Below are 57,671 nucleotides of genomic sequence, written 5' to 3'. Positions count from 1 at the left end.
GCCATGTACCACGCCAAGCGTCGTGGTGGTAATGGCTATCAGTTCTTTAACGAATCCATGAACCAAAGTGCAGTACGACGTTTGAAGCTTGAAAACCAGTTACGTCAGGCACTTCGGGACGGTCATGTGGAGGTGCATTATCAGCCTAAGCTGGCGTTGAAAGACCGCCAGTTCGTCGGCTTAGAGGCACTGGCACGGTTAAATATTCCAGGCGTGGGCATGATTAACCCGGTTGATTTTATTCCACTGGCTGAAGAAACAGGTCTTATTATTGAGCTTGGCGAACGCGTATTACAACAAGCGTGTCGTGATATGAAACAGTGGGTTGAACAAGGGTTAGTAAGTGGCCGGGTCGCGGTGAACCTATCAGCACGGCAGTTTATGCAGCCTGATTTATCCGCACGCGTCACCCGTATTCTAAATGCGGAAGGCATGGCACCAGAACATCTTGAACTTGAAATTACCGAAGGCGTATTGATGGAAGATCCGGAACGCGCCATCGAAATTATGACCGACTTGCAAACTAAAGGCATTGATTTAGCACTTGATGATTTTGGCACTGGCTACTCATCACTGGCTTACCTGAAACGCTTCCCGATACAAACTTTGAAAATAGACAAAGCTTTTATTAACGATATTAGTCAGGCCGAGCGCGACCGTAAAATGGTTGCCTCTATTATTGCCATGGCGCATAACCTGGGCTTACATGTGGTTGCCGAAGGCGTTGAAAACAAAGACCAGCTCACTATTCTCAGCACCTTAAACTGCGAATATGCGCAAGGCTTCTTGTTCGCCAAACCCCTGCCCGCCAGCGAGTTATTGCAACGGCTGGCCATTCGGGTAGTGCCGGAAAGTACGCCCGAGAGCGCTTAATCTAAAGCGCCTGATTGCAGCTAGTTGCAGCCATAAAAAAAGCACACCGGAAGGTGTGCTTTTTTAATTCCCTTGCTGAATTTCTGACAAGAGTGCGGTGGTCGCTAGTTAAGACTGTTTAGGCTTGTCTTCGTAATAGCTTTCGCCTGCTTCTGCCATTTTCACTAACGCCGGCGCCGGCTTGTAACGCTCGCCTTGTTGCTGTTCTAACTTCTGCAGCTCACTCACGATATTAGCAACACCCTGGGCATCCATATAACGGAAAGGTCCGCCTCTGAACGGTGGGAAACCGATACCGAAAATAGCACCGATGTCACCGTCCCGAGCGCTGGCAATAATACCCTCGTCCAGACAGTAAGCGGCTTCATTTAACATCATCAGCACGCAGCGCTGAGCAATTTCGTTATCACTCATGCCGTCTTTCGGTGACACATCCAGCACTTTATACACTGAGCTATCAACCGACTTACCTTTCGACTTGCCGGAATAGTCGTAAAAGCCTTTGCCGTTTTTCTTACCTTTACGGTCGTCGTCCAGCAACTTCTGGAAGGCCGCTGGTGGCGCAAAACGGTCACCTAAATCGTCGGCTAAAATCGGCGCTACTTTGGCAGCAATATCAATTCCGACTTCGTCCATTAGCTTAATAGGACCAACCGGGAAGCCAAACTTCACTAACGCCCGATCAATGGCTTCAATAGACGCGCCATCCAGTAACAGGCGGGCCGCTTCGTTCATGTAAGGCGCCAAGATACGGTTTACATAAAAACCGGCGCCATCTTTTACTACTATTGGTGTTTTGCCTTGTTTCTTGGCAAAAGCAACAGTCGTAGCAATAGTTTTAGCCGACGTTTTTGCGTGGGTAATAATTTCCGCCAGCGGCATTTTGTCTACTGGTGAGAAATAATGTAATCCGATAACTTGTTCCGGACGCTCAGCCTTGGCCGCAATTTTAGTAATTGGCAAGCTCGAGGTATTGGTCGCAAAGATAGTATCCTTCTTTGCATGCGTTTCAATGTCAGCGACCATTTTCTGTTTCAGATCTAAGTCTTCAAAAACCGCTTCCATCACAATGTCGACGCGATCAAAACCGGTGTAATCAAGGCTGCCACTTAGGCGTAGCATGTCACGTTCCATTTCACTGCGACGCATATGACCACGCTTCACTTTTTTGTTCAGCAAGTCATAGCTGTACTTCAGTGCATGACGAATACCGTCTTCAGCAATATCTTTAATGCGGGCCGGAACCCCTGCTTTCACAGCGGTAACGTAAGAAATACCGCCCCCCATTAAACCACCGCCAAGCACACCAGCGCGGGTGATTTTGCCGGGTTTCTCACCACCGAATGAGGTTTCTTTTTTCATTGCTGTGGTGGCGAAGAAAATACCACGTAACTGGAAAGACTCAGGTGTCATCGCCAGTTCACCGAATGAACGTGCTTCACGCTCTAAGCCGGCTTCAAAACCTTCACTTTGACCGTGCTGCACCGCATCAATAATTTTATCAATGGCCGGGTAGTTACCTTTGGCTTTGCTTTGCGCTTGTTCACCAGCTTTTTTGAAAATAAAGTTACGACCGAAGCTATTACCTTCAAGTAACTTATTAACGGTAGACAGTTTCGCTTTCTGAACTTTCGCCTTGCTGGACAAAGCCAGCTTAACTGCGGCTTCCAGCAGAATGCTCTCAGGCACAACTTCGTCTACCAAACCTTTTTTACGAGCTTGTTTTGGTCGTAATGTTTTACCAGTAAGGATTAGGCCTAAGGCTTCTTGCACGCCAACCAAACGTGGTAAACGTTGCGTACCACCGGAGCCCGGCAACAAGCCCAGCTTCACTTCCGGCACGCCCAATTCGGTTTTGCCGGAATCGGTACAAACCCGATAGTGACACGCCAGTGCCAACTCGAGTCCGCCACCCAGGCATGAGCCATGAATAGCAGCTACCACAGGCACACGAAGTTGCTCAATGCGGTCAAACATGGCCTGCCCTTGGCGAGCCAGACTTTCAGCATCGCCTGCAGTTTTACAGTCGTTGATCATGCTGATATCAGCACCGGCAACAAATGAAGTCGGCTTGCCGCTAATAACAACAACACCTTTTAGGTCGCTTTTGTCTTCCAGCTCATTCAGAACCGTAGCCACTTCGTCAGCAAAACTTGATTTCAAGGTGTTTACTGACTCACCCGGCACATCAATGGTAAGCACGGCAATGCCGTCGTCTCTGTGGCTTAGGGTAAATGCGGATTGGTTACTCATTAGTTTGCCTCCAAAATCATTGCTGAGCCAAGCCCGCCGGCGGCGCAGGCAGTTGTTAGCGCAGTACCGCCACCGCGACGTTTCAGCTCGCGTAACGTTTGGGTAATCATCCGCGCGCCGGTTGCCGCAAATGGGTGACCATAAGCAATAGACCCGCCCAATACGTTAAATTTGTCCATATCCACTTCGCCGATAGCTTCGCTGCGACCCAATTTCTCTTCGGCAAACTTTTTGCTGGCAAACATTTTTAAGTTGGCCAGGGTTTGCGCGGCAAAGGCCTCATGCATATCAATTAAATCCAGGTCGCCTAGTTTCATCCCAGCGCGATCCAGTGCTATTGGCGTGGCGTGGGAAGGACCCATCAGCATGTCATGCCAAACATCAATAGCGGTGAAAGCATAGCTGCGAATAAAGCCTAGCGGTTCATAACCTAAGGCTTTGGCTTTACTTTCGGTCATTAACAATACTGCAGCCGCGCCATCGGTTAATGGTGTGCTGTTAGCGGCGGTCACGGTGCCGTGCTTGCGATCAAAGGCCGGGCGCAGCTTTTCGTAGCCCTTCAGGTCACTGTTGTCGCGAATGTTGTTGTCGCGTTTTAGAAAATCTTTGTAAGGTTCGGCGTACGCGGTCATTACCTCGTCGTCTAACCAGTTTTGTTCCCAGGCTTCATGCGCTTTTTGATGCGAACGATGCGCCAGGGCATCCTGATCGGCGCGGCTAATACCATGGGTTTTCGCCATTTGCTCGGCCGTATCACCCATGCTTAAGCCGGTGCTGTATTCAGCAATAGCTGGCGGTACCGGAGCCAAATCACGTAACTTCAAACTTTTAATGATATTGAATTTTTGGCCAAATGAGCGCGCTTTGTTCAAATCAACTAAAGCATGAGCTAAACGTTTAGACACGCCAATAGGTAGCACTGAGGAAGAATCTGCGCCACCGGCGATGCCTACTTCAATGTTACCGGCTACCATAGCTTCGATAACGTTTGCAGTGGCCTGAAAACTGGTAGCACAGGCGCGTGACACACTGTACGCGTCGGTATTTACCGGTAAGCTGGTGCCAAGCACAATTTCTCGCGCAATGTTTGGCGCTGACGGCATTTGCACTACTTGTCCGAACACTAACTGCTGCACCTCATTCACATCCAAACTGGTGCGGTTAATAAGCTCCTGCACCACCATTTGGCCAAGATTAAGCGCCGGCACCCCATGAAAATAGGTGGCTTGTTTTGCAAATGGCGTACGTAAGCCTGCCACAACTGCTATCCGTTCGCCTTGCGAAGTTAGCAAACGCTGACTTGCCGACATAATGAATTCCTCTTGTTAACTATTGAATGGTCGACCGGTTTTTAGCAACACAGCTGGTCTGACCTCATAACTGATTACAAATTTTAGCCTGTAAGTGCACAGAATTAAACCGTTGATTTCGATAAAGTCACCCATATACCTTAGAATACAGTCAGGTAATAGCAAACCCACTGGTCAAAGCTGGGGTGACTATGTCATCTTAGGCCTGTTATGGATATCAGTCGCGCCATCGCGGTAAGGCAACCTCATCACCAGGTGGCGTCAACACAAGAGAGAAGATAATGGCAGTAAAGCAATTTCAAGCCTTGCGTGAGTACTTAAACAGCCAGGTACTGGGGCAACCCGAATTTACCGAGAACCTCTTAATTGCCGTGTTGGCTGATGGTCATTTGCTGGTTGAAGGCCCACCCGGGCTGGCCAAAACCAGAGCGGTGAACGCGCTGGCAAAAGGTATTGAAGCAACCTTCCATCGTATTCAGTTTACCCCTGATTTGTTACCAGCAGATTTAACGGGTACCGATATTTACCGGCCAGAAACTGGCACCTTTGTATTTCAGCAAGGTCCGTTATTTCATAATGTGATTCTGGCCGACGAAATAAACCGCGCTCCGGCTAAAGTGCAATCGGCACTGCTTGAAGCTATGGCTGAACGGCAAATCACTGTGGGCCAGCGTACCTATCCGCTCGCCGATTTATTCATGGTATTAGCAACGCAGAACCCGCTTGAGCAAGAAGGCACCTACCCGCTGCCGGAAGCACAGTTAGACCGCTTCCTCATGCACGTTACTTTGGCTTACCCTGACGCTGAAACCGAGCGCCAAATTCTGCAGCTAACCCGCGGTGAAACTATCACCGGGCAACAACCTATGTTGAATCCACTGCCGCAGCCACAACTGTTTCAGGCACGCAAAGAAGTGTTAGACGTGTACATGGACGATGCCATCGAAAACTATCTGGTGCAGCTGGTTATTGCTACCCGCGAACCCCAGCGCTACGACGAAAAACTAGCCCGCTGGCTTGGCTACGGCGCTAGCCCCCGCGCGTCTATTGCATTAGATCGTTGTGCCCGTGCCAGAGCCTGGTTAGCCGGTCGTGACTTCGTTACTCCAGATGACATTGCCGCCGTGTATTTTAACGTGCTGCGCCACCGCATCATTCTTAGTTATCAGGCCGAAGCCGATGGCATAAACCATGATCACATTCTGCAGCAAATATTAGCGCTGGTACCAGCGCCTTAACTGAGGTTCGTATGGCGTTGTCAACTACCTCAGCACCTGCAACAACAGCCAGCGACTGGCTGGAGGCCATGCATGCCAGTGGTATCCAGCTTGGTCTGGCTGAGCTCATGTATTATCACAGTAAGCTACCCGCGTTCAGACAACACGCGCGGCGCAAGCCGCCGCGCGGCACCAGTGGTGGTATTTTAAGCAAGCAAAAAGGCCGTGGCATGGAGTTTGACGAAGTGCGCCACTATCAACCCGGCGACGATATTCGCGCCATTGACTGGCGGGTAACAGCGCGCACCGGTAGCACGCACACCAAGCTTTATCGCGAAGAACAGGAACGCCCAGTATTTATTGTTACGGACTTGTCCGCCAGTATGTTGTTTGGCACTGAGCTGCTGTTTAAATCGGTTCAGGCGGCGCATTTGGCGGCCGCACTGGCCTGGCGGGCGCAGCAACGCGGTGATCGCATTGGTGGTATTGTGGGCAATGGCTTCAGTCATAGTGAGCTTAAACCCCAGGGTCGCCATCAGGGGGTTATGCGCTATATCCACGCACTACTGGACAGCCACCAACAAAGTTACCAGCATTGGCAGCAGCGGCAGCAATCGCCGAAATCCATGCTCACTGATAGTTTGCAACGGCTCAGTCAATTGGCGCGCCCCGGCAGTGAAATATACTTGATTAGTGACTTTGTTAATGTAAGCGCCGCGCAATTAAAATTCGCCCGGGCATTGCAGCAGCACTGTCAGGTGCGGGCTTTTATTATCAGTGACCCCTTCGAACACCAGCTACCAGCGCAGGCAGCGCGAGGCAAATTGGAATTATCTGATTTACACCAGCATCAGCAAACGCTGGATTTGAATCACGCCGGCCAACGCCAGCAATACCAGGCGGCAGCAGCCGAACAACAGCGGCAAATAACCAGCGAGTTACAACGTTTCGCAATTAGTTATCAGCATGTGAGTGCAGCGCGCGCGCTGGAACAGCAGTGGCAGGAGATCATGTAATGCAAGAGTTACAAGATATCATCGCTGCCCCACCCGCAAGTTGGTGGCCGCCGGCACCGGGTTGGTGGTTGCTGGCCTTCGTTGTTGTAGCGGGCACCGCTATTATTGGCTACTACAGTTGGCGACACTGGCAACGTGGTCGCATTAAGCGATTTGCATTAGCTCAGCTCAAGCACATGCAGCAACCCCAAGTTGATGCTATTACCTTGCTACTGAAACAAGCGGCACTGGGTTATTTCCCGCGTGAGCGTATTGCAGCTCTGAGCGGCAGTCAATGGCAGCAATTTCTGCTTGAAACCATGCCGGCCAAGCAGCGCTCGCGCTGGCACAGCGAACTCGAACACATTATGGCTAGTATGTATCACGCCACTAAAAACCCAGAGCTTGCGCGCAGCTACTATAACTTTGCGCACACCTGGTTGGTAACCGCCCTACCGCCGCAACACGGCGTGCAGGAGTCGTTATGATTGAATTCGTCTGGCCCTGGTTATTTCTGTTACTACCGCTACCTTTGCTACTGCGTTGGTGGTTGCCCAAGCACGGCCAGCAGCTCGCCAGCTTAAGAGTTCCGAAAGCCCCGCAGCTTGATGCCAAAACCGGCAAAGGTCGTTTTATTAATCCGCTGGTTGTTATCAGCATGATTATCTGGGCCGCATTGGTAACCAGCGTTGCCCGCCCCGAATGGCTGGGTGAGCCACTGCCTATTCGCAGTGATGCCAGAGAGATGATGTTAGCGGTGGATTTGTCCGGCAGTATGGAAATTGCGGATATGGAAATTGCCGGGCAGCGCGTGAATCGCCTGCAAATGGTGAAAGAAGTACTGGCGGATTTCATTGAACGCCGCGAAGGTGACCGTCTGGGCTTAATTCTGTTTGCTGACACGGCTTATTTACAAACGCCCATGACTTACGACCGCGATACCGTGGCACAAATGCTGGAAGAAAGTCAGCTCAATTTGATTGGTGAGCGCACCGCTATTGGTGATGCCGTTGCACTGGCGGTTAAACGCTTTCAGCTTCGCGAAGAAACCAATCGCGTGTTAGTGCTACTGACCGACGGACAAAATACCGCCGGCTACATTTCACCTGATCAGGCGCTGGAACTCGCCAAAGCCTATCAGGTCAGAATTTACACTATTGGCGTAGGTGCAGAAGAAGTGGTGGTTGAAAGTTTCTTTGGCAGTCGTCGCGTGAATCCGAGCCGTGATTTAGACGAATCTATGCTGGCCAACATGGCCGAGCAAACCGGTGGTATTTATTTTCGTGCCCGCGACACCGAGGAGTTAGCCACTATTTATCAGGAGCTGGACAGTTACGAGCCGGTGGCCGGTGACGAACAGCAGTTACGCCCGCGCGAAGCTTTATTTTATTGGCCTTTGGCACTAGCAGTTAGTTTGACGTTCTTAACTCTGATAGTGACGCAACAACCCTGGAGGCGCACATGAGTGACTTTCACTTATTACGCCCTCATTGGTTGTGGCTACTAGTCGTTTTGTTACCGATATTATGGGCCTGGTGGCGGCACCGCCAACAGCGATATGGACATTACAGCTGGCTCGCCTCGCATCTGGCCAAGCCGTTACTTAAGCTGCCTAAGCAACAACAGCGTGGCACCGGTTGGTTGCAGTTGGCGTTCGCCGTGCTGATTAGTTCATTTGCTTTGGCCGGGCCTACCTGGGAGCGTCTGCCCCAACCTGTTTATCAACTCAATGCCGGGCAAGTGATTATACTGGATATGTCGTTATCTACCCGAGCTACCGATGTTAGCCCCGACCGGTTAACGCAACTGCGCTACAAAGCCCGGGATTTGCTCAGTAGTAGGCTGGATGGAGAAACCGGATTAGTTGCCTATGCGGGCGATGCTTTTGTTATTAGCCCACTCACCAGCGACAAAAACAACTTACTCAACCTGATTCCGGCACTATCGCCGGAAATAATGCCCGAGCAAGGCAATTATCCACAGGTGGCCTTTGCCCGGGCCGATGAAATGCTTCGCAATGCCGGGTACCCAACCGGTGATATTTTTTGGCTAACCGATGGTGTCGAAAGCCGTGACTTTACCGAACTCACTAACCAGCTGCGGCAACTGGGTCACCGGGTTTCAACGCTCGCGGTGGGCACCCGGGAAGGCGCCCCGATAAGACAAACCGACGGTACCCTGTTACGGGACGCCAGTGGTCAGGTGGTAGTGCCGCGGTTATACCCGGATCGATTACGCCAACTGACGGAACTAACCGGTGGGGTGTTTACCCGGCTTACCGTAGATAACCAGGATATTGAACAGCTACTGTCGTTACCGCCGCTGTCGCGAGTGGAACAAGACTCCGATGGCGCGCCATTACAACAAGGCGATCAATGGCTGGATCGCGGCCCCTGGCTAGCTTTGTTGCTGTTACCCTTAGCCTTATTGCACTGGCGCCGGAATGGCATGTTAGGGGCTGCGCTGTTGCCGGTTGGCGGCCTTAGCTTGCTGTTGTCTGCCAGTATGTTCAGTGGTCAGGCTCAGGCTCAGGCTCAGGAGGAATCGTTTTCCTGGTGGTTAACTGCTGAACAGCAGGCACAACAAGCGCTGGAACAACAACAGTATGAACGGGCAGCCGCGCTGTCCAACGATCCCCTGCGCCGGGGAACAGCAAATTACCGCGCGGGCAACTATGAAGAAGCCTTAACCGATTTTGCTCAGGTTGGCGATGCTACTGGTTATTACAATCAGGGCAATTCGTTAATGCAGCTCGAGAACTATCAGGGGGCTATAAATGCTTATCAGGAAGCCCTGCGTCAGCAACCGGATTTGCCGCAAGCACAAGCGAATCTGGAGTTAGCCAAGCGGCAATTAGAGAAGCAGAAGCAGGAACAAGAGCAACAGCAATCCCAAGACGGCGAGCAAAACCAGAACTCGCAGAATAGTCAGGGTAAGCAAGGTGAGCAAGACGCCGATGGCGAGCAGCAACAATCGGAGTCGGACCAGCAGGAACAAGACAGTGGTAGTGAGTCAAACCAGGAACAAGAGCCAGAAGCGCAAGACTCACAGGAGCAACAAGATGAAACCGGGCAGACAGAAGAGCAGCAAGAAGAACAACAGCAAGCTGACGCCGGTGACGGTGAAGAACAGGCTCAGCAACAAGCCATAGAGCAGGCTACGGATGGCGACCTGGATGCCGAACAACAACGCGAATTTGAACAGATGCTGAAACGATTACCGGACGACCCGGCATTGCTATTACGTCAAAAGATGCGGCTGGAATATCAAAAACGTCAGCAGCAACAACGTCGACCTGAAGGAGTTCAACAACAATGGTAAGCGGTTTAGAAAGCTTGCGGTGGCGCGGCCTGGTATTACTAACCCTGTTGTTGGTAAGCGGGGCTAGCTATGCCCAGGTAAGTCAGGTGCAGGTATCCGTAGATAAAAATCCAGTATTGGTCGATGAACCTTTAGTGGTAACTATTGAAGTGAACGACAACGTTGACCGCAACGCCGTGAATACCGACGTTTTTCTTGACGACTTTATGGTGGGACGCACTTCTGTGAGCCATCAACGCTCTATTGTTAATGGCCGTGCCAGCGCCACTACAACCTTTCGCGTGGTTATTACCCCCCAGGCTGAAGGTGAGTACCGCATTCCGGCGATTGAAATTGATGGCGTTCGTTCACAACCAATTAGCTTACGGGTAGTGGCTGAACGAGAAGACAACGACGGTTCACGCGGCACTGCCTTTTTAACTGCCGCTATTGATAACGAAAGCCTGTATGTACAACAACAGTTTACCTATGTAGCTAAGCTCTATTTAGCGGCCGACCTAAGCGGCGGTAATATAATCCCACCGGAACTTGAAGGTGGCGACGTAACTCAAGTAGGTAAAGACAGTGAAAGCCTGGAAATGGTGGACGGCCAACGCTACAAAGTCTACCAACGTGAATACGCAATCACACCAAATCGCTCAGGAAATTTCGCCATTAAGGGTGCGACTTTTGAAGGTGAGATCTATCGTCAACGCAGCGATTCGCTATTTTCAACCTTTGCCAACACCATTCCGGTAACGGCCAAAGCCCCGCCCATTGATATTCAGGTGAAGCCAGTTCCGTCGAATTGGCAAGGTGACTGGCTGCCCAGCGAGCTGGTGTCGCTAACCCGCGAACTGAAACCTGACAGTGGGCCTATTGATGTAGGTGAGCCGGTTACCCTAACCTACATGCTTACTGCTGTTGGGGTAAAACCAGAACAATTACCCGAACTTGACATACCAGAAATTAACGGTGCCAGAAGCTATCCAGAACAACCTGAAGTGAATAGCTTTGTACGCAATGGCACCAGTATTTCTCAGGTAACGCAGCAGGTAGCTATTATCCCTAATCGGCCTGGCGAGCTCATTATTCCGGCCCAAAGCTTAGCCTGGTTTAATACCCGCACCGATAAGCCGGCAGTTATTGAGGTTCAAGAACAACGACTTCAGGTTGCTGGTATCAGCGTCTCTGAGTCTGCAGCCAGTGCTGAGCCAGCACAACCGGAAGCTGATACTACCGCGACAGCTAATGCTAACCAGAGTGCGCAGGAGCCACCAGCAGCGCCTGAGAACACGAGTTGGTGGCAATGGCTAGCTGTCATCAGTATGGTGCTGTGGTTACTTACTTTGGCGGTATTCGGCTACGCCTGGCAACGTGGCTGGTTTAATAAAGGGCAAAAATCAGCCCAGACCACACCAGCGCAATCCAACTCTGACAATGCCCGCCATGGCATCGAACAAAGTACAGCTAAACATTGGCGGGCGCTGCAACGTGCCTGTAAAGCCAATCAACCACGCGAAGTGTCACAACATTTGCTGGCCTGGGGACAAAGCCGTTTCACGCCAGCGCCTACTACGTTGACACAGCTTGCGGAACACCTTGCAAACCCTCAGCTGAGTGCTGAAATTGAGCACCTACAACGTCATTTGTATGCACCATCCGCGCAAGCTGACTGGCAGCATGGTAAGGCTCTCTATCAAGCCTTACATAGTGCTTTGGCAACTGATTCAGCACCTACTGATAAATCAAAGCTACCGCCTCTATATGGGCGTTAACTTGAAGCCTTAGAGTCGCTAACCAGGGTTTAACCGCATAAAAAAGCCGGAGTCGCACTATTGCGATTCCGGCTTTTTAGTAGGTAAAGCTGAAACTTTTAGCTGTTACGCCCTACCTGTTAGTTTAGCAAGCTTACTGAGTAGTCTCAGTAGGATTAGTCTTGCGCTCAATGTCTGCCTGTGCACGTAAACTGTCAATAAAGGCTTGATACAACACTTGCGCATGACGCTGTTGCATCTGCTCTTGTAGCTGGGCAACTTGATCTGCATTTTCTTCGCCCGGCGTTACATTGGTTAGCTGCACTACCGCAACATCGCCTGAACGCAAGGTAACAGTCTTCATGCTAGCTTCATCACCAGTTACTGGTGGCAACTCAAACAGTGCTTCACGCACCGCTGCAGGAACGTCCTGAGACTGACGGGTAATACCGTCAATACTTGTCATCATGCTGGTATCAGCAATCTCACCAGCACGTAACTGCTCAGCAAACTCTTCCGCAGCTAACACCGCCTGACGCTGTGCTTTTTCTTCCTGCAGCAACTGAGTCACGGTATCGCGAACTTCTTCCAGCGGCTGAGTACTGGCTGGCTCGTGCTCAACCACTCGTATCACTACCGCACTTTGGTCATCCAGTTCAATAATATCGCTGGCCAGCTTCTCATCCACTAAGTCGCTGGAAAACACTTGCGCCACTACTTGCGGAGCATCCAGCTCAGCCGGAACTGATGATTGAGTAAACCAATCCGTCTGTACCAATTCCTGACCTGTTTCTTCAGCCGCTGGAGCTAAACTATCGGGAATCTCAAAGGAGGTTTCCGCCAGTTGCTGCTGCGCCATGAAGTAAGCTTCTTCGGCCTGCTGACGTTGCATTTGATCGCGGATTTCCGCTTCAACTTCAGCAAATTCCTGCACTTCGCCGGCACGAACATCGGTCAGTTTAATTAAATGATAACCAAACGAGGTTTCCACAATACCGCTAACGTCACCGGTTTCTTCTAAAGCAAATACAGCTTCTTCAAATTCAGGATCCATTTGACCAGAGCTAATCCACTCTAAGTCGCCGCCCTGCTCACCAGAGAATACGTCATCAGAGAGTTCCGCGGCAAGTTCAGCAAACTCAGTACCTTGCTCAAGCTGCTGCTGAACCTGTTCAATTTCTTGCATTGCGGCTTCGGCATCGTCACCGGTTTCAATCAAGATATGTGAAACGCGACGTTGTTCTTCAGTCGTGTAACGACTCACGTTGTTGTCGTAATACTCACGAACAGTTTCATCAGCAATGTTGATGTCGCCTGCTACCGCATCATAATCCAAGCGTACATACTCAACTTTAACTCGCTCTTCAGTCGCAAACTGTGCACGATTATTGTCGTAGTAAGCCTGAATCTCTTCATCTTCTACCGACACGTCAGCCATGTAGTCCTGCAGCGTTACTTGCAAATAACGACCACTGCGAGTTTGCGCCAGAATACTTTGTAAACGAGCAGCTTCGCCTGGCAAGCTAAAATCAGACTCTATTAGCGTGCGCACCAGTTGGGTGCGAGCCATGTCACTGCGCATTGCCTGGGCAAAGGTTTCAGGGGTATAGCCGGAATTACGTAGGGCCATCAGATACACGTCGTTGCTAAACTGACCCGCCGAGCGGAACGCAGAAATATTGCGAATAGCTTCTTTTACCTGCTCATCTGAAACCCGCAAACCCTGCTCACGTGCGTATTGCGCAACCAGCTCTTGCTCAATCAACTGATCGACAACATTAGCGCGCAACTGACGCATGTAGCGAGGATCGCTGGTAAGTTGTGCGAACATATCACCGAGTTGCTCTTCCATGCGTGCGCGTTCGTTCTGATAGGCGCGGTCATATTCAGTCTGCGTAATAGTCTCACCATTCACAACCGCCACACCTGGTTCAGATGAGCTACCTAAATAGCCGCTGACGCCCGTGAACGCAAAGGTGACAATAATAAAGACTAAGATGACCTTCACGACCATGCTTTGCGAGCCTTCGCGTATCCGTTCCAACATAATTCGTTCACCCTAAATACGATTAAAAATTCGGAGTCTATTATACCCGTTGCGGCGCGAATAGCACCTGCCATTCACACAAAAAAATAACCCGAAGCTTAACGGCTTCGGGTTATCACTTAAAGTCTGATGTGGCGGAGTGGACGGGACTCGAACCCGCGACCCCCGGCGTGACAGGCCGGTATTCTAACCAGCTGAACTACCACTCCGTCCCGCAGTTAATGCACAAAAGGCGCTCATTAAGCGCCTTTCATTAATTAACTGCGTCTTTCAGTGCTTTGCCAGCCTTAAACGAAGGTACTTTGGCAGCAGCGATCTGAATAGTTTGACCTGTTTGCGGGTTACGACCAGTGCGAGCTGAACGCTCACGTACTTGGTAAGTACCAAAACCCACTAAAGCTACTTGCTCACCTTTTTTTAAAGCTTCAGTTACTGCTTCAATGAATGAGTCCAAAGCACGACCAGCGGCGGCTTTAGAAATTTCAGCCCCCTCGGCAATTTTATCAACTAGCTGAGACTTGTTCACAGTATCATCCCCTTAGATTGTTATTATCAAGTTTCCGTGGTTCCATTCGGAATTAAATGGGCCAGCGAAGTTTATAACAAGCTTAAACTTAGAGTTCAAGCACCGCCTTCAATTCTAATACCTAGAACCTCGGCTAAAGTTTTCAGCCTTTGGTTAGCATAGTCTAAAGCAGTGCTAGTAAGGCTTACTCAACTTAACTCTAGGCTACCACAAGATTTAGGATTGAGAACCCTTTTTACAAGTTTTTTTAACGAAAGAATGCGGCCTCTAGCTAAATGTTATGCTCGCAGGCCGCATTTTGCCGTTAACCTTCTACTTTCGTACTAGATGCAGACGGTTCTCGCTCTAAAGCAACCTTTAATACCTCATCTATCCACTTCACAGGTTGAATTTTTAAGTCTGCTTTCACATTGTCGCTGATTTCTTTCAAATCACGCTCGTTTTCTTTTGGTATCAATACATGCTTAATACCACCACGATGCGCTGCTAACAGCTTCTCTTTCAAGCCACCAATGGCAAGCACTTCACCACGCAAGGTAATTTCACCCGTCATGGCGACTTCCGCCCGAACCGGTATTTTGGTCAGCGAAGACACTAAGGCAACAACCATAGCCACACCTGCGCTTGGGCCGTCCTTCGGCGTAGCACCTTCAGGTACGTGTACGTGCAGGTCACGTTTTTCGTGGAAGTCGTCACTAATACCAAGTTTATCGGCGCGACTACGAACCACGGTTAAGGCCGTTTGAATGGACTCTTGCATCACATCACCCAGCGAACCGGTTGAAGTAATTTTGCCTTTACCGGCCACGTTAGTAGCCTCAATGGTAAGCAAGTCGCCGCCCACTTCGGTCCAGGCTAAGCCAGTTACCTGACCAATCTGGTTATTATCTTCAGCTTTACCATAATCAAAGCGCTGTACGCCCAGGAAGTCGCCCAGATTCTTCGCCGTCACTTCAACATTCTTCACGCGCTTGTCGAGCACAATTTTCTTCACTGCTTTGCGACACAAACGCGACAGTTCACGCTCAAGGTTACGCACGCCAGCTTCGCGGGTGTAATAACGGATAATGGCTGTAATTGCGTCATCTCTAATCGAGATCTCTTTATCTTTTAAGCCATTACGGTCAATTTGTTTCGGCAACAAGTGACGCTTGGCAATGTTCAGCTTCTCGTCTTCGGTGTAACCGGCCAAACGAATCACTTCCATTCGATCTAACAGCGGACCTGGAATATTCATGCTGTTCGAGGTTGCCACAAACATGACATCGGACAGATCGTAATCTACTTCCAGGTAGTGGTCGTTGAAATTGATGTTCTGTTCAGGATCCAGCACTTCCAGCAACGCTGAGGCCGGGTCGCCACGCATGTCGGATGCCATTTTATCAATTTCATCCAGCAGGAATAACGGGTTACGTACGCCTACTTTGGCCATCTTCTGAATCAGTTTGCCGGGCATAGAACCAATGTAGGTGCGGCGGTGACCACGAATTTCAGCTTCGTCACGTACGCCACCCAGCGCCATACGAATGTACTTACGGCCGGTAGCCCGGGCAATAGACTGCCCCAGCGAGGTTTTACCAACACCCGGCGGCCCCACCAGACATAAAATAGCGCCACGCACTTTGGTGGTGCGCTGTTGCACCGCTAAATACTCAATAATGCGTTCTTTTACTTTTTCCAGACCATAGTGGTCGGCATCCAGAATACGTTCCGCATTGGCTAAATCTTTCTTAATGCGTGAGCGTTTTTTCCAGGGTACTGACACCATCCATTCAATGTAACCGCGAACCACAGTGGCTTCGGCCGACATTGACGACATCATTTTTAATTTCTGCAGTTCCGCCTGAGTTTTCTCTTTCGCTTCAGCGGGCATTTGCGCATCATCAATTTTTTTCTGCAGCGCTTCGAACTCATCCGGGCCGTCGTCCATGTCACCCAGTTCTTTCTGAATAGCTTTCATTTGCTCATTCAGATAGTACTCGCGCTGGCTCTTCTCCATCTGCTTCTTCACCCGGCTGCGAATACGCTTCTCAACCTGCAGGATGTCGATTTCGCCTTCCATCAGCGCCATCAGGTACTCTAAGCGCTCACGCACATCCGTAATTTCTAACACGTGCTGCTTATCTACCAGTTTCAACGGCATATGCGCCGCCATGGTATCAGCCAAACGATCGGCTTCTTCAATGCCAGATAGCGAGGTCAGAACTTCCGGTGGAATCTTTTTGTTTAGCTTTACGTAGCCTTCAAACTGATTGATGGCCGAGCGCACCATCACTTCCTCTTCATTGTCAGGAATGCTCTCGGAAGCTAAATAATGAACCGTTGCTTTAAAGAACTCGTCGTGGTCTTCAAACTCATCAATTTGCGCACGCTGCACGCCTTCCACTAATACTTTGACGGTACCGTCGGGTAGTTTCAGTAATTGTAAAATGGTAGCTACCGCACCAATGCGGTAAATATCATCAGCCACCGGCTCATCCACCGACGCATCTTTCTGGGCTGACAAAAATATTTGTTTATCGTTGTCCATGGCTGCTTCTAAACAGCGGATTGATTTTTCACGGCCAACAAACAGCGGAATCACCATATGTGGGTATACCACCACATCACGCAACGGCAGTACCGGAATACTTAAGCGTTCTACTCGCGCTTCACTCATATTTCTCTCCACACTTGGGGGTTTCTGTCGTTAAAGTTATCTTACTCTTTAATATGAGGGTGACCACGTAAAGTTCAATGAAAAACACAAAAAAAGGGCCAACTAGGCCCTTTTTACACTTTTTTCAGCTGAAACAGGTCAATTATTCACCTGATGCGTGCTTATCCTGCTGTTGATTTTCATAAATCAAAATCGGATCCGACTCGCCTTTTATCACTGACTCGTCAATCACCACTTTGCTCACACCATCAATAGATGGCAGCTCATACATGGTACCTAACAGCACAGCTTCAACAATAGAACGCAATCCGCGAGCACCGGTTTTACGAATCATGGCTTTGCGCGCAATTTCACGCAAGGCATCTTCACGGAACTCCAGCTCAGCACCTTCCATTTCGAATAAGGCTGAATACTGCTTGGTTAGTGCATTCTTAGGTTCGCGAAGAATTTGCACTAAGGCTTCTTCATCCAACTCGCCTAAGGTAGCCAGTACCGGTAAACGCCCAATAAACTCTGGAATTAGACCGTATTTCACTAAATCTTCCGGTTCTACCTGAGCCAGGGTTTTACCTTCCTGGTGCGTTTCTTTGCTTTTCACTTCAGCACCGAAACCAATGCCAGTACCTGTTGCCAGGCGCTGCTCAATAACCTTGTTCAAGCCAGCGAAAGCACCACCGCAAATAAACAGTATTTTAGAGGTATCTACCTGCAAAAATTCTTGCTGCGGATGCTTACGGCCACCCTGTGGCGGCACGGCAGCAATGGTACCTTCAATTAACTTCAGTAACGCCTGCTGTACACCTTCACCCGACACATCGCGAGTAATAGAAGGGTTATCTGACTTGCGCGAAATCTTATCAATTTCATCAATATAAACGATACCGCGTTGCGCTTTCTCAACATCGTAGTCGCACTTTTGCAGCAACTTCTGAATAATGTTTTCAACGTCTTCACCCACATAACCGGCTTCGGTTAAAGTGGTTGCATCAGCCATAGTGAAAGGCACATCCAGGAAGCGCGCCAGCGTTTCCGCCAGATAAGTTTTACCTGAACCAGTCGGGCCAATGAGCAAGATATTACTCTTACCCAGTTCAATGTTTTCGTGGTTCTTACCGCTATTATTACGCAAGCGTTTATAGTGGTTATAAACCGCTACAGCCAGTACTTTTTTGGCTTGATCCTGACCAATGACATATTCATCCAAGTGCGCGCGAATCTCTTTAGGTACCGGCAAACTTGTGTGGCCGTCCTGCGCTGCTACTTCCTGAATTTCTTCGTGCAAAATATCGTTACAGAGATCAACACATTCATCACAGATGAATACAGAAGGGCCAGCAATAAGCTTCTTCACTTCATGCTGACTTTTACCACAAAAAGTACAAAACAGAGACTTATCGTCGCCGTCTTGAGTTTTATCCGTCATTCTGCTCACCTCGCTTACTCAGAATGTCATCAACCACACCATATTCAACTGCTTGATCGGCTGACATAAAGCGGTCTCGATCAGTATCTTTCGAAACTTGCTCGAAGCTGTTTCCGGTATTCTCGGCTAACATGCGGTTCATGCGTTCTTTAATATCCAGAATTTGGCGCGCATGGATTTCAAAATCCGATGCCTGCCCCTGGAACCCGCCTAACGGCTGGTGAATCATGACGCGAGAATTCGGTAAACAAAAACGCTTACCTTTAGCGCCACCGGCTAACAGGAACGCACCCATGCTGGCGGCTTGCCCCATGCACACCGTACTTACGTCTGGCTTAATGAAACGCATAGTGTCATAAATAGCCATGCCTGCGGTAACAGCACCACCAGGTGAGTTTATGTATAAGTAAATATCTTTATCAGGGTTATCTGATTCAAGAAACAGTAACTGGGCGACAATCAGATTCGCCATGTGATCTTCAACCTGACCACAACAGAAGATAACGCGCTCTTTCAGCAACCGGGAATAAATGTCGAACGAACGCTCACCTTTGGAGGTTTGCTCAACAACCATTGGAACCAGCTGCGCTAACGGCTCTTGCGCGTGACTTGTCATAGATAGTACTCCTGAAACAAAAAATGGCTCGTATGCCTACATACGAGCCATTAAACCAAGTTGTTTACTGATGCGTCAACTTATTGCTGTTTTGGATTCATCAAATCATCAAAACTTGCTTTCTTCTTGGTCACTTTCGCTTGCTCAAGAATAAAGTCAATGGCTTGTTCTTCTAAAGCCACATTGCGCACTTGTTGCATCAGTTCTTTATTGCCTTTGTAATAGGCGACAACTTCTTCTGGATCTTCGTAAGCAGACGCATTGTTGGCGATAATTTCGTCAACTTTTTTCTCGTCAACTTTCAGGTCGTTGCCACGAATCACTTCGCCTAACAACAAACCTACTTTAACCCGCTCTTTCGCCTGTTCTTCAAACAGATCGGCTGGCAATTCCGGCATATTCGGCTGATTTTCACCAAAACGCTGCATTGCCTGGCTACGTAAAGCATCAACTTCCTGGTCAATCATTGACTTCGGTAAATCAACTTCGTTGTTCTCGACCAAGCCTTTTAAGACCTGCTCTTTCACTTTACCTTTCAGCGTGTTGCTCAGCTCACGTTCCATATTCTTGCGAACTTCAGCTTTAAGCGCTTCAACGCCGCCTTCATTCACACCGAATAAAGCAACGAATTCGTCGTTTACTTCCGGTAACTCACGCTCTTCTACTTTTTTGGCAACAATCGCAAATTCTGCTTTCTTGCCTTTCAAGTTTTCTGCGTGGTAATCATCAGGGAAGTTCACTTCAATGGTTTTCTCTTCGCCGGCTTTCATACCAATAACGCCGTCTTCAAAACCTGGAATCATCCGACCTTCGCCAAGTTCTAGAGCGAAATCAGTGGCTTTACCACCTTCAAATTCTTCGCCATCAATAGAACCAGTGAAATCGATAGTGATGCGCTCACCTTTTTTCGACTTACGCTTCACTTCTTTCCAGCCAGCGTGTTGCTTACGTAATGTTTCCATCATCGTATCAACGTCTTTATCGGTTACTTCAACATCCGGCTTTTCAATTTTAACTTTGTCTAAAGCGTTAACCTTCACTTCCGGATACACTTCGAAAGTAGCAACGAACTCAAGGTCTTTACCTGGTTCATTCACTTTAGGTTCAATAGCTGGAGCACCTGCAGGGTTAATTTTTTCCTGCATCATGGCTTCAAAGTATTTGCTTTGCATCAGGTTTGATGCAGCCCGCGCCCGCGCTTCTTTGCCGTATAGTTTTTGTAATACGTTTGGCGGCACTTTGCCTTTGCGGAAGCCGTTTATGCGACGGTTACGATACTCGTCTTTTAACAGACGCTTCACTTCGTTGTCGATTGTCTCCGCCGGTACCGTAATGGTTGCGCGGCGTTCTAATCCCTGCGTTGTCTCTACAGAAACCTGCATTGCTTCTTTACCTCGGCTTCACTGTTCGTGGTGCCGCAGAGCGATTTACTTCACCCTACGCGCTTGTGTTGGCCCACTGAACGGGCCCCAAAAATGACGCAACATTATAGCGAGCCATACTACAGTAGTCGAGCGTTGAAGTGGTTTTTTTCGCAAAGCAAACTATTCTTCCTGCTCATTTGCTTTCGCAATGTGCGCCAGAATCTGGTATTTTTAAACAATTACTGACGCTATCTGATGGTTAGATCTCAGGTGTCAACATGCAATCTAAGCAGTCATGCTTGTTACCGAGGAGACGTCTCGTGGGTGCACCCCAACCTTTCAATGAAGCCGAACGCCTGTTATCTCTGCAGGATTTCAATATTCTGGATACGCTGCCAGAGCAAAGTTACGACGACCTGACGCAGTTAGCTGCTACCATTTGTCAGGCACCTATTGCGTTAATTTCTTTTATTGATAGCTATCGCCAGTGGTTTAAATCAGCAGCCGGGGTAGATATTGGCGTTGATGAAACCCCACGTGACCATTCTTTTTGTGCCTACGCGATTATGAATCCGGGGCAAATAATGGTGATCGAAGATGCCACTAAAGATGTGCGCTTTGCGAATAACCCCTTGGTAACCGGTCACCCCTATATTCGTTTTTACGCCGGCGCGCCCCTATTAACCGATGCTGGCCATGCGCTGGGCTCCTTGTGCGTTATCGACACTAAGCCTAATCGTATTACGCCAACCCAGCAGAACGCGCTACAGGCGTTATCCCGGCAGGTTATGGAACAGCTACAGCTGCGCCATAAAATACGTAAGTTGAGCGATAAAATAACCGACCAAACCGGTTAGAGTCGGTCCATCACCACCGCGTGACTGCGGTTTCGACCTTGCGCTTTGGCTTCGTAGGTGGCTTTATCAACAATTTCTATTAAAGCCTCAGGGGTGGTCATGGTGTCGGGCCGAATCGTAGCCACACCTATACTTACCGTGAGCTTGCGGTTAATACCTGCAATTTCTATCTGACTAATTTTTTCATTCAAGCGCTGCGCGCGTTGCAACACTTCTACTGACGATAGTTCCGCACACAACACCATAAACTCATCACCGCCGTAGCGAGCGACAAACTCGTCATGACGCATAAAGCTACTGCGAATTTCACAAGCAACCCGTTGCAAAACAGCATCGCCTAACACGTGCCCCATCTCGTCATTAAATGGCTTGAAGTAGTCAACATCAATCAGCATCAGACTCAGCAAACGCCCGTGGCGCACGCAGCGAGCCAGTTCCTGCTCGATCCGCTCATCCAGCGCGCGGCGATTACCGACTCCGGTTAAACCATCTTCCATGGCCTGCCGCTGCAACCGCTGATTCGCTTCGCGCAGTTCGGCTTCCACCTCGCGTAGTTTGGTTTCAGTAGCTTGGCGAGCAATAGTATTGGCCAGCATATCGGAGATAATTTGTAGCTCGCGCACGTCGCTTGCTAACCAGTCTTTCCTTCGATTCACTAAGTCACAGCCAACAAAACCAATCAGGCGACCACTCAAGCGCATAGGTACGCACAGTACCGACTGAATATTTTCGCGCTTAAATTCTTCTTTTTCAGCAGTCGCCGCAGGTGGTAGTTCCCTCGTATCGGAAATAGACACGTAGTCTTGTTCTTTGATGGCCTGAAAAAACCATGGCAACATGGTTTCAGTAATATTCTGCAGGTCGTCTTTGTGCGGAGATATACCAGTGCTTACCCATTCGTAAACATTATCCATGCTGGTAATATTTTCATTAAATAAGAATACATAGCAGCGGTCTTTATCGCCAAACCGTCCCAGTGCTTCCAGCGCCGAATCAATATGTGCCGCGAAGTCATTCTGATGGCAATTAATCAGCTGAGTCGAAATTTCCAGAATTAGCTGGTCAAACCCCTTGTCAGTCATAGTTGATCAGAATCCTGTGGTTTAGGCAAAGTGTAAAGATGACCTAAGACTACACAAAGGACTTACGAAAGTACAACAACAGTAAAATCATGATTTAGATAACGATAAGGAAGAATGAAACTAACAATGAACGGGGTATATAAAGAAGTGGTCGGTGATGCAGGATTTGAACCTGCGACCCCTTGGACCCAAACCAAGTGCGCTACCAAGCTGCGCTAATCACCGACAAATGACTTTTATTCAGACTCACTTGCGTGAGTTAAAGAAATGGGGTGGCTGATGGGATTTGAACCCACGACAACCGGAATCACAATCCGGGGCTCTACCAACTGAGCTACAGCCACCACTGACTGACTTACACGAACTTTAAGCCTAAGGTGCTAACTGGCGCACCCGGCAGGATTCGAACCTGCGACCCACGGCTTAGAAGGCCGTTGCTCTATCCAACTGAGCTACGGGCGCACAATAGCGAAACCCTAATCTATTCTGCAAAACTAAGCATTGAACAAAGTGGTCGGTGATGCAGGATTTGAACCTGCGACCCCTTGGACCCAAACCAAGTGCGCTACCAAGCTGCGCTAATCACCGACATTTTGCTTGAAACTTCGTTTACAAAGGTTGCCCTGGAACATCTGCAAAAGGTTATTGCAGCGCTGCCTGACAACGGGGGCGAATATTACCGTTTGCACCCATTACCGTCAAACACTTTTTTGCTGGAAACCTTTAACTGCTTACTTTTGCAACAACTTACCGAGGTTTTCGTGATTTGCGCTACACCCGCATCCAATTATCTGCGAAAATAGCGCCTCTGATTATTCATGCAACAACCTTTAGAAGCGTCTTATATGTCTGCACAACTGATTGATGGAAAGCGTATCGCCCAAAACGTGCGTACTCAGGTTAAAACCCGCGTAGCCGAACGAGCTGCGGCAGGTCGCCGGGCGCCCGGTCTCGCAGTAGTTCTGGTTGGCACCGATCCGGCCTCAGAAGTTTACGTGGGCAGCAAACGTCGTGCTTGCGAGGAAGTTGGCTTTACTTCCAAAGCCTACGACCTGCCAGCTACAACAACTCAGGCAGAACTTGAGCAGATTGTTGATGAGCTGAATAATGATTCCAGCGTAGATGGCATTTTGGTGCAACTACCGCTTCCTGCAGGACTCGACTCGCAGGCCATTTTGGAGCGCATTCGCCCGGACAAAGATGTCGATGGCTTCCATCCTTATAACATCGGCCGCCTGGCTCAACGCAACCCAGCCCTTCGCCCTTGTACACCGAAAGGTGTTATTACCATGCTTGATAGCCTGGGCATTGATTTACACGGCTTACATGCCGTTGTTGTTGGCGCCTCTAATATTGTGGGTCGCCCGATGAGCCTTGAGCTATTGCTGGGCGGCGCCACCACCACGGTTTGTCATCGCTTTACCAAAAACCTGCAGCAGCACATTGAACGAGCTGACTTACTGGTGGTTGCGGTAGGCAAGCCGGAATTCATTCCTGGCGAGTGGATAAAACCCGGCGCTATCGTTATTGATGTTGGTATGAACCGCAAACCTGATGGTCAGTTATGTGGCGATGTTGGTTTCACTGCCGCCGCTGAACGAGCCGCTTTCATTACCCCGGTACCAGGTGGCGTTGGCCCCATGACTGTTGCGACTTTGATTGAGAACACGCTGCAAGCCTGCGAAGACTATCACGATCCTGAGGAGTGAAAACCCGATAGCATGGGTCCGCTAAGCCGGTGACTTAACGGCCACAGCGGGTCACTACTTAACACCTGCCGGGCACGACAAAAGTGATTGGCAGGGTGCTCTGTCCACCAGTTATGAACGGCCGCCAGCAGCGTCGCAGCCACAGGTAGTTGCAGTGGCATGCATAGTACTACTTCAATTTCGAGCTGGCGGGCTGCCAGCCAGGCCGGCTTGTCTGTTGCTGCGGCATAACGGGCACGGGCATGATCCACGCTAATTTCAGTCCATTTCCGCAAACGCTTAGTTCGGCTTAAGCCCGGTTGAAAACCTTCAGTAGTCCGATTCTGAATACCGACCCTTGGCTCGGAAAACTCTCTTTGGGTGGCCTTGCCCGGACGTAAAATACGAACCTCGCCGAAACGCTGAAAGTTTACCCATTCGGTGGCGTAAGCGCGCATTGCCAGGGCCAACCCCGGTTGCTCATCGGCCGCCAGTTTCGGCATTTGCGTGCTGCTTAGCAAGCTAACCAAGGTTGTGCTCATGTCACTGTGGTTGCCGTTGGCAATGGCCCCGCTACGTAAAGCATAGCTAGTGGCCAGCTGCAGCGTATGCTGCTGCCAGAAAATCCACAGCAGCTGCAATGCCAGCAAACTAATAACCAGCATAAGTGACAACAGCAGAGCGGTTTCCACTGTTGCCTGCCCTGCTTGCCGGCGCAAATACATTACTGACAGCCGCCTACGTCAACACATTGCTCCCACAAGGCCCGGTAGGTGTTAATTAAGTCATAGTTTTCACTAATCGAACGCGCTCCGGCAATAACATCGGTGGCGTAAATGTAATCCGCTTGCAGTTGGTTAATAGTGGCTTGGTTAGCGCTTAAGGTTGTCGCCGTGAGCGTGTCGGCTGTCAACAAGTCAACCTGCAAGTCATGGCTATGAAACTGCGCCAGAGTAAGATTAGCGGACACCTGAAGATCATCCACCTGCAGCAGTTCGGTGGTCACTTCATTCGCAGTGACATTTTCACCACTCACCTGCTGCACATTCAATTGATTTGCCGTGAGTTGGTTTACGCCGCTTAAATTATTTCCCTGCAAATCCAGTAACCCGGAAATAGTGACAGGCCCTTGCAGCTCTAATAACCCGGCGGTTACCGTTAAACGATTTCCTACCGCGGTCATACTGGTGTTATTCAACCTCAAGCCGTTTTCCACTCGCAGCTCCTTCGCAGTCACCCGCGTCATATCGGCTTGTTGCGCCGTTACCGCGTTAGCAGTTAGGGTTCCAACATCGCGAATATCGTGTCCCTGCATGGATATATGAGTAGCCAATTGATTCAGTTGCGGGTTATCCGCCACCGCAACTCGATGCAGCAACACGCTGGTATCAACCGCATTAATGATGGCCGCTTGCACCATGCGAATTTCCAGTACCGTATTATTGGATCTAGCATCAGGTAACTGCGCTGCAACCCAACGCGCCTGACCTGCCGAGGGCAACTGTGCGCGAATATCTAAAAATGGTGTCGTAAATTCCCACTGCCACTCGGCTTTTTGCACGGTAGGTAAAACGTTCTCCCAATAGCCACTGGCCTCAATCTCGGCTAGATGCTCAGGATAGCTACCGAATTCTTGCTGGTAATTTTGCAACACCATCATCAGTTGGCGGGCATAATCTAACTGCTGCTCATAGGCCTCCACCTGTTGTTGACGCTGCTGCCAACCCACGACAATAGCGAGTAAACCGCTACTTAATACAATAGCCAGCACCACTTCTGCCAGAATAATTCCCCGCTGCTTACCCATGACAGGAGACCACTGGCGCTTCATCAGAGGAAACGGCAGCGTAGTAATGTTGCTGTGCAGCTAACAGTTCACCGCGAGCAGGGTCGCGCAACCAGTAATTCTGACATACGGTTAAAGTGGGGAGCGTTGGCGGCTGCGCGAGTTCACTGCTCGTTAGCAACCATGGCAACAAGCTGAGACTTGCAGATGCCATTAAACCCAGCGCTATAACCCAGCCAACTAACATATTTCCGTGCTCTCTGGTCATTTGACGTTAACCTTGGAAAGTCACGGTAAAAGTGTCATCACTGAAACTTGCAACCACTGCCAGCTCGGCAAAATCATGCGCCAGCCGGGCGCCCTCCTCCGAATACATAATACCGGTATAACGAACCGTATAACGGGAGTTATCCGCGCCATCAACAGTCACGCTAATATCGCCACCCCAAGGATTCATTCGCTCCCCGGTTGACCAGTTGGTAGGGAGCGCAGCAATATCAGTTAATGCCGTAACCGAAATACCGGTGTAAATACCAGATCTTGGCCGCCACAAACGCACGCCAGATTGAATAGTCGCCAATTGCGCTTTAGCTTCAGCAACCCGGGAATTGCCCACCGCCCAGTCGCGCATCATCATTAAACCAACGGTTGCTACAGCAATGATACTAAGTACCGCCAGCACTTCGATAAAGGTAAATCCCTGCCGGCGCCGACGGTTAAACTTGCTTACTGAAATCCTTTTCATAAGTTATGTCCTTAATTTTGCGTTTATTCTTCGTAGTAAATAAACTTTGTAGTAAATAAAAATGATTAGAAACTGGCCACTGACATCAGCAAAGCACCCGTACCGCCGAGTACCAGCAACATCAACACACTAATAAATGCATACAGCAGACCTACCAGTAGTAAACGTGTCCAACTTAAGGTAAACACCGCATCTGCAATAGCCCGACGCGCTGCTTGATGCAAACTATCGGCATCGCGTTCACGATGGCTCGCACTACTGCTGTTACTCAGCCGAAAGAGCATTCGCGGTGACAATAAACCGGTATCCAGCACCTGCGCGAGATTTCGCTCCCCTTTGGCTAGCCGTTGCCGAATTAACTGCAAATGAGGATGCAGCCAACTTCTGCTTTGGGCTTGCAACAGTTGCGCAGCCCGGTCCAGGTTATAGCCGTGGCGCAGCAGTAGCTCCAGGCTTTGCAGTAACATAACAGCGCCGAACCCGCGGCCAATTCGGAATGCTCCGCGTGCAGCCAACCATAACCCGGCGCGGCTCGCTTGCCCCGGTAACCAGCGTGGCCCCCATAGCACCAACATGCTGCTACCGAGCACTACTAACAAAGTCACGGTTAGCCACGGCTCTCCAGCCTGACTCAGCCACCGGCTTGCTAGCGGCCAATCGGCTTTCGGCACCTGTTGCGCCAGCCCGGGTAAAATCCGTTGACCGACAAAATAACAAGCACCAACTGCGAACAAGCTGACCGCAGCCGGATATAGCAGAGGTTTTATAAAAGCCAACTGGGCTTGCCTGCGCTCGCTGTCAGCCACCTGAAAATCAACCAGTAATTGCTGCAAACAACCCGCTTGCTCACCAACCGCGAACATCATGCAAAGGTCAGCATCTAAATGCCGTTGTAGTGCATCCACCAGTGGTTTTCCCTGACTTAGGGTTTGCAAAATGCTGCTTAAAAGTTGTAGCTCAGCTTGCAAACGCTGGGCCTGCGCATGCTGCAATAGTACCTGGCAAGCTCGCAACGGGCTGTAGCCGTCGTCCAGCCACTGGGCAAAGTCTTCCACAAAGGCTAATTGCCGGTTACGTTTCATGCTAGCGCAACCGCCTGCTGCACAGATGCCTGCAACTGCTGCCGTAACCCCTGCCAACCTTGTTGTTCAAGCTGCTCGCGCGCCGCTATCATATTGCCGGTGAGCATGCCTGTCCGGAGGTCGTCCGACATTGGTAAATATTCCACCAGTAAACGCCGGCCCTGCTTTGCAGTTCCCTGACAACTTGCACAATCAGTTGCCGCGGCGCTGTGGCAAGTGTCGCAGCGGTGTTGCAATAAACGCTGCGCGACAATGCCACGAAGCACATCCGGCTGTGCCAGCGCAGCCAGTGAAACACCCAAATCCTGAAGCCGTTGCAACGCACCAAAAGCGTCGTAAGCATGCATAGTTGCAAACACCAAATGCCCGGTTAAAGCCGCTGTATAAGCTGCCTGCGCCGTAGCTTGGTCACGAATTTCGCTAATCGAAATAACATCTGGGTCCTCTCGTAAAGCTACTTTGATCATGTTGTTAAAATTAAACTCCGGGTGGTCAGCAGTAACCGGCTTCTGCTCAATATGGGGTTGAATAATTTCGATTGGATCTTCCAGTGAAATCACCTTTAAATCCGGCGGTACCGATAAATGCAGAGCGGCTAAAGTGGATGTTTTGCCATGTCCGGTAGGACCTACCACCAGCACTAACCCGGTAGGTCGCTCAATGGTCAGCCGCAACGCAGCCACAATATCGGGCGGAAATTTTAATGTTTCGAACTTAGCTACCTGTTGATCACGTTGAATACGCATAGTTACGGCAAAGCCATCCCGCGTCGGTGATTTTTGGGTGCGCAGGCGTACTTGCTGCACGCCATGCTGGGATCTCACGCTAAGCGAAATACTGGCGCTGGACAGGCGGCGTTCATCAAATACCTGATGGAAGTCGTCAGAATGAGTATTCAAAGCGGCAGCAATAGCGGCGGTTAAAATTTCACGGCTACGCCGTAAATTTCGAAGTAACCGCCCATCAACCCGATAACTTAAGGTGGCGTGGGAGGGTAAAAACAATAAATGAATGTCGGACGCATTTAATTGAATACCTTCCTGAACAATATCTTCTAACGCTTGCTGCGCCTGAGTTCGGTCGAAATTTAAATGATCATCTCTGGTGTCTTGCAAACGGCGCGCATCGGCATCGTGCAACAAGGTTCTGATAGTAGTTGCCGCCGCGACTCCTTCGGCGTATAGCTCAATGCCCTGCTTCGCCAACAAGCAACGTAAATTGGTTAATTCTAACTGGTGCTGCTGCCAGGCTTGCTTAGACGCAATAAGATTACCGCTATCAGTAGCAATAATAGCTGCATCACTGGCGTGCCAGCGCTCGACAAATTGCAAACAGTAGTCAAGAATTGGCTCACTTAATTGAGCCCCATTCAGTTCGTCTATATCGTAAAAATGCATAGCGCCTCCTGCGCATTGGCGTTTTTTGTCCCTAAAAAATGCTAAGCACTCGCAACTGCTCGCCATAGCTTAATTGCAACCCTGCTGAGGTGCGTTCAACCTCAATAATTCCTAATAAACGCTGCCCGGCGCTTACTGCAATCAGGTTGTTTAAATACTCAAATTCCGCCAGCCATTGGTGACTATTTTCTACTATCGCCCGCAACCGGAATTGATCTAATTCGATGTTACTGCCCGCCGTGTTTGCGTCCACGCGAGGCTGTTGACCTAGCTTGCGCAACTCAGCCAGCGTTTTTGCCGCTTGCAGCTGATGAGTCAGTTGCACCACTTGGGCTGCGGCTTGTTCAGTCATTAACTCCTGATTCCGCAATGACCGCACCAGTTGCTGATGCGTTTGAGTTTCTTGCGGATCCCGCGCGGCGGCAATTAATTGCGCGTCTAATTGCTGCGGTAGTGGCAGTTGCTGGGCCATGACTTCCTGAGACAGCACGGCCGGCACTAGCAAAGCGACCCACCAGGCCTGTAATCTAGTCATGAGAGTTCTCCTTGGCGTACATAATCAAGTTCATATCACCACTTAACTGAAAGTGCTGCGAGGTCAGCTCCATATTTAATAACCGCACTGGCAGCAACTTTAGAATATTAAATAGCGTTTCCAAATCCTCCGAATACAGGTTTGGTAACTTCAACTGTAACTGGCGGCTGTTGAGCCCATAACGCTCGGTTTGCTGGGGTCCCAGTTGTAACTGAATACCCGGTAAGTAACGCGCTAACGCATCCAGCAGCCATTGCACCTGAATGGCAAAGTTACCGAACTCAGGCATAGCAACTACCTCAGTCACTTCAGTAGTAAGTGGCAATTGCAGCACCACGCCTTGTTGAGAAAACTCCCAGTGCACCGGCAGTGCCGCTAATTGTTGGCGCAGCGAAGTCACATCGCCATAGCTCGACTGCACCTGCAAAAAAGCAACCTCAGGCTTAGATTCAGCCACCACCAAGCGCTGCAACTTCCAACCCGATAAGCGCTGAGTGTGCTGCAACACACTCACCAACGACAACGTATTGGCTACCGCAACGCCTCTGCTAGTTGCATGTTCCAGTCGAAGTTGCTGCGGATCTGCCGGCACCACAGGTGCAACCACAGCCGGTTGTTGCAGCCACATCAAGCCAATACCGACGACCACCGCCAGCACTAAGGTGATAGCCCACAGCACATAGCGGTAAGGTTGTAACACTCGCCGCAGCCGCGCCAGCGGCACTAAACAATAGTTAGCACTTGAGGTGATTAACGGCTGATCATGCTGACTGAGCTGGCCAGGCTTAAACAAGGCAGCCAATTGCGCCCGCACGCCGTCACCCGAAGGCAGCGCCAGCATTACTTCAAGGGTTTCATCGGCGCTATCGAAAGTACTGGTGAGATAGTCCTGCAAGGGGGTCAATGCCATAGTTTGCGCGCAACAAAGTTTGTCGCCCTGCCAGTGCACACATACGTAGTCGCGCCCACAGCGGGACAAGTAAAGTACGTTAGTAGCGCTAAGCTGGCTGCGCACCACAGCAGCGCCATCAATCCCGGGGGTGTCAGCAAAGCACAACCAGTTCGTGCTGGCCGTTTTAAATATACCAACATAGTTACACTGCAGCTGTTGCGCCCGCTGCCGCAGCCGGGACAGCTTGAGTTCACGTTTACTGGCACTTTCGCGAAAGGCGCTGAAATGATAGTGAAGCTGCTCCATTAGAGGGTCCGCTCAATAATATGCGGCGTGATCAGCAGTAAAGTTTCGCTACCCATGTGCTGATCACGCTGTCCACCACCAAATAGCCAACTACCAAACGACTGCTGCTCACGTTGTTCCTTGCGACTATTTTTTAACCCCGATAGCAGCAGCGTTTCGCCATTGGCTACCATAGCCTTCATAAAGAAATTTTTACGATTGGTGTGCGGGGTTTGAATCAACATGTCGCCGGAGCGCACTTCATCGATACTCTGCAAGTCAGACAAACTGGTTGAGAGTTGTAAAATCACCTGCCCCTGCGTTGCTTTGGGCAGCACATATAACTCAAAACCGGTGGTGATAACGCCCGGAATTAACACATCGCTGGACCCCACATTGGCAGTGCTGGTGGTTCCGGCAGACGCCAGGTAAGTTGCATTGTCTTCCAGCACAATTTTGGCAATCTGGTTATTCAAACTAAGCAATCGTGGATGGTTACTTACTTGTACGACGCCCTGCTCCTGTAATGCCTGAAGCAAGGCGCCGGAACCTGCATAGCTGCCACTATTACGCTGCAAACTCAGTTGTCCCTGACCACTGCTTACAGCGCTACCCAAAAGTTGTCCAGCCACATTGATGACGCTGTCAATGCCATTGGCCTGCCGCACCAGTTGCCAGTCAATAGCCGTTTGGTCACGCTCATTAAAGGTTACTTCAAGCACTTTAATGTCCATGGCTATCTGGCGGGTCAGACGTTGATTTTGCTGATTTAAATAATGCTCTACCTGATCCACATACTGCGGATAATCGCGCACCAGCACCGACGTTGAACTTTGATTAATGCTGAGTTCACCACTGGTGGACAACAGCATAGTCAGGGCCTGTTCTAAGTCGTCCCAAACCGATAAATCCTGGCTACTGAAATTTAGAAATTGGCGATTATTGGCATTGATACCGGTAGCTGCAGGCGTCGTACCGGGTCGTGATTGCTGCACGCTGTTTGCTTCCGCGCTGTCGCCCAAAAAGAAGTTGGTGTTGCCGGCTAAAAATGCCACATCGAACTCGGCAACCCGAAACTTACTCCAGGTTACCAATTGGTCTTCCACCACAAAGCTAAAGCCGGTATCGCGCCCAATTTGCTCCAGTGCACCGCCGATAGTGCCTTGATGGCGCACGCTGACTAACTGATCGGAATCGATATCATCCAGAAAACGTACTGCCAGCTGATGTGGGGCTAACAGTCGCTGCAAGGCCCGTTGCAATGGAAATTCCCGCAACTCGATATTTACCTCGGTGGAATACCAGCCCGGTTTGAGCTGATCACGCGCTTGTATCGGTGGTGCGTAAAAACGCTCAGAGAAGCTCACAGTGGGTTGTTGCGCTAAATGATGAGCCGAGTACCTGTCTGCGCTATCAAGCTCAGCTAACGAGCGTTCACGTGCCTCCTGCAGGCTCTGCAGGTTATGTTGGCAGCCGCTAAGCATCAGTATCACCAGAATCCATCGGTAACTCATGATTGTTGCTTCGAATCAGTAGGGAACCGATAGCGCACTACCGCACTACGATTGGCATGAATAATTAGTTGCATGCCATAAGGTTCTAATACGCGGCTTAGTAATTCCGCCCAGGACCAGGCGTCAACCCGATACTCACTGGGCCAGCGATGGTGCGGTGAGGCTTGCCAGTCAACCAGATGAATATTGAAATGTTTTTCAAGAATGGCGGTGAGTTGCGGTTTTAACAGCCCTTCGCGCAGCAGCATCGCAACTTTCTTAGCTTGCTCTGGCACCGTCGCGGGGGCTATTTCAACGCTGGTATTCAAAGGTTGGCAGGGTGGCAGCTGTGCCCATGCCGAATGGCTGCCCAATAACAGGAGCGGAATAATGCTAACAGCAGGTTTAACGAGGTACATAGCAGCGTCCTTGACAGTTTTCCCCTGCTCGTCCTGAGCGGGGGTGAGAGCAACGAAGCTCCCAACGGGAAGTACCCGTAAAACTAGCTCAGCCTGCGTCAGCCCTCAAGCCGACGAAGACTGCAACTACTGTAAGTTATGAACCGCGTTTTTTACCTTCGGTGATTTCCCACTTACCTTTGTGGTAGTGCGCCTGCCAGCCGGTCTGCTTCTTGTTCACTTCAGTTACCACATACTGCTCTTTCTGCTTACGACTAAAGCGGACAATGGCTTCATTGCCGTCATCATCTTTTAGCGGCGCTTCAGCCAGATAGTGGAACTTCTCGGGAATTCGGTCTTTAAAGCGTTTCAATTCAGCCACTTTCACTGCCCGGGTTTCACGTGAGCGTGGGAAAGTATTGGCTGACAAGAAGATACCCGAGGCACCGTCACGCAACACGAAGTAAGCATCGCTGTCTTCACACGGCAATTCAGGTAACGGCACAGGATCTTCTTTTGGTGGTGCCGGCTCGCCACTTTTGAGCAGCTTGCGGGTATTTTTACACTCGTCGTTGGTACAACCGAAGTACTTACCGAAGCGGCCGGTTTTTAACTGCATTTCAGAACCACAACGGTCACACTCAATGGTTGGCCCGTCGTAGCCTTTAATGCGGAACTTGCCCTGCTCTAACAACTGGCCGTCACACACCGGATTGTTACCACATACGTGCAGCTTACGCTGTTCGTCAATCAGGTAACTGTCCATGGCGGTACCGCATTTCGGACAACGTTTTTTCGCCCGTAATGCTTCGGTTTCTAATTCTTCATCGTCATCAACCTTCACCGCTTCTTCACCAGAAACCAGATTCATGGTTTTAGTGCAGCGCTCTGCGGCCGGTAAATCATAACCAGAGCAGCCCAGAAATACGCCGGTAGAAGCGGTACGAATACCCATTTTGCGACCACAGGTTGGGCAATCAATATCGGTCAGCACCATTTGATTGGTGCGCATGCCACCCTCTTGTGGATCTTTCTCGGCCTGTTCCAGCTTGGCGCTGAATTCCTCGTAGAACTCCGACAAGGTTTGCTTCCACTGGCGATTGCCGGTAGCGATATCGTCCAGAGCCTGTTCCATTTCGGCAGTGAAATTGTAATTCATCAGATCCTGGAAGTTTTCCACCAGCCGATCATTCACAATTTCGCCCATTTTCTCGGCATAGAAACGTTTGTTATCTACGCGTACATAACCGCGATCTTGAATGGTCGAAATAATCGAAGCATAAGTTGAAGGTCGACCAATACCACGTTTTTCCAGTTCTTTTACCAGCGAGGCTTCACTGTAGCGAGCTGGAGGCTTGGTAAAGTGCTGCTGTGGGTCCAGCTTTTCAAGCGTTAACGAAGTTCCCTCTTTCACGTCTGGCAAGGTAGTGTCTTCGTCTTTTTTGCTGCCGCCCGGCTGTTGCACTTTGGTCCAACCGGCAAAGCGCAGCACGCGGCCACGTGCTTTCAGTTCAAACTCACCGGCAGTTGCCGTTAAGGTAGTTGAATCGTAGCGCGCCGGCGTCATCTGGCAAGCCACAAACTGGCGCCAAATCAACTCATACAAACGTTGCGCATCGCGTTCCATATCTTTCAATTGTTCAGATTTAACCGTAACACTGGACGGGCGAATGGCTTCGTGAGCTTCCTGCGCATTCGACTTAGAACCATAGCGCGTTGCTTGCTTCGGTAAATAAGCATCGCCAAATTGCTGTTCGATATAGTCACGGCAAGCGGCCACAGCATCATTGCTGAGGTTGGTTGAGTCGGTACGCATATAGGTAATATGGCCGGCTTCATATAGACGCTGCGCCATCATCATGGTTTTCTTCACGCCAAAGCCAAGCCTTGTACTGGCGGCTTGTTGCAGCGTTGAAGTAATAAAAGGCGCCGAAGGTTTGCTACTGGTTGGCTTGTCTTCACGCTTGGTGATTTTATAGTCAGCTTGCTGCAGTGCTTTCACTGCCTGCTCGGTATCAGCCTTGTTATTTGGTCGGAAGTTTTCACCCTTGTAGCGATTCACCTGCATGCGCAGTGCTTCCGCCTTAGGCGTATTCAGATCGGCGTGAATGTCCCAAAACTCTTCCGGCACGAAGGCTTTAATGTCACGCTCGCGTTCCACCACTAAGCGCACAGCAACCGACTGTACCCGACCGGCAGAAAGGCCCCGCGCTACTTTCTTCCATAGTAGTGGCGACACCATAAAACCAACCACGCGGTCTAAGAAGCGCCGCGTTTGCTGCGCGTTCACCCGATGCAGATTCAGCTCTGACGGCTGCGAAAACGCTTCCTGAATGGCGTTTTTGGTAATTTCGTTGAATACCACGCGCTGGAAGCGACTGTCATCACCACCAATAAGCTCGCGCAAGTGCCAGGCAATAGCTTCCCCTTCGCGGTCCAAATCCGTTGCGAGAAATACGTGGTCAGCTTTTGCTGCCAGTTTTTTCAGTTCGTTCACAACTTTTTCTTTACCGGGCAACACCTCGTAGTGAGCTTCCCAGTCGTTATTAGGGTCAACCCCCATGCGCGCAACCAGCTTCTTCTGCTCGCGGTCGCGGCGATAAGCTTCTTTCTTCGCCGGCGACATTTTCCGAACTTCTGCTGGTGACTTGGTCTTTACTTTCTCGGTGCTGCGCGTTGGTAAATCACGGACGTGACCAACGCTTGATTTCACAATGAAATCACTACCCAGATATTTATTGATGGTTTTCGCTTTTGCCGGGGACTCGACAATAACCAACGATTTTGCCATGAGTTACTCTATGTCTCGAATTTGGTGCGTGTCATGCTGACAAATGCCGTTCAACTATGTCAGTCACAGAGGAAGATGCGCCTTATATAAGTGTTCCAGCGTCCAGATGCAAGTTTTGTTCTGCTTATCTCATCCTTTTTAAGATATATCGACAATTGCAGTGCGACACAACCTGTAGTCTAAAATTTAATATTAATTCGGTGCGCTCTGATAACCATTCAGTTCTGGTTAGTAAGGCTCAACGCCTTGAAAATAAAGGCTTACAAGCCAACATTCAATGCGTATAATAAGATTTAATCTGATTACTAAACTGCATCCAAGGAGTCCCCAGTGACAGTGAAGCATTTCGAAGTTAATTTTGACGGGCTGGTTGGCCCTACGCACAATTATGCCGGTTTATCATTCGGCAATGTTGCTTCTCAAAGTAACGCGAAAGCGGCGTCAAGCCCACGGGATGCAGCCAAGCAAGGTCTTCAGAAAATGAAGGCGTTAAGCGATATGGGCCTGCAACAAGGTGTATTCGCACCGCATGAACGCCCAGATACTTATGCACTTCGCCGGTTAGGCTTTAAAGGTAACGACCATGAAGTGATTCATGCAGCCGCTACCCAGGCTCCAGAATTATTTCAGGCGGTAAGTTCAGCGTCGAGCATGTGGACCGCGAATGCGGCTACTGTATCGCCAAGTGCAGATACCAGTAACGGCAAAGTACATTTTACGCCGGCCAACCTTACCAATAAATTTCATCGTTCGCTGGAACCTGTTACTAGCGGCCGCATTTTGCAGTCCATGTTCAACAATCCACGGCATTTTGAACACCACCTGCATTTGCCGGACAACGATCACTTCGGTGATGAAGGTGCCGCAAATCATACTCGTTTATGCTCAGACTACGGCAACGCTGGGGTGGAACTATTCACTTATGGCCGTTATGCCTTTGATAGTAGCAAACCAGCGCCGCAAAAATACCCGGCCCGCCAAACTTACGAAGCCTGTCAGGCTCTGGCGCGCCTACACGGTTTGAGTGATGAAAATGCCGTATTTATGCAGCAAAACCCGGCCGTGATTGATCAAGGCGTATTTCACAACGATGTGATTGCAGTGGGCAATCAGAATGTGCTCTTTTATCACCAGCAAGCATTCTTGAACACTGACGCTAAATTACGTGAAATACAAAACAAGTTCGGCGAAAAAGAACTCTTCTTCATTGAAGTAAAAGACAGTGAAGTGTCCGTTCAAGATGCCGTGCAAACTTACTTATTTAATACCCAGCTGGTTGCTACCGGCGCCGGAACCATGGCCATTATTGCGCCTACCGAGTGTCAGGAAAATGATCGCGTAGCTAGTTATTTAGCTGACTTAGTCAGTCGTGATACGCCTATTCGACAGGTGCATTACTTTGATGTGAAACAGAGCATGCGCAATGGCGGCGGTCCGGCTTGTTTGCGCTTACGTGTCGCTTTAAACGATCAGGAGTTGGCAGCGGTAAATCCGGCGGTAATGATGAACGACAGCTTGTTTGAGCGTTTGAATAACTGGGTGGATAAACACTATCGTGATCGTTTGGCAGTAGACGACTTACGCGACCCGGCACTACTTGATGAGTCGCGCACCGCGCTGGACGAACTGACCCAAATTCTTAAACTTGGATCAGTGTACCCGTTCCAGCAGGATTAATCGTCTTCGTTGTGGAGTTCCAGATTACTATCAGCATCGCTGCTGCGTGAAGTTTTGGCATTATCATTTCGCGCAGCATCGAGATTTTCCAGGTAATCCTGGTTAATGTCGCCGGTAATGTACTGGCCACTAAACACTGAGGTTTCAAAGCGTTTAATCGATGGATTCTCTTCCTGAACCGCAGCTACCAAGTCGCTTAAGTCCTGATAAATCAAGCCATCAGCTTTAATCAGCGCGTTAATTTCGTCAGCTTCACGGCCATGCCCAATCAGCTCGTTCGCACTTGGCATGTCAATGCCGTATACGTTCGGGAAGCGAATTTCCGGCGCAGCTGAAGCGAAGTAAACCTTTTTCGCACCAGCTTCACGGGCCATTTCAATAATTTGCTCAGAGGTAGTTCCGCGCACAATGGAATCGTCTACCAGCAGTACATTTTTACCGCGGAACTCTGCGCTAATAGCATTCAGCTTACGACGCACAGACTTACGTCGTTGCGTTTGTCCGGGCATGATGAACGTACGGCCGATATAGCGGTTTTTGACGAAACCCTGACGGTACGGCAAACCCATTAGATTAGCCATTTCCAGCGCGATATCACAAGAAGTTTCCGGAATCGGAATAACCACATCTATATCCAGATGAGCATAGTCACGCTTAATTTTTTCACCCAGCTTACGACCCATATTCACACGCGAGGCATATACCGAAATATTGTCGATAAATGAGTCTGGACGGGCAAAGTAAACATACTCAAAAATACAGGGACAATGCGCTGGATTGTCGGCACATTGGCGAGAATGCAATTCACCCGATTCGGTAATATAAATAGCTTCACCAGGTTCAACATCACGCATAAAGGTAAAGCCAGTGCCGTCAATGGCAACACTTTCCGAAGCAACGATGTATTCGTTCCCTTCCGGAGTTTCGCGCTTACCTAATGCCAACGGACGAATACCCCAAGGATCACGGAATGCCACAATGCCCTGGCCAATAATCATGGCGACAACGGCGTAGGCACCACGAATTTGGCGATGCACTTCAGTAACTGTTTTGAATACGTTCTCAACAGTCACCGCATCATTGTCAGTTTGGTACAACTGATGGGCAAATATATTTAGCAATATTTCTGAATCTGAAGTGGTATTAATATGCCGACGCGCTTGCTGAAACAGGGTTTCCTGCAGCTCTGCAGCGTTGGTTAAGTTGCCATTGTGAGCCATGGCAATACCGTAGGGCGAATTCACATAGAAAGGTTGTGCTTCAGCTGAGCTGGAGCTGCCCGCGGTAGGATAGCGTACATGGCCAATGCCAATGTTACCCTGCAAGCGATGCATGTGACGCGTTTGGAAAACATCACGGACCAGGCCGTTAGCCTTACGCAGTCGCAGCGTATTGCTGTCGACAGTCATAATGCCAGCGGCATCCTGACCACGATGCTGCAACATGGTTAAACTATCATATAACGCTTGATTTACTGGTTGCTTGCCAACAATTCCAACTATACCGCACATGCCACTTGACCTCGTTAAACGCTTTGCTTCGGTAAGAAGCTCGACGAATTTTCTAAGTGTTCAAAAAACCATTGAATAAAAATACCAAAATGTGGAATCAAGGTAGATTCCTGCCACCAATCGTCGCCTGACATTGTGGTAAAAGAATCCACAAAAAATAGCAGAGCCCCGACAATAAGGACGCCGCGTAAAGCACCAAAAACCAGCCCTAAAACACGGTCTGTGCCCGACAGCCCGGTTTTCTCAACCAGCTGGCCGATAACAAAGTTTAGAATGGCACCAACAATTAACGTGGCAACAAATAGCGCCGCAATCGCAATGCCGTTACGAATCAGGGGATCATCAAAATTAGTGAAGTAAGTAGCGAGGTCGGGATAAAAGGTGCTGGCAATAAAAAAAGCTGCAACCCAGACCACTAAAGAGATTGCTTCGCGTACGAAGCCGCGGGCAACACTAATCAGTGCTGAAAACGCGATAATGCCAATGATAGCGTAATCTATCCAAATCATTTTTTTGTCCGCTTTATCAATGGCCTTGCACTGCTGCCGGAACCTCAACACCGAACCCGTCAGCATACTTCGTAAGGCGACAAAATATGCGCGGATTCTACCAGAATCAATCAGCGAATGCGCAAGTTTTTACGCTATGCTTAAGGTTGGTATTTTAACACTTTGCCCTGCAGCTCGGTTAATGCCTGCAACTGCTGAAGTTGCCCTTCGAGTCGGTCTTTGGAGGCATCCGGGCCAACCATAAGCTTGGTCAATTCACCGCTACTGGTAGTCACCGGCGACGCATAAGCCCGGAAACCTTCACTTTTCAGTTGAGTGACTAATTCACGCACCGAATCGGCGTTGCGGAATACGCCTAATTGAATCACGAACGCTTCCTCGCCAACCGTAGCTTCTTTCGGCTCAGCTAATGCTTCGGCGAAACCTTCCTCGCCATTAGCGCTCTTGTCGCTTACCGCAGGTGCGTTGTCGGCAGTTACTTCAAGCGCTGCATCAGCAGCGTTAGTCGATTGCTGACGTTCAACCTCAGGTAACTGCACCGCATCACTAGGTACTTCACCTTCAGGTTGCAAAGGAATAGTTTCGTAAGCCTGCTGTTGTTCACGTTTCTGACCGTCGAGCAGGTCCGGCAGAATAATCACGGCCAAAGCGACTAAGATAACAGTGCCGACTAATCTGTTCTGTAACTGGGTAGCCACTTACTTACTCCTTCGCTTGAATCTTGCCCACAGTGTAAAACGACCCACACACCAATACCAGCGTAGATCGCGATGCAGCTTTGGCGCGCTCTCTCGCATACTCAAAAGCGGCTACGACAGAGTCATGCTTACTCACAGGTACATTAGTAGGTGGCAGCGCCTGTTGCAGCTCCTGGGCACTGGCTCCACGAGGTTCTGACAAACTAGCCAAAGCCCATTCACTCACTACCGGTTGCAGCGCTTGTAAGCTGCCCTGAATATCTTTGTCGGCTAACATACCTATCACCGCAATAACGTCATAGTCGCTAAAGCGTGCCTGCACAGTGTCACATAAAAAGGCAGCGGCATGGGGATTATGGGCTACGTCCAGCAACACTGGCGGATTGGTTTGCAGCAGTTGCAATCGGCCCGCCAGACGCGCCTCGCCAATCCCTTGTGCGATAGCCGCTGCGGTAACTGGTAACGCTAAGCCTTCTAATGCTGCGATAGCCGTAGCTGCGTTTGCTAATGGTAACTGTGGCAGCGGTAAATTAGTTAAGTTCAGCGTTTCACTGCGATAATGCCAGCGGTCAGTATCGCGTTGGTAGCTAAACTGCTCACCTACTTGAGACAAAACTGCGCCAATGGCTTGCGCATGTTCACCAATAGTTACCGGCATATCGGGATCGCCGCATACAGCGTGTTTACCTGCGCGGAAAATCCCGGCTTTTTCAAATCCAATAAGTTCGCGGGTATCACCCAGCCAGTCACAATGGTCCAGCCCTATGCTGGTAACCACGGCTACATCCGGCGCTACGCAATTAACTGCGTCCAGGCGCCCGCCCAAGCCAACTTCCAGAATAATCACATCGGGCTGGTGTTGTTGAAATAGCCATAAAGCTGCCAGGGTACCAAACTCAAAATAGCTTAGTGAGGTGTCACCGCGCGCGGCTTCAACCGCCGCAAAGGCTTGCGTGTGTTCGGCATCAGGCAGGTGTTGCTGGTTTAAACGAACCCGCTCGGCGTAATGATAAAGATGAGGAGAAACATATACGCCGGTACTGTAACCAGCATGCTGAAGTATAACTTCCAAATAACGTACGGTTGAACCTTTGCCGTTCGTGCCAGCCACAGTGATAACTGGTACTTTGGGTTGCCGCACACCAAGCTTATCGGCTACTTCACTAACACGATCCAGCCCCAACTCAATGGTTTTGGTATGCAAATTTTCCAGGTAGTGAAGCCAATCATCCAGACTGGCGCTGGCTGCAGGAGCCAGCGTCCGGGGCTTAGGCATAATTACAACTCGTCAACCAACTCAGGTAAGTGTTGGAACTTCGACAACAAGCCAGCAATGCGATTGCGCATGTGGCGACGGTCGACAATGATATCGATGGCGCCATGATCACGCAGGAATTCAGCGCGCTGGAAGCCTTCGGGCAAGGTTTCGCGAACGGTTTGTTCAATGACACGCGGGCCGGCAAAACCAATCAGTGCTTTCGGCTCGGCAATATTAATATCACCCAGCATTGCCAAACTCGCCGATACACCACCCATGGTCGGGTCAGTGAGAACGGAAATAAATGGCAGACCTTCTTCACTCATGCGCGCCAGTGCAGCCGATGTTTTGGCCATTTGCATTAACGACATCAGTGCCTCTTGCATACGAGCACCACCAGAGGCTGAAAAGCATACCAACGGAATGCGTTTTTCCAGACAAACCTCAGCAGCTTTCACAAAGCGGGCACCAACAACAGAAGCCATCGAGCCACCCATGAAGTTAAACTCAAACGCAACCGCGACTAACGGAATACCTTTCAGCTTGCCTTCCTGAGCAACCAGAGCGTCTTTTTCGCCGGTTGCTTTTTGCGCCGCAGCAATGCGGTCTTTGTACTTTTTCGAGTCACGGAACTTGAGTATGTCTTTCGGCTCCAGCTCAGCACCAATTTCGGTAGCACTGCCGGTATCTAAAAAGGTTTCCAAACGACGACGCGCGGTTTGGCGCATGTGGTGGTCACACTTTGGACATACATCCAGGCTGCGTTCTAAGTCAGCACCATAAATAATGGCATCGCAACTGCTGCACTTATTCCACACACCTTCAGGAATATTTCGACGTTTATTGCTCTTGGGTTTAGCAAGAATTCGTTCAATCCAGCTCATAACATTCCATTACGAAATTAGCATAAGGGTTTGACTAGTCATCGGCGTACAGAGTTCCGGTAAAGAGTTCCGGTAAACATCTTTAGAAAATCCCGATAAACAGTCCCGACAATTTGCCTGATAATGCCTATATTAAAGCACATTCAGCGGCGTGAGTGCAGTAAAAAGTGGTCTTAGCTGTGTGGCTTACGCTTAAGTCAGGATAACCAAAGAGGTCCGGGCGGTGTCTTCGGAATACGAAATTCGGCCGGATAATCCACTGCCACCAAATACAAACCGTTTGGCTTCGCGGTTGCTGAAGCCAGAGTTCTATCTTTTCCAGCCAACAACTCGGCCAGCCACTCGGGCGGACGTTCGCCGGCACCAATGGTCATTAAGCTCCCCACAATATTGCGTACCATATGATGTAAAAAGGCATTGGCGGCAATATCAACCACTATGTAAGGGCCCTGTTGAGACAAGGTTAAGTGCGTTAAACAACGGAACGGTGTGTGAGACTGGCAATGTGCAGCGCGAAACGCACTAAAATCATGCTCGCCAAGCAACGCCGGCGCCGCCTGCTGCATTAACTCGAGTTGTAACGGTTGGTGGTAGTGACTAACACCGCCACGCATTATCCCCGGGCGTAAACGTGTATTGAGTATAATGTAACGATAGCGCCTACCAGTGGCACTAAAACGCGCATTAAAATCGTTACTAACCGGCTGCGCCCAGCGTACCGCTATGTCGTCGGGTAAATTAGAGTTCACGCCCATGGTCCAGGCGCCTTCCGGCCGCAATGCCCGGGTGTCAAAGTGCACCACTTGCGCCGTGGCATGCACGCCAGCATCAGTACGACCGGCACAGGTGAGCGCAATAGGCTCGTTGGCAACAACGCTAAAGGCTCGTTCAAGTTCACTTTGTATTGACTTTACGTCACGCTGGCGTTGCCAGCCAAAGTAACTTTGGCCGTTATATTCAACGCCTACTGCAATGCGCATTGGATCTGTCCTGTCTAGCTATCTAACCGCGCTTGTAACTGTTTCGCTTCTTTTACAATATCTTCGTCTGCGTCGTCGGCCGCAATGATTTTTTCCAACAACACCTGAGCTTCGTCAAAATCGTCCATTTCAATGTAAGCGCGTGCTAAATCAAGTTGCGCCGACGGGCTGTCGTCGTCATCAAGCGGAACTTCGTCACCATCGTCTTCGGTGTCACCAAGCACTTCACCAACAGCATCGCTGTCGTAAGGGTCAGTGTCGCTTTCTTCGTCCTGAGCTTCATCAATTAAGGTGTCGATATCAACGAAGTCTTCGTCTTCTTCACTAGTATCGGCGCTGGCGTCAGCTTCGTCCTGAGCTTCGTCCTCAGTACTTTTTTCAGCACTATCTTCAGAGGTATCTTCAGCACTCTCTTTAGCATTTTCTTCGGTGTTAGCCGCATCACTATCATCATCGCTGACATCGTCACTGTCATCAGCATCAGCTACCGCAGTGGTCGCCGGCTCAGCGGATTTAGTCTGTTCCGGCTCCGCATCGGTGTCATCACCGGTATCACCAATAACAGGGTCACTGTCATCTGCATCAACTTCGTTTAATGCATCGGCATCCACGCTTGGCTCACTGTCCGTCTGCGCCTGGGTCAGCTCATCCGACTCCGATAGCAATTGCTCCAAATCAACATCGTCATCATCGCCATCGAGCTGCTCATCAATACCTAACTCATCGAATACATCATCAATGCTAAAATCTTCGTCGTCGTTCTTGTCTTCGTTCTCATCTAGCTCCGGCAGTAAGTCTTCGTCTTCAGCCTCATCATCAGCTTCTGCCGAAGCATTAGTATCCTCTGCCGGCGCTTGCTCTGCCGCCAAAATGGAATCGATATCAACATCATCATCGTCTTCCGACGTGGTTGTTTGGTCTGTTTCAGCGTCAGCCTGTGGAACGGTTTCATCATCAGTAACCTCTTCCGAAGCAGGCTCTTCCTCAGGGCTGTCGCTCGCTGAGTCAGCATCCAGTTCATCATCATCAAGGTCGAGATCAATAGCGACATCGTCATCATCGTCGCCATCTGCCAGCAAACGATCTAACTCGTCCTGACTAATATCTTCGTCATCGTCTGCGCTAGCGTCGTTGTTCTTAGCGCTGTCGTCCTGATCGTTATCAGCATCAGGATCGTCATCAAGACGCACCAGTTGGTCGCCTTCGTCAGCTTCTTCGTCATCCTGATCCGGCACCAGAAGCTCGTCTTCCAGTGAACTTAAATCGTCACCTTCATCATCCAGAGTGTCTAAGTCAGCCAACTCGTCATCAATATCCAGCAGGTCATTGCTGTCATCAGGCAGCGGATCCGCTAACAATTCGGCTTCCAGTTGTGCCGCAGCTTCAGCGTCCGAAAGTTCTTTCTTACCTTTTTTTGGCTGTGCTTCTTCAGTATCGTCTTTACTGGAGCGACGGCGCACAAATATAGCGTATAGCGCAACCAGAATAGCCAGCGCCGGCAACAAAGATAACAGGGCCAGGTTCAACGGTTGCGACAACCACCCTACCCAGTCAGTTTCATCTTGTTGCTGCTCGCGCTCACGTTGATCACTCAGAATTTGTTCGTTTTGATTCAGTATTTGCTGTAACTGCACTTGCAGTTCGCCGTCTTCAGCCAGGTGAGCTTGTAGTGCTTCAACCCGCTCATCGAGTTGTTGAAGACGTTCTTGTAACTGGGTATTCTCGTTGTAAAGGTTCTCCACCGCAGCCATAGACTCTGCCACTTGCTCGCGCAGCGCAGTGAAGTCATCTTGCTGGGCTGAACGCACTTCGGCAATGGTTTGTTCCGCTTTGGATTTTGCCTCAGTCAGCAACTGCTCCTGAGTTTTGCGAGCTTCTTCTATACGTTGCTGTTCGCGGCGCAAGTCTTCGCTTTTATCTAACAGGGCATCATCTAACTGCTGCTGGCGAGCCGCAGCCGTTGGATTCACCATTTGCATTTCCTGCAAGCTCGGAATACGCAAATAAAACCCATCCAACATGCGGTTCATGTTGCCGTTCACAAACGCCTGTGGATTTGCTTCCACAATAGCAGCCATCATTTGATTCACTGACACACTGGAATGCGGCCGATTCTGACTGGCTATGCTCCAGAGCGTATCTTCCGAGGTAATAGGACCATAACGCTTGGTCCCAACACGAACATCGGTTGCTTCCGAGCCTTTGGGACCCTTAATGACAACTCCATCTTCCTGAGCGTATGCGCCAGGCACACTCACAGCGATGGCTGCTAACAACAGCAGTGAAGGTTTGTTCATAATGCGCCCGCTAAATTGAGTCATTCCCTGTTCTACCAGTTCGTTTAATCGTTATGATTTCCGCTAATCGTTATAACGGCTGCTGAGGTAAAACCTTTACAAGTAATCGCGAATCAAATGCTCCGCAATTTGAATACTGTTGGTAGCCGCACCCTTACGAATGTTGTCGGCCACCACCCATAAATTCAGACCCTGCGGATGCGAGATATCATTGCGCACCCGACCTACAAACACATTGTCTTTACCGGCTGCAGAGCTAACCTGGGTTGGGAACTCTTCTCGTTGCTCCAACAAAGTTACGCCCGGCGCTGCACGCAGTAATTCACAGGCATGCTCAGCGGTAATCGGCTGTTCGGTTTCAATGTGTAAAGCTTCGGCATGACCAAAAAATACCGGTACTCGCACCGCAGTCGCGTTCACCCGAATATTGTTATCACCCATAATTTTCTGGGTTTCCCACACCATTTTCATTTCTTCCTTGGTGTAGTCATTGTCCATAAATACATCAATTTGTGGAATACAGTTAAACGCGATTTGGCGTGAGAAAGCTTCAGTTTCAACTTCACGGCCATTTAACAAGGCGGCGGTCTGTTTGGCTAACTCTTCCATCGCTTCCTTACCAGCACCTGATACGGACTGGTAAGTGGCAACGTTAATACGCTCAATACCTACCGCATCATGAATAGGTTTCAGCGCCACCATCATTTGAATGGTTGAGCAATTTGGGTTGGCAATAATATTGCGATTACGGAAATCTGCTAATGCATGCGCGTTCACTTCCGGCACTACTAATGGAATATCAGGTTCGTAGCGAAACTCAGAGGTGTTATCGATAACCACACAGCCGGCTTCCGCTGCACGCGGAGCATAAATCTTGGAGATAGAACCGCCAGCGGAGAAAAACGCCAGTTCCACTTGCGACCAATCAAAGCCTTCGGCGTCTTCAACCGTCAAATCTTCGCCGTTAAAGCTAACCGTAGCTCCGGCAGACCGACTGCTGGCCAGCGGAAACAAACGGGCTACCGGGAAATCTCGTTCGGCCAGAATATCCATCATCTGCTGACCGACCAAACCAGTTGCACCCAAAACCGCTACATTAAACGCACGCGCCATGCTATCTCCTATGTTTTATAAAACTGCGCCAAGTAACTACTTACTCAGCTTTCGTTGTTTGTACGTGAAAACCCATGTACTCAAAGCGCTGGCGCCATTTTTTAGCACCCCCGGAATCACCTTGCAGCAACTCGCCCGTAACACTTTGTACACTAAGTTCACGCCTTACCTGATAGTTCTTGCGCAGATTATCGAATGCTGCTGCAGTTAACTCACTATCACGTAAAAGTTTATCATCATTGCGAATATCATAAATGGCTCTTAACCATGTTGCCAGTGTTTGCAAGTCAGGTGGTACTGCTATTTCGATAACTGACTGGTTGGCTTTTGGCAGTAACGCTTGCAGACTAAGCTCTGGGGAGCATTTTTGTACTTTACAAAAAGTCCCATACAAACTGTAAGCGCCGCCTACTTTACCTTCTAAGCTATGTCCGGCTATATGCGGCGTAGCTAAGGCTACTTGCGCTACTAACTCGCTATTTAATTGTGGTTCATGTTCCCATACATCCAGGGTCACCATAGGCCCATTGGCCGCTAAAGTTTGCAGCAAATCCTGCTCTGCTACCACCGCGCCGCGGGAAGCGTTGATAAATAAACAATCGGATTTCAACTGTTGCAGCGAGTCGGCTTGCCACAAATGTCGGGTTGGATATTGCCCCTCATCCTGTAATGGCACATGACAGCTGATCAGGTCAGCTTCCAATACCCGCTGCCAGTCGGCATGAAGATCGCAGCCTACCGGTCTGGCGGCATTATTATCAGCTAACAGCGGTGGGTCATAATAACTTACCTGATAACCAAGCCCACTTAAGCGTTTACCCGCTGCAGTGCCGGTATGGCCAGCACCAATAATGACCGCGTTGCCGGTGGGTAATTCACACTTACCCTGCGCCAGCAACATTTCCACAGTAGCGCTTAATACGTAATTGCCAACAGCGGCCGCGTTGGCCCCGGGCGCACTGGCAAACTGAATATGACGTTGCTGCAGCGCCGCTTGATCAACGTGTTCCACCCCAATAGTGGCGGTGCCAACAAAGGTGAGCTTTGGAGCTTGCTGTAGCAAGGCACTATTTACCTGAGTAACCGACCGTACCAGCAACACCTGCGCATCGGCCAATTGCTCGGACGGCGGTTGCCGTGACGAAAACAGGTTCACCTGGCCAAATTGTTCAAATAGTTTTTCAACTTGAGGAATATTCGCATCCGCAAGAATGTTCATAGGCGCCAAAGTTTTCTTTTCTCCATAAAAAGAAAGCGTAACAGAAGTTAGGCTTCCTGTTACGCTTCTTTACGAGATCTTAGAGTGCCTGTTCGGCAGCAACTGATTAGTCGGTGTAACGACGCATAACCAGGGTGGCATTGGTACCACCGAAGCCAAAGCTGTTCGACATTACAGTGTTTAGCTTGGCTGATTTAGATTCGCGCACAATGTTCATGCCCTTAGCCGCTTCATCAAGATTTTCGATATTGATAGAAGGTGCTACAAAGTCATTTTTCAACATTAACAGTGAAAATATAGCTTCATGAACGCCAGCTGCACCTAAGGCATGACCCGTCATGGCTTTGGTTGCACTCATGTAAGGTGTGTTATCACCGAACACGGCACGAACCGCTTCAAGTTCTTTCACATCGCCAACCGGAGTACTAGTTCCGTGCGTGTTCAGATAATCAACCGGAGTATCCACAGTAGCCATGGCCATTTCCATGCAACGCACTGCGCCTTCACCCGATGGAGCCACCATATCGTAGCCATCTGAAGTAGCACCGTAGCCAACGATTTCACCATAAATAGTGGCGCCGCGAGCTAACGCAGTTTCTAATTCTTCGATCACCAGAATGCCGCCACCGCCAGCAGGAACGAATCCGTCGCGATCGGCGTCATAGGTACGTGATGCTTTATCAGGGGTTTCATTGTACTTAGTGCTTAGCGCGCCCATGGCATCAAATTCCATGCCCAGAGTCCAGTGCAGCTCTTCACCACCACCGGCAAATACGCGATCTTGTTTACCGAACTGAATCAGCTCAAGTGCATGACCAATACAATGCGCCGAGGTTGCACAAGCAGAACTAATAGAATAGTTCACACCCTTAATTTTAAATGGGGTAGCCAAACAAGCAGAGGTAGTAGACGCCATGCAACGCGGAACCATGTATGGTCCAACCCGTTTCACACCACGTTCACGCAAAGTGTCGGCGGCCGCTACCTGGTGTTCACCAGAAGCGCCACCGGAACCTACTACCAGGCCGGTACGCGGGTTCGATACTTGTTCTTCAGTTAAGCCGGCATCAGCAATAGCTTGCTCCATTGCCATGTAGGCATAAGCAGCAGCATCGCCCATAAAGCGATAGGCTTTACGGTCAATGTGATCCTGAGGATTGGTTTTAACATTCCCCCACACTTGGCAACGCAAGCCTTTCTCTGCAAATTCCTCAGAGAAAGTGATTCCTGAGCGGCCTTGCTGTAGAGATTCGAGTACTTCCTGTTGGTTTAAACCGATACTTGAGACAATGCCCATACCGGTAATCACTGCTCTTTTCATTCGTCCGTCCTGTGTTCCTATGGCGCTCGTACATGGTAGCGGAAATGTATAAAAAAGTGGTCTGCTTTGCTACACTTCGCGCTGGTTGAGCGATTCTAATTGTTCATTCCAAGGGCTTCATTTTAAAGGTTTCCCCTTAAAGGTAAAATTACGTGACCGCGACTACCCCTGCTGACGTTTATTATAGTGAGACCGGTGTGCCAGTTTCACAACACTTTGATGACATTTATTTTAACCCAGAAGCAGGGTTAGCTGAAAGCCGTTACGTTTTTTTAACCCAAAATGGATTACCCGGGCGCTGGCAAAGTCACCTTCACGCCGATTTTCGCGTTGCTGAATCAGGCTTTGGCACCGGTTTAAATTTTTTAAGTACCTGGCAAAGCATGGTCGAGAATGCTGACCGCGCCATGCATTTACATTTTATTTCGTTTGAAAAACACCCGCTTAGCTTAACAGATTTACGCCGGTCACTGGCAAACTTTCCGGAATTGGCTAGCTACGCCGAGCAACTATTATCGCTATACCCGCCGGCGGAAAGCGGCTGCCATCGATTGTTGCTAGAGAGCATTACAGCGAATCAACGTCACCGCATAACGTTAGATTTATGGCTTGGTGACATTGTAGATACACTCCCCGACTGGTTGCCAGGCGCCGAAAACACCATTGATGCCTGGTTTTTAGATGGTTTTACACCCGATAAGAATCCGCGCATGTGGCAACCGGAACTGTTTCAGGCAATGGCAGTAAGTGCCCGCAGCGGTTGCACCTTTGCTACTTTCACCGCTGCCGGAGCCGTTAAGCGCGGCCTGCAGGCAGCAAATTGCAAAGTATACAAGCACAAAGGCTTTGGGGTTAAGCGCGAAATGCTTTACGGCCAGGTGCAGCCTGCTGAAGCCACAGCAGAGCGCAAGGTTCTGACTGAATCGCCAGTTATTATTGGTGGCGGTATTGCCGCTACCTTAACGGCACGAGCGCTGGCACAACGTGGCGTTACTTCTATCATAGTCAGCGAAGGTATTGCTGACGCGGCCTCCGGCAATCATCAAGCCGCCTGTTACCCGCTGTTACAGGCCGAACGCAGCCCTACCAGTGAGTTCTACGTAAGCGCTTTTACCTTTGCCCAGCGGCTGTACCGCAGTCAATTTAGCGCCATCACGCACTGGCACGGCGTGAGTCAGATTGCGGTAAATCCTGAACGTGAAAAGCGCTATCGCAAAGTAGCAGATAACTTATACAGCAAGGAATTAGTACAGAACCTCAGTAGTCAGCTCGAGCCCGATACCGTCACTGCAACCACACTCGCCGCAGGGGGTTTGCATTACCCTACCGGCGGCTGGCTGCAGCCACAATCATTGGTACAACAGTGCCTGCATGATGCCGAGGCGCAGGTGGTACAACAACGTATTGTCGATTTGGTTAAAACCGCTGAAGGCTGGCAACTTAACTGTGCCGATGGCAGCCAAATTCAGACCGCAACGGTGATTTTAGCCGCCGGAGCCGGCAACAAAGCACTGTTAGAGAAGTTTGATCTGGCGTTGCAGAACGTTCGTGGTCAGGTCACTCTGGTGAAAGCCAGTGCTGAGCGTCAACATCAGCAGCAGGTTATTTGCTACAAAGGGTATGTAACACCGCCGCATGACGGCTTGCAATGTGTCGGTGCTACTTTCCAGCGCGACGACGACAACACGGCGGTGCGTGCCGCCGATGATGCCGAGAATATTAAAACCTTGCAGCAACAATTGCCGGGAAAGGTTTGGCAACAGGATTTTGCAGTAGCCGGTCAACGTGCCGCCGTTCGCTCTACTACCCGCGACCATTTGCCCGTGGTAGGAGCTCTGCAGAGCGGTTTGTATGTCATCGGCGGGCTGGGCTCGCGTGGCTTTACCAGCGCGCCACTGGCGGCTGAATTACTAACCTCGCAGTTACTGGCCGAACCCTTACCACTGGCGCAATCGCTGTTGCACCGGTTGCGTCCCGAGCGGTTACAGCGTCGCCCGTTGACGTAATCGTTCAAGCATATCTTTAACATGCTGCTGGTCGGTTGGTGCCAGTTCGTGCTTAGTAGCATTCAAGGACGCTTCCACGGCGGGTAACAGCACGTCGGCATCGGTTTTCTCGGCTAACTCAAGCTTAGCCACCACCAAATCAAAATGCCCGCGTAAATAGCCGCTGGCAAACAATTCGTCATCATCACCACTAGTTACTGCTTCATCAAAAACAGGCTCAAGACGGCCTACTAACTCGTCAAAATTCATCGTTCAAAACCAATCCGTTGCAGAAAAAATTGAGTATATCATGCCACCAGCGCAGCTGCTTTTGTTACACTATAAAAATCAGCCTCACCGGCACTAACCCGAGCGCCTGCTATTGCCAATGGAGTTACTTAATCGATGAAAATCGGATTATTTTATGGGTCAACCACCTGCTACACCGAAATTGCCGCGGAGAAAATTCGCGACCAAATTGGTGCCGAGCTGGTCAGCCTGCACAATATTAAAGACGACCCTTTAACTCTGGCCGAAACTTACGACATCCTTATTTTTGGTCTGTCCACCTGGGATTTCGGCGAAATTCAGGAAGACTGGGAAAGCCAATGGGACGACATTAAGCAGTTAAATCTGAATGGCAAAATTGTGGCGCTGTACGGCATGGGCGATCAGGTTGGCTACACCGACTGGTTTCAGGATGCGCTGGGCATGCTGCATGACGAACTGCTACCGCTGGGTTGCGAACGCATTGGTTTCTGGCCGAATGGCGACGACTATGAATTCGCTGCCTCAAAAGCCTTAACCGACAACGACAACTACTTTGTCGGGTTGGCGCTGGATGAAGACTCGCAATATGAGCTCAGTGACCAGCGCATTGAGAAATGGTGTTTACAAATTCTGGAGGAGCTGGCCGACCGGCTGGCTTGAGTCACGCAACTGCTCGCGCCAGTATTGCGCGCGAGCTGATAAAGCCTCAGTAGTATAAGGCTGCGCCGGGCTATGCCCCCACACTGGGCCAGGCCAGGCGGCATCGCCGTGATGTCGCATCACATGATGAATATGCAACTGACTAACCACATTGCCAAGCGCACCAATATTCAATTTGCTGGCGTCACTGCACGCTAACAATACCTCGCTCAAGCAACGGGACTCACGCCACAACTGCTCCTGTTGTACCTCACTTAGCTGCACCCATTCGGTAACCTCAGCTACTCTGGGCACCAGCACCAGCCAGTCATAGCGACAATCATTAAACAGTAGCAACCGGGATAACGGCCAGTCGCCAACTGGGTGGGTATCGGCGTTTAAGCGCGAATCTACGATAAAAGGTGCAGTTATTGAAGTGAGCATGGGTTAGGTTCCCTAATCATTCTGTGCTAACGTTTTGAGTTCTTAAATGGGTAACTTAGCTTCGGCTTAAATCACCGAAATGTCACCATTATCATCACCATACAGTAGAAGCCAGCAGACATGAAACGACTCATTATAACCATTTTATTCCTGAGCTTTAGCCTGCCTATGCATGCCATGGCGCAGAGCAACTCGAAGCCTGAAGCTGCAGTAAATGTGGCAACATTTACCGAAGGCATGACCCGTCAGCAGGGTTTTTATACGTTTTATCATGACACTGCTACTGGCAATTATTATTTAGCGGTCCCTCGTACAGCCGAACCTTTGCTACTGCAAACCAGTATGCCGCGTGGGCTGGGTTCAAACGATATAGGTTTAGACCGCGGCCAATTGGGTTCTACCCGGGTGGTTGAGTTTGTGGTGAGCAACCATAAAGTATTACTGCAAGAGCAAAACACCAAATACAAAGCTGTTACCGACAATCAGGCCGAACGCCAAAGTGTGACCGAGGCTTTTGCCAACTCTGTGCTGTGGGGCTTTAACGTGGTGGCACATAACGACCAGCAGGTGCTGATTGACTACACCCCGTATTTGCTCAGCGATACTCATGGCATTGCCGAACGTTTAAAGCGCACCGATCAGGGCCAGTACCAAGTCAGTACCGAACGCTCTATGGTCTATCCGCCGCGCAGCAAAGCTTTTGTTGATAATACTGAACTGGAAGCCACGGTAACCTTCGTGGGTAGTCCTGAAGGACGCTTTGTGCGCCAGGTTGCGCCGGATGCACAAGCGCTGACTGTGCATTTACGCCATTCATTGGTACGCCTGCCCGACGACGGCTTCGAGCCACGCGAGTTTCATCCGAACAGCGGTTATTGGTCAATGGACTACGTGGACTATGCAGCACCCTTAGGCGAACCCATGCGCAAGCAATTCATTCCGCGCCACCGCTTACACAAAAAGAACCCCAACGCCGAACGTAGCGAAGCGGTAGAACCTATTGTGTACTATCTGGATCCGGGTGCTCCGGAGCCGGTTCGTACTGCTCTGCTTGAAGGCGGACGCTGGTGGAATGAGGCTTTCAACGCTATTGGCTACGACGATGCATTTCAGATCAAAGTGTTACCCGAAAATGCTGATCCTATGGATGTTCGCTACAACGTCATTCAATGGGTTCATCGTGCCACCCGCGGCTGGTCATACGGCTCGTCCGTAACCGACCCGCGTACCGGTGAAATCATTAAAGGTCACGTTACCCTGGGGTCGCTGCGGGTTCGACAGGACATGCGTATAGCTCAGGCGCTGTTAAAGCCCTACGCCGACGCCGCCAGCGCTGACCAAAGCGAAACGATTGAAGCGCAGGTAGAAGCGATGGCGCTAGCCCGTATTCGACAGTTATCGGCCCATGAAATTGGCCACACGCTGGGAATTGCCCACAACTTTGCCGCCAGCGCGCATGACCGCGCATCGGTAATGGACTATCCACATCCGTTATTAAGCCTGAATACGCAAGACAACGGTATTGGTTTAAGTGCGTCTTACACCAATGAAATTGGTTTGTGGGACAAACAAGTTATTGCTTATGGTTACGGTGACAATAAAGGCACCCAGTCGCTGGAAACTATTTTGCGAGAGAATCGTGCGCTGGGCTTAACCTTCATTTCCGACCGTGATGCGCGTCCGGCTAGCGGGGCTCATCCGGAAGCGCACTTGTGGGACAACGGCAGTGATGCTGTTACTGAATTAGAGCGGATTTTGGATATTCGCGAACAAGTACTCGCCAATTTTGATTTAGATGTATTGCCCGCCGGTGAACCAGTTAGTCGCCTGCACGAGCTGTTTGTGCCTATGTATGCATTACACCGCTACCAAATTGAGGCCGCGGTGAAGATGCTTGGTGGCGTTAATTATAGTTACTATGTAAAAGGCGAGGACAACCTGGATTATCGTCCGGTGAACAGCCGTCAACAGAAGTTGGCGTTAACCCAAATGATCCGTGCTATTCATCCCGATACGCTGACCGTTTCAGGCAAGATTCAGCAGCTCCTGGTACCACTGAGTTACGGCGACGATAGTAACCGCGAACGCTTCAGTGGCAGAATGGGATTGATTCCCGACGTAGTAACTATGGCTGAAGCTGCCGCCAGCGCCGGACTAACCTTGCTGTTACAGCCTGAGCGCCTGAATAGATTAGCGCTGCAGCACCAGCACAATGACGGCATACCGGCTCCTGCTGCCGTACTGAATGAACTTTCAACTCAGATTATTGCGCCAGCTACCGCCGCTGAAGGTACTGTTACAGCGCAACGGATAGCCTACGTAACCCTGTTTCACATTGCCCAGACTTATCAGGATAAAACCTTAGGCGCAGAAGTGAGAGCACAGTTGCACGGCTTTCTGAAGCAGCAACAGCAGCGTTTAACCGAAGCAGAGTCAACCTATGCAGGGTTTCTGGCAGATCGTCTTAAAGCGGTATTGGAAGAAGGTCACTGGCCGGATGATTTCACGCCAGTAAGCTTACCGCCGGGATCGCCTATTTAGTTAGGCCGGCAGGCGGTAAGTATTTAGCAACTAACCATCAAGCGCGCGTTTGTCCGGGCTTACAAAAGCAACCCGGGCACTGCGCCGCTCTAAATGTTCATCGCTATAATAGTTTTTTATCAGTTGACGGAAGTCGGCCCGAAGCTCGGGGTAAGCTGCCAGGAAACTCTCAAAATCGTCATTGTCATGATGCTTAATTCGCTGCAAAATCAAACGCAACGAAGCCACGGTTAGCGTGTGATGATAAGCCTTACCGCCACCACTATGCTCAGGCAGCGCCTTTAACACTTCGCAGGTATCGGCCAGCGCAATCGGCCACGGCTTACTGCGCAAATTTAACCATGCCAGACGCAAGTGGCAGGTATGGTCACATTCAACCTCTACCTCACCGGCAACAGCCTGAACTAATGTTCGTAAAAATTCCTCATCCGGCATTGCCGGTGTGATTTTTACTTGCGGATTTGTCATTAAAAATCAGACCTTTCTAAAATGTAATGGTTAAACCGGAATAATTGCCATGTTCTTAGTACTATAATCGTAAAGAACAAGATCAACTTTCCCTCAAAATTTAGTCATAAAAAAGCCGGAGCGAGAGCTCCGGCTGTTTCAAAGACTAATAAGGTTAGTTCGCAGTAGCGACGCTGTCACCTTGTCCGAATACTTTACCAAAAAATGAATCAGACAACCACTGCGGGCGCTGTTCATCATTGGCAATACGTTGCCCAATAGCAAAGTTAATATCGGTAAACAGTGCACCGGATTCATAACGAATCGGCAGGCTAGGTTCATCGCTTGGGCGGTGGTAATGCTTCGCGAAAAACTCACCCCAAACCTTGCCACCATCTTCATCCGGATTCTTGGAGGTAAAACCCGTCATTAAGAATACGGCTGGTACCCCTTTCTTCACCAGAGTGTAGTGATCTGAGCGGGTGAAAATAGCCTGCTCAGGCATAGGATCCGGGCTCAACTCAATATCGTACTCAGCGGCCGCTGCGGCAACGGTGTCACCTAAAGTTGAGTGATTGGCGCCAAAGGCAATAACATCAGCAAAATCATAAAGCAGTACCGGCATATCCAGGTTCACGTTGGCAACAATATTCGCCATTGGTACTGTTGGATTATGTGCGAAGTAGTCCGCGCCTAACAAGCCGCGTTCTTCCGCCGTAACCGCCAGGAACATGACCGAGCGCTGTGGTTTTTGCTCCGACTCAACAAACATCCGCGCTGTTTCTAACATCACAGACACACCAGCGGCGTTATCCATAGCACCGTTATTGATGTTGTCGTCACCGCTTAAATCTTTACTCACACCAATATGGTCTGAGTGCGCGGTATACACCAAATACTCATCGCGCAGTTCAGGATCAGAACCAGGCAACACCGCAGCAACGTTCGGGCTACTTACCTGCTCATGACGTGACTCGCGCTTCAAGGTCGCGCTTACATCCATGGCAAAGCCTTTCGGCGACTCGTTGTTTTCCAACTGCGTGAAAATATCCGCTAAGGTCATTTGGCTGTTCGCGAACAAAGCTTCAGCAGCAGCGTCATCAACATAAGCGGTAGCAGCAATAGTATCGTAGCGGCTATGCGGTTCACCGGCGTCATTTAACCAGCGCACGGTTGGCACATTCAGATATAACATGCTGGTTTCATAGCTACGCACTTCTTCACGTTGCGGCGTGTGCACGGTAAGAATACCAACCGCACCACGCTCAGCTGCTAACTCACCTTTAATAGAAGATAAATGAGCAGCTTCTTCGCTTGGCAGTTCTTCCGGACGTCCGGTAAGCATAACCACAATTTTGCCGTCTACATCTAAACCAGCGTAGTCATCAATACCGAAAGTTTCCGACACCATACCGTAACCAACAAATACTAAGGGTGCTGTCAGTTCATCACGTTCAGTAACAGAGCTGGGGCCCATAATAAATTGCTTCGGATAATCCAGTTCAATAGTTTCATCACCGCGGTGAATTGATAACCCGGCACTACGTTCTTTCAGGAAGCTTTTCCGAAATTGAATGCGCTGGTAATAAGTGCCGTCGTCACCGGCTGGTTCCAGACCCAGGCGTTTAAATTCAGTCGCAATGTACTGCGAGGCAATTTCATGGCCGCGGCTGCCGGTATCACGGCCGGCCATTTCGTCACTGGCTAAAAACTCTAGGTGTGCCTGAATAGCTGTAGCACTGGCAGACGGTTTTTCGGCTGCAATTTCTTGTGCACCACAAGCTGTTAAAGTCATCGCCACAGCCGAGCCAATGGCCAGCTTATGCCAGCTAAAGTTTAGTAAGTTAGTTCCCAATCCCATGGACGTTCTCGCTATTGTTATAAAATAATTAGGTTTCGCTCTGAGTCTACCCAAGCCAGCAACTGAGCACCAGCACTGCGGCTTTTTTTTATTCCACGGGTTGCATCCTGATCCCCGCGCATGTAATGTTATACTATAACAAATTGAACCGGAGTCCTTTTGTATGCCATCGAATAAACTTTGTCTGTCCCGTTTAGCAATAGCTATTGCCAGTGTTTGTGCCAGCACCGCTGCTGTTGCCCAAGCTGAGGTTGATAATGAACATGACCATGCCGCCCCCACCGAAGTCATAGTGGTAACCGCCACACCGCTTGAGCGCAATCAATTAAACTCGGCGCAACCGGTGAGTGTATTAACTGGTGACGAACTGCGCGAAAAGAACGCGCATACTCTGGGTGAAACCTTAAGTACTGAGCCTGGCATTAATAATACGCACTTTGCCAATGTTGCCGGCTCACCAATTATTCGTGGCCTTGATGGCCCACGCGTAAAAATCACTCAAAATGGCCTGGACACTGCCGATGTTTCCCGGGGCAGCCCGGACCATGCGGTAACCACTGAAACCAGCACCGCCACTCAAGTAGAAATACTGCGCGGCCCCGCTACCCTGCTATACGGCAGTGGTGCTATCGGTGGCGTGGTAAAC

Annotated in this window: 48 protein-coding genes and 5 tRNA genes (2 of these 53 cut by a window edge); 14 read left to right on the top strand and 39 right to left on the bottom strand. The window is 49.9% G+C overall.

Annotation, left to right across the window (positions count from 1 at the left end):
* Nucleotides 1–873: the final stretch of an EAL domain-containing protein gene (locus CCE91_RS04295; RefSeq protein ID WP_126797155.1), read on the top strand. It extends 1,791 nt beyond the left edge of the window; 873 of the gene's 2,664 nt are visible here — the last part of the coding sequence; its start codon lies beyond the left edge, outside the window; the stop codon is at nt 871–873.
* A gap of 108 nt (nt 874–981) precedes the next feature.
* On the opposite strand, the gene fadJ is transcribed toward CCE91_RS04295, so the two are convergent.
* A complete protein-coding gene (gene fadJ, locus CCE91_RS04290) occupies nt 982–3,126 on the bottom strand; it encodes a fatty acid oxidation complex subunit alpha FadJ (protein WP_086434008.1) in 2,145 nt (714 codons plus the stop codon).
* Nucleotides 3,126–4,436, bottom strand: coding sequence for an acetyl-CoA C-acyltransferase FadI (gene fadI / locus CCE91_RS04285; RefSeq protein WP_086434007.1), 1,311 nt, complete (start codon nt 4,434–4,436; stop codon nt 3,126–3,128). Before fadI ends, fadJ begins: the two co-directional genes overlap by 1 nt.
* 281 nt (nt 4,437–4,717) lie before the next feature.
* Here fadI and CCE91_RS04280 point away from each other — a divergent pair, with 281 nt between their 5' ends.
* The 6 genes from CCE91_RS04280 to CCE91_RS04255 are packed head-to-tail and all read left to right on the top strand — an operon-like array spanning nt 4,718 to nt 11,726.
* On the top strand, nt 4,718–5,674 hold the full coding sequence (locus tag CCE91_RS04280) for an AAA family ATPase (RefSeq protein WP_086434006.1): 957 nt from the start codon (nt 4,718–4,720) through the stop codon (nt 5,672–5,674).
* A gap of 11 nt (nt 5,675–5,685) precedes the next feature.
* On the top strand, nt 5,686–6,669 hold the full coding sequence (locus CCE91_RS04275; RefSeq protein ID WP_086434005.1) for a DUF58 domain-containing protein: 984 nt from the start codon (nt 5,686–5,688) through the stop codon (nt 6,667–6,669).
* Nucleotides 6,669–7,136: a DUF4381 domain-containing protein gene (locus CCE91_RS04270; RefSeq protein WP_086434004.1), complete on the top strand. Its 468-nt coding sequence runs from the start codon at nt 6,669–6,671 to the stop codon at nt 7,134–7,136. The genes CCE91_RS04275 and CCE91_RS04270 overlap by 1 nt, the downstream gene beginning before the upstream one ends.
* Nucleotides 7,133–8,113, top strand: coding sequence for a vWA domain-containing protein (locus CCE91_RS04265; protein ID WP_086434003.1), 981 nt, complete (start codon nt 7,133–7,135; stop codon nt 8,111–8,113). The genes CCE91_RS04270 and CCE91_RS04265 overlap by 4 nt, the downstream gene beginning before the upstream one ends.
* Entirely contained in the window at nt 8,110–9,969 is a 1,860-nt protein-coding gene (locus CCE91_RS04260; protein WP_086434002.1) for a vWA domain-containing protein, read from the top strand. Before CCE91_RS04265 ends, CCE91_RS04260 begins: the two co-directional genes overlap by 4 nt.
* Nucleotides 9,963–11,726 (top strand): BatD family protein, encoded by a 1,764-nt coding sequence (locus tag CCE91_RS04255; RefSeq protein WP_086434001.1) that lies wholly within the window; start codon nt 9,963–9,965, stop codon nt 11,724–11,726. The genes CCE91_RS04260 and CCE91_RS04255 overlap by 7 nt, the downstream gene beginning before the upstream one ends.
* Before the next feature lie 133 nt (nt 11,727–11,859).
* On the opposite strand, the gene ppiD is transcribed toward CCE91_RS04255, so the two are convergent.
* The 7 genes from ppiD to tig all read right to left on the bottom strand — a co-directional run bounded on the left by ppiD (nt 11,860) and on the right by tig (nt 20,358).
* A complete protein-coding gene (ppiD, locus tag CCE91_RS04250) occupies nt 11,860–13,752 on the bottom strand; it encodes a peptidylprolyl isomerase (RefSeq protein ID WP_086434000.1) in 1,893 nt (630 codons plus the stop codon).
* Between the two features lie 132 nt (nt 13,753–13,884).
* A tRNA-Asp gene (locus tag CCE91_RS04245) sits at nt 13,885–13,961 on the bottom strand.
* A gap of 44 nt (nt 13,962–14,005) precedes the next feature.
* Nucleotides 14,006–14,278 (bottom strand): nucleoid-associated protein HU-beta, encoded by a 273-nt coding sequence (hupB, locus tag CCE91_RS04240; RefSeq protein WP_086433999.1) that lies wholly within the window; start codon nt 14,276–14,278, stop codon nt 14,006–14,008.
* Nucleotides 14,279–14,582: 304 nt separating this feature from the next.
* Complete coding sequence (gene lon, locus CCE91_RS04235; protein ID WP_086433998.1) at nt 14,583–16,937, bottom strand: endopeptidase La; 2,355 nt, start codon at nt 16,935–16,937, stop codon at nt 14,583–14,585.
* Between the two features lie 142 nt (nt 16,938–17,079).
* The gene (clpX, locus tag CCE91_RS04230; RefSeq protein ID WP_086433997.1) at nt 17,080–18,360 is read right to left on the bottom strand and encodes an ATP-dependent protease ATP-binding subunit ClpX; all 1,281 of its coding nucleotides are present in this window, start codon (nt 18,358–18,360) and stop codon (nt 17,080–17,082) included.
* Nucleotides 18,350–18,976 carry an ATP-dependent Clp endopeptidase proteolytic subunit ClpP gene (gene clpP / locus CCE91_RS04225; protein ID WP_086433996.1) on the bottom strand — a complete coding sequence of 209 codons (627 nt, stop codon included), beginning with the start codon at nt 18,974–18,976 and terminating at the stop codon, nt 18,350–18,352. The genes clpX and clpP overlap by 11 nt, the downstream gene beginning before the upstream one ends.
* An 80-nt stretch (nt 18,977–19,056) precedes the next feature.
* Nucleotides 19,057–20,358, bottom strand: a complete 1,302-nt coding sequence (gene tig, locus CCE91_RS04220) for a trigger factor (protein ID WP_086433995.1) — start codon at nt 20,356–20,358, stop codon at nt 19,057–19,059.
* Nucleotides 20,359–20,660: 302 nt separating this feature from the next.
* On the opposite strand from tig, the gene CCE91_RS04215 reads away from it, so the two are divergent.
* Nucleotides 20,661–21,197 (top strand): GAF domain-containing protein, encoded by a 537-nt coding sequence (locus CCE91_RS04215; protein ID WP_086433994.1) that lies wholly within the window; start codon nt 20,661–20,663, stop codon nt 21,195–21,197.
* On the opposite strand, the gene CCE91_RS04210 is transcribed toward CCE91_RS04215, so the two are convergent.
* From CCE91_RS04210 to CCE91_RS04190, 5 genes are all read right to left on the bottom strand, one after another.
* Nucleotides 21,194–22,279 (bottom strand): diguanylate cyclase, encoded by a 1,086-nt coding sequence (locus CCE91_RS04210; protein ID WP_086433993.1) that lies wholly within the window; start codon nt 22,277–22,279, stop codon nt 21,194–21,196. The genes CCE91_RS04215 and CCE91_RS04210 overlap by 4 nt on opposite strands.
* A gap of 148 nt (nt 22,280–22,427) precedes the next feature.
* Nucleotides 22,428–22,504, bottom strand: a tRNA-Pro gene (locus tag CCE91_RS04205).
* A 43-nt stretch (nt 22,505–22,547) separates the two neighbouring features.
* Nucleotides 22,548–22,623 (bottom strand) — tRNA-His (locus tag CCE91_RS04200).
* A gap of 41 nt (nt 22,624–22,664) precedes the next feature.
* Nucleotides 22,665–22,741, bottom strand: a tRNA-Arg gene (locus CCE91_RS04195).
* Between the two features lie 49 nt (nt 22,742–22,790).
* Nucleotides 22,791–22,867, bottom strand: a tRNA-Pro gene (locus tag CCE91_RS04190).
* A gap of 257 nt (nt 22,868–23,124) precedes the next feature.
* On the opposite strand from CCE91_RS04190, the gene folD reads away from it, so the two are divergent.
* On the top strand, nt 23,125–23,988 hold the full coding sequence (gene folD / locus CCE91_RS04180) for a bifunctional methylenetetrahydrofolate dehydrogenase/methenyltetrahydrofolate cyclohydrolase FolD (protein ID WP_086433991.1): 864 nt from the start codon (nt 23,125–23,127) through the stop codon (nt 23,986–23,988).
* Here the strand turns inward: folD and CCE91_RS04175 are convergent.
* The 11 genes from CCE91_RS04175 to topA all read right to left on the bottom strand — a co-directional run bounded on the left by CCE91_RS04175 (nt 23,970) and on the right by topA (nt 35,371).
* Nucleotides 23,970–24,692, bottom strand: coding sequence for a TadE/TadG family type IV pilus assembly protein (locus CCE91_RS04175; protein WP_086433990.1), 723 nt, complete (start codon nt 24,690–24,692; stop codon nt 23,970–23,972). The genes folD and CCE91_RS04175 overlap by 19 nt on opposite strands.
* The gene (locus CCE91_RS04170) at nt 24,692–25,774 is read right to left on the bottom strand and encodes a hypothetical protein (protein WP_086433989.1); all 1,083 of its coding nucleotides are present in this window, start codon (nt 25,772–25,774) and stop codon (nt 24,692–24,694) included. The genes CCE91_RS04175 and CCE91_RS04170 overlap by 1 nt, the downstream gene beginning before the upstream one ends.
* Nucleotides 25,767–26,021, bottom strand: coding sequence for a hypothetical protein (locus CCE91_RS04165; RefSeq protein ID WP_126797157.1), 255 nt, complete (start codon nt 26,019–26,021; stop codon nt 25,767–25,769). The genes CCE91_RS04170 and CCE91_RS04165 overlap by 8 nt, the downstream gene beginning before the upstream one ends.
* A 6-nt stretch (nt 26,022–26,027) precedes the next feature.
* On the bottom strand, nt 26,028–26,498 hold the full coding sequence (locus CCE91_RS04160; RefSeq protein ID WP_086433987.1) for a type II secretion system protein: 471 nt from the start codon (nt 26,496–26,498) through the stop codon (nt 26,028–26,030).
* Nucleotides 26,499–26,563: 65 nt separating this feature from the next.
* Nucleotides 26,564–27,580 carry a type II secretion system F family protein gene (locus CCE91_RS04155; RefSeq protein WP_086433986.1) on the bottom strand — a complete coding sequence of 339 codons (1,017 nt, stop codon included), beginning with the start codon at nt 27,578–27,580 and terminating at the stop codon, nt 26,564–26,566.
* Complete coding sequence (locus tag CCE91_RS04150) at nt 27,577–28,977, bottom strand: GspE/PulE family protein (protein WP_157984135.1); 1,401 nt, start codon at nt 28,975–28,977, stop codon at nt 27,577–27,579. The genes CCE91_RS04155 and CCE91_RS04150 overlap by 4 nt, the downstream gene beginning before the upstream one ends.
* Nucleotides 28,978–29,008: 31 nt before the next feature.
* Entirely contained in the window at nt 29,009–29,512 is a 504-nt protein-coding gene (locus tag CCE91_RS04145; RefSeq protein WP_086433984.1) for a hypothetical protein, read from the bottom strand.
* Nucleotides 29,505–30,710 (bottom strand): hypothetical protein, encoded by a 1,206-nt coding sequence (locus tag CCE91_RS04140; RefSeq protein ID WP_086433983.1) that lies wholly within the window; start codon nt 30,708–30,710, stop codon nt 29,505–29,507. Before CCE91_RS04140 ends, CCE91_RS04145 begins: the two co-directional genes overlap by 8 nt.
* Nucleotides 30,710–32,203 carry a hypothetical protein gene (locus CCE91_RS04135; RefSeq protein ID WP_086433982.1) on the bottom strand — a complete coding sequence of 498 codons (1,494 nt, stop codon included), beginning with the start codon at nt 32,201–32,203 and terminating at the stop codon, nt 30,710–30,712. The genes CCE91_RS04140 and CCE91_RS04135 overlap by 1 nt, the downstream gene beginning before the upstream one ends.
* Nucleotides 32,200–32,601 carry a hypothetical protein gene (locus CCE91_RS04130; RefSeq protein ID WP_086433981.1) on the bottom strand — a complete coding sequence of 134 codons (402 nt, stop codon included), beginning with the start codon at nt 32,599–32,601 and terminating at the stop codon, nt 32,200–32,202. Before CCE91_RS04130 ends, CCE91_RS04135 begins: the two co-directional genes overlap by 4 nt.
* 136 nt (nt 32,602–32,737) lie before the next feature.
* Nucleotides 32,738–35,371: a type I DNA topoisomerase gene (gene topA, locus CCE91_RS04125; protein ID WP_086433980.1), complete on the bottom strand. Its 2,634-nt coding sequence runs from the start codon at nt 35,369–35,371 to the stop codon at nt 32,738–32,740.
* A gap of 336 nt (nt 35,372–35,707) precedes the next feature.
* Between topA and astB the strand changes: the two genes are divergently transcribed.
* Nucleotides 35,708–37,048: an N-succinylarginine dihydrolase gene (astB, locus tag CCE91_RS04120; protein WP_086434823.1), complete on the top strand. Its 1,341-nt coding sequence runs from the start codon at nt 35,708–35,710 to the stop codon at nt 37,046–37,048.
* Here astB and purF read toward each other — a convergent pair.
* The 10 genes from purF to fabB form a co-directional block, all read right to left on the bottom strand.
* Nucleotides 37,045–38,559 (bottom strand): amidophosphoribosyltransferase, encoded by a 1,515-nt coding sequence (purF, locus tag CCE91_RS04115; protein WP_086433979.1) that lies wholly within the window; start codon nt 38,557–38,559, stop codon nt 37,045–37,047. The genes astB and purF overlap by 4 nt on opposite strands.
* Before the next feature lie 14 nt (nt 38,560–38,573).
* On the bottom strand, nt 38,574–39,068 hold the full coding sequence (locus tag CCE91_RS04110; protein ID WP_086434822.1) for a CvpA family protein: 495 nt from the start codon (nt 39,066–39,068) through the stop codon (nt 38,574–38,576).
* 140 nt (nt 39,069–39,208) lie between these two features.
* Nucleotides 39,209–39,766 (bottom strand): SPOR domain-containing protein, encoded by a 558-nt coding sequence (locus tag CCE91_RS04105; protein WP_086433978.1) that lies wholly within the window; start codon nt 39,764–39,766, stop codon nt 39,209–39,211.
* A gap of 4 nt (nt 39,767–39,770) precedes the next feature.
* Nucleotides 39,771–41,042, bottom strand: coding sequence for a bifunctional tetrahydrofolate synthase/dihydrofolate synthase (gene folC / locus CCE91_RS04100; RefSeq protein WP_086433977.1), 1,272 nt, complete (start codon nt 41,040–41,042; stop codon nt 39,771–39,773).
* A gap of 2 nt (nt 41,043–41,044) precedes the next feature.
* The gene (accD, locus tag CCE91_RS04095; protein ID WP_086433976.1) at nt 41,045–41,908 is read right to left on the bottom strand and encodes an acetyl-CoA carboxylase, carboxyltransferase subunit beta; all 864 of its coding nucleotides are present in this window, start codon (nt 41,906–41,908) and stop codon (nt 41,045–41,047) included.
* 197 nt (nt 41,909–42,105) lie between these two features.
* A complete protein-coding gene (gene truA / locus CCE91_RS04090) occupies nt 42,106–42,888 on the bottom strand; it encodes a tRNA pseudouridine(38-40) synthase TruA (RefSeq protein ID WP_086433975.1) in 783 nt (260 codons plus the stop codon).
* A gap of 14 nt (nt 42,889–42,902) precedes the next feature.
* Nucleotides 42,903–45,185 carry a FimV/HubP family polar landmark protein gene (locus CCE91_RS04085; RefSeq protein ID WP_159454933.1) on the bottom strand — a complete coding sequence of 761 codons (2,283 nt, stop codon included), beginning with the start codon at nt 45,183–45,185 and terminating at the stop codon, nt 42,903–42,905.
* 96 nt (nt 45,186–45,281) lie between these two features.
* Nucleotides 45,282–46,298: an aspartate-semialdehyde dehydrogenase gene (locus CCE91_RS04080; protein WP_086433973.1), complete on the bottom strand. Its 1,017-nt coding sequence runs from the start codon at nt 46,296–46,298 to the stop codon at nt 45,282–45,284.
* Nucleotides 46,299–46,338: 40 nt separating this feature from the next.
* Nucleotides 46,339–47,517 (bottom strand): 4-phosphoerythronate dehydrogenase, encoded by a 1,179-nt coding sequence (locus CCE91_RS04075; protein WP_086433972.1) that lies wholly within the window; start codon nt 47,515–47,517, stop codon nt 46,339–46,341.
* 106 nt (nt 47,518–47,623) lie between these two features.
* Complete coding sequence (gene fabB / locus CCE91_RS04070) at nt 47,624–48,838, bottom strand: beta-ketoacyl-ACP synthase I (RefSeq protein ID WP_086433971.1); 1,215 nt, start codon at nt 48,836–48,838, stop codon at nt 47,624–47,626.
* A 152-nt stretch (nt 48,839–48,990) separates the two neighbouring features.
* On the opposite strand from fabB, the gene mnmC reads away from it, so the two are divergent.
* Nucleotides 48,991–50,844, top strand: coding sequence for a bifunctional tRNA (5-methylaminomethyl-2-thiouridine)(34)-methyltransferase MnmD/FAD-dependent 5-carboxymethylaminomethyl-2-thiouridine(34) oxidoreductase MnmC (mnmC, locus tag CCE91_RS04065; RefSeq protein WP_086433970.1), 1,854 nt, complete (start codon nt 48,991–48,993; stop codon nt 50,842–50,844).
* Here mnmC and CCE91_RS04060 read toward each other — a convergent pair.
* Nucleotides 50,821–51,093 (bottom strand): YfcL family protein, encoded by a 273-nt coding sequence (locus CCE91_RS04060; protein WP_086433969.1) that lies wholly within the window; start codon nt 51,091–51,093, stop codon nt 50,821–50,823. The two genes, mnmC and CCE91_RS04060, sit on opposite strands and share 24 nt — an antisense overlap.
* 135 nt (nt 51,094–51,228) lie before the next feature.
* On the opposite strand from CCE91_RS04060, the gene fldB reads away from it, so the two are divergent.
* Nucleotides 51,229–51,753 (top strand): flavodoxin FldB, encoded by a 525-nt coding sequence (gene fldB, locus CCE91_RS04055; RefSeq protein ID WP_086433968.1) that lies wholly within the window; start codon nt 51,229–51,231, stop codon nt 51,751–51,753.
* Here fldB and CCE91_RS04050 read toward each other — a convergent pair.
* Nucleotides 51,715–52,176, bottom strand: coding sequence for an HIT domain-containing protein (locus CCE91_RS04050; RefSeq protein WP_086433967.1), 462 nt, complete (start codon nt 52,174–52,176; stop codon nt 51,715–51,717). The two genes, fldB and CCE91_RS04050, sit on opposite strands and share 39 nt — an antisense overlap.
* Before the next feature lie 120 nt (nt 52,177–52,296).
* Between CCE91_RS04050 and CCE91_RS04045 the strand changes: the two genes are divergently transcribed.
* Nucleotides 52,297–54,717, top strand: a complete 2,421-nt coding sequence (locus tag CCE91_RS04045; protein ID WP_086433966.1) for a zinc-dependent metalloprotease — start codon at nt 52,297–52,299, stop codon at nt 54,715–54,717.
* A gap of 30 nt (nt 54,718–54,747) precedes the next feature.
* Here the strand turns inward: CCE91_RS04045 and CCE91_RS04040 are convergent, their stop codons facing one another.
* Both CCE91_RS04040 and CCE91_RS04035 read right to left on the bottom strand, forming a co-directional pair.
* Nucleotides 54,748–55,185: a hypothetical protein gene (locus tag CCE91_RS04040; RefSeq protein WP_086433965.1), complete on the bottom strand. Its 438-nt coding sequence runs from the start codon at nt 55,183–55,185 to the stop codon at nt 54,748–54,750.
* 154 nt (nt 55,186–55,339) lie between these two features.
* Entirely contained in the window at nt 55,340–57,025 is a 1,686-nt protein-coding gene (locus tag CCE91_RS04035) for a M28 family metallopeptidase (RefSeq protein WP_086433964.1), read from the bottom strand.
* Between the two features lie 163 nt (nt 57,026–57,188).
* Here CCE91_RS04035 and CCE91_RS04030 point away from each other — a divergent pair, with 163 nt between their 5' ends.
* Nucleotides 57,189–57,671, top strand: the 5' portion of a protein-coding gene (locus CCE91_RS04030) for a TonB-dependent receptor (RefSeq protein ID WP_086433963.1). The gene runs 1,677 nt beyond the window's last position; 483 of the gene's 2,160 nt are visible here — the first part of the coding sequence; the start codon lies at nt 57,189–57,191; its stop codon lies off the right edge, out of view.

Source organism: Pseudidiomarina planktonica, from assembly GCF_900177775.1.
In the GTDB taxonomy this organism is placed as follows: domain Bacteria; phylum Pseudomonadota; class Gammaproteobacteria; order Enterobacterales; family Alteromonadaceae; genus Pseudidiomarina; species Pseudidiomarina planktonica.
This window is presented reverse-complemented; position numbering and strand designations above follow the sequence as displayed.

Coding starts and splice junctions, on each gene's coding strand:
- fadJ (WP_086434008.1), bottom strand. CDS start 3,126: ATGAGTAACCAATCCGCATTTACCCTAAGCCACAGAGACGACGGCATT.
- fadI (WP_086434007.1), bottom strand. CDS start 4,436: ATGTCGGCAAGTCAGCGTTTGCTAACTTCGCAAGGCGAACGGATAGCA.
- CCE91_RS04280 (WP_086434006.1), top strand. CDS start 4,718: ATGGCAGTAAAGCAATTTCAAGCCTTGCGTGAGTACTTAAACAGCCAG.
- CCE91_RS04275 (WP_086434005.1), top strand. CDS start 5,686: ATGGCGTTGTCAACTACCTCAGCACCTGCAACAACAGCCAGCGACTGG.
- CCE91_RS04270 (WP_086434004.1), top strand. CDS start 6,669: ATGCAAGAGTTACAAGATATCATCGCTGCCCCACCCGCAAGTTGGTGG.
- CCE91_RS04265 (WP_086434003.1), top strand. CDS start 7,133: ATGATTGAATTCGTCTGGCCCTGGTTATTTCTGTTACTACCGCTACCT.
- CCE91_RS04260 (WP_086434002.1), top strand. CDS start 8,110: ATGAGTGACTTTCACTTATTACGCCCTCATTGGTTGTGGCTACTAGTC.
- CCE91_RS04255 (WP_086434001.1), top strand. CDS start 9,963: ATGGTAAGCGGTTTAGAAAGCTTGCGGTGGCGCGGCCTGGTATTACTA.
- ppiD (WP_086434000.1), bottom strand. CDS start 13,752: ATGTTGGAACGGATACGCGAAGGCTCGCAAAGCATGGTCGTGAAGGTC.
- lon (WP_086433998.1), bottom strand. CDS start 16,937: ATGAGTGAAGCGCGAGTAGAACGCTTAAGTATTCCGGTACTGCCGTTG.
- clpX (WP_086433997.1), bottom strand. CDS start 18,360: ATGACGGATAAAACTCAAGACGGCGACGATAAGTCTCTGTTTTGTACT.
- clpP (WP_086433996.1), bottom strand. CDS start 18,976: ATGACAAGTCACGCGCAAGAGCCGTTAGCGCAGCTGGTTCCAATGGTT.
- tig (WP_086433995.1), bottom strand. CDS start 20,358: ATGCAGGTTTCTGTAGAGACAACGCAGGGATTAGAACGCCGCGCAACC.
- CCE91_RS04210 (WP_086433993.1), bottom strand. CDS start 22,279: ATGACTGACAAGGGGTTTGACCAGCTAATTCTGGAAATTTCGACTCAG.
- folD (WP_086433991.1), top strand. CDS start 23,125: ATGTCTGCACAACTGATTGATGGAAAGCGTATCGCCCAAAACGTGCGT.
- CCE91_RS04175 (WP_086433990.1), bottom strand. CDS start 24,692: ATGTATTTGCGCCGGCAAGCAGGGCAGGCAACAGTGGAAACCGCTCTG.
- CCE91_RS04170 (WP_086433989.1), bottom strand. CDS start 25,774: ATGGGTAAGCAGCGGGGAATTATTCTGGCAGAAGTGGTGCTGGCTATT.
- CCE91_RS04165 (WP_126797157.1), bottom strand. CDS start 26,021: ATGACCAGAGAGCACGGAAATATGTTAGTTGGCTGGGTTATAGCGCTG.
- CCE91_RS04160 (WP_086433987.1), bottom strand. CDS start 26,498: ATGAAAAGGATTTCAGTAAGCAAGTTTAACCGTCGGCGCCGGCAGGGA.
- CCE91_RS04155 (WP_086433986.1), bottom strand. CDS start 27,580: ATGAAACGTAACCGGCAATTAGCCTTTGTGGAAGACTTTGCCCAGTGG.
- CCE91_RS04150 (WP_157984135.1), bottom strand. CDS start 28,977: ATGCATTTTTACGATATAGACGAACTGAATGGGGCTCAATTAAGTGAG.
- CCE91_RS04145 (WP_086433984.1), bottom strand. CDS start 29,512: ATGACTAGATTACAGGCCTGGTGGGTCGCTTTGCTAGTGCCGGCCGTG.
- CCE91_RS04140 (WP_086433983.1), bottom strand. CDS start 30,710: ATGGAGCAGCTTCACTATCATTTCAGCGCCTTTCGCGAAAGTGCCAGT.
- CCE91_RS04135 (WP_086433982.1), bottom strand. CDS start 32,203: ATGAGTTACCGATGGATTCTGGTGATACTGATGCTTAGCGGCTGCCAA.
- CCE91_RS04130 (WP_086433981.1), bottom strand. CDS start 32,601: ATGTACCTCGTTAAACCTGCTGTTAGCATTATTCCGCTCCTGTTATTG.
- topA (WP_086433980.1), bottom strand. CDS start 35,371: ATGGCAAAATCGTTGGTTATTGTCGAGTCCCCGGCAAAAGCGAAAACC.
- purF (WP_086433979.1), bottom strand. CDS start 38,559: ATGTGCGGTATAGTTGGAATTGTTGGCAAGCAACCAGTAAATCAAGCG.
- CCE91_RS04110 (WP_086434822.1), bottom strand. CDS start 39,068: ATGATTTGGATAGATTACGCTATCATTGGCATTATCGCGTTTTCAGCA.
- folC (WP_086433977.1), bottom strand. CDS start 41,042: ATGCCTAAGCCCCGGACGCTGGCTCCTGCAGCCAGCGCCAGTCTGGAT.
- accD (WP_086433976.1), bottom strand. CDS start 41,908: ATGAGCTGGATTGAACGAATTCTTGCTAAACCCAAGAGCAATAAACGT.
- truA (WP_086433975.1), bottom strand. CDS start 42,888: ATGCGCATTGCAGTAGGCGTTGAATATAACGGCCAAAGTTACTTTGGC.
- CCE91_RS04085 (WP_159454933.1), bottom strand. CDS start 45,185: ATGAACAAACCTTCACTGCTGTTGTTAGCAGCCATCGCTGTGAGTGTG.
- CCE91_RS04080 (WP_086433973.1), bottom strand. CDS start 46,298: ATGGCGCGTGCGTTTAATGTAGCGGTTTTGGGTGCAACTGGTTTGGTC.
- CCE91_RS04075 (WP_086433972.1), bottom strand. CDS start 47,517: ATGAACATTCTTGCGGATGCGAATATTCCTCAAGTTGAAAAACTATTT.
- fabB (WP_086433971.1), bottom strand. CDS start 48,838: ATGAAAAGAGCAGTGATTACCGGTATGGGCATTGTCTCAAGTATCGGT.
- CCE91_RS04060 (WP_086433969.1), bottom strand. CDS start 51,093: ATGAATTTTGACGAGTTAGTAGGCCGTCTTGAGCCTGTTTTTGATGAA.
- fldB (WP_086433968.1), top strand. CDS start 51,229: ATGAAAATCGGATTATTTTATGGGTCAACCACCTGCTACACCGAAATT.
- CCE91_RS04050 (WP_086433967.1), bottom strand. CDS start 52,176: ATGCTCACTTCAATAACTGCACCTTTTATCGTAGATTCGCGCTTAAAC.
- CCE91_RS04045 (WP_086433966.1), top strand. CDS start 52,297: ATGAAACGACTCATTATAACCATTTTATTCCTGAGCTTTAGCCTGCCT.
- CCE91_RS04040 (WP_086433965.1), bottom strand. CDS start 55,185: ATGACAAATCCGCAAGTAAAAATCACACCGGCAATGCCGGATGAGGAA.
- CCE91_RS04035 (WP_086433964.1), bottom strand. CDS start 57,025: ATGGGATTGGGAACTAACTTACTAAACTTTAGCTGGCATAAGCTGGCC.